Here is a 56,494-nt window from a genome sequence, read left to right on the forward strand (position 1 = left end):
ATACCTGACCCGGCTCAACGCGATGAAGCGTGACAACGCGCCTTGGCGGGTCGGCTCTATGGAGACTGTGCAAGACAGTTGACTCCTACAGTGCATCCCGCATCCCGCATCCCGCATCCCGATTCTCCATTCGTCGCCTTCCGCCGTCATAATCCCCGTCTGTCTTCGGGAGTGATTGAAATGCTGGAAACGGTGGAACAGGAAACCGGCGCATCGCCGCAGTGGTCGATCATCTGGCTGCACGGGCTCGGCGCCGACGGCCATGATTTCGCCCCCATCGTGCCGGAACTGGTGCGCCCGCAGTGGCCGGCCATTCGCTTCGTGTTCCCGCATGCGCCCAAGCGCGCGGTGACCATCAACAACGGCATGCCGATGCGTGCGTGGTACGACATCGTCAGCATGGATTTCCGCAGCCGTGCCGATGCCGCTGGCGTTGCCGAATCGGTGGCGCAGGTGGATGCCTTGATCGCCCGCGAGCAGGAGCGTGGCATTCCGCTGAACCGCATCATCCTCATCGGGTTCTCGCAGGGCGGTGCCGTTACCTTGTCTTCCGGCCTGCAGCGCCGCGCGCTGCTGGGCGGGCTGGTGGCGTTGTCGAGCTATCTGCCCGAGGTTGAAGCCGCCGCCACGCAACTGGTGGAAGGTGCCAACACCCAGCCGGTGTTCATGGCCCACGGCAGCGCCGACCCGGTGATTCCAGTGCAGATCGCCGAGCACAGCATGCAGGTACTCAAGCAACTGGGCTTTGGCGTGGAGTGGCACCGTTACCCCATGGCCCACCAGGTCAGCGGCGAGGAAATCCATGCGCTGGGTGACTGGCTGCAGGCGCGTTTCCAGGCGTGAAGGCCAGGATGTGAAGGAATGCGCAGTTCCGCATGCGTCCACGCCGGCATTGCATCGGTGCGGCTACCATGGCCGCACCAACGCTGCGTGACGGGGAGGATCGCGTGAAGGTCGCCATTGCCGACGACGAGCCGCTGGCTCGCGAACGCCTGCGTTCACTGCTGGCCGAACATGACGGCATCACCGTGGTGGCCGAGGCGGCCAACGGCGCCGATGCCCTGCACGCCTGCGCGCAGACGCAGCCGGATCTGGTGCTGCTGGATATCGCCATGCCCGGTATTGATGGGCTGGAAGTCGCCCGGCACCTGGCCCAGTTCGAGCACCGTCCGGCGGTGGTGTTCTGCACCGCGTACGACGCCCACGCGCTGTCCGCATTCGAGGCAGCGGCGGTGGATTACCTGATGAAGCCGATCCGCGCCGAACGCCTGGCGGCGGCGCTGGCGCGCGCACGCACGGTCATCGCAGGCCGGGCCACTGCAACGCCGGCCCCCCCCGCGCAGGCCCGCCGGGTACTGTGCGCGCGGCTGCGCGGCAGCCTGCGGCTGGTGCCGGTGGAGGACATCATCTATCTGCAGGCCGACGAAAAATACGTGGTGGTCCACCACAAGCGCGGCCAGGACCTGATCGAAGAATCCCTGCGCTCGCTGGAAGAGGAGTTTGGCGAGCGCTTCATCCGCATCCACCGCAACTGCCTGGTGGCCCGTGGCCAGCTGCAGGAAGTACGGCGAACGCCCAACGGCCAGGTGCAGGCGGTGCTGCGTGATGCGCCAGAACTGCTGGAAGTCAGCCGCCGCTGCGTCGCCAATCTGAAGGGTGAGCTGGTCCGGTTGTGACCACCGCGTCGGCAACGGCGATAATGCGCGCATGACCATTTTGCGCATTGCTACCCGAAAGAGCCCGCTTGCCCTGTGGCAGAGCGAACACGTCGCTGACCGCCTGCGCCAGGCCCACCCGGGGCTGGTTGTGGAACTGGTGCCGATGAGCACGCGCGGGGACGAAGTGCTGGACCGCTCACTGGCTGCCATTGGCGGCAAGGGCCTGTTCCTGAAGGAGCTGGAGCTGGCGATGATGCGCGGCGAAGCCGATTGCGCGGTGCATTCGCTCAAGGACGTGCCGATGGAGCTGGAAGCACCGTTCGCGTTGCCGGCCATTCTTGCCCGCGCTGATCCGGCCGATGCCTTTGTCTCCAACCGTTACGCCTCGCTTGAAGCCTTGCCGCCGGGTGCAGTGGTCGGCACTTCCTCGCTGCGCCGGCAGGCCCAGTTGCGCGCCCTGCGCCCGGACCTGCTGGCCCGCGACCTGCGTGGCAACGTCAACACCCGCCTGGCCAAGCTTGATGCCGGCGACTACGACGCCATCCTGCTGGCCTGCGCGGGATTGGAGCGGCTGGAACTGGGCGAGCGCATCCGTGACCGCCTGCGTGCACCGCACTGGCTGCCGGCACCGGCACAGGCGGCCGTGGCCATCGAATGCCGCCAGGACGATGCGAACGTGATTGCCCTGGTTGCCGCATTGGACGACGCGCCCACCCGCACCTGCGTGGAAGCCGAGCGGGCAATGAACCGTGCGATGGACGGCAGCTGCCACGTCCCCGTGGCGGGTCTGGCGCAATGGCAGGGTCAGGATCTGTGGCTGCAGGGTCTGGTCGGCGGCGTGGCCGACGGCTGCATCGTGCGCGCCGAGGCGCACGGCCCGGCAACCGACCCCGAAGCACTGGGCCGCAACGTCGCCCGGCAGCTGCTGGATGCAGGCGCTGGTGAACTGCTGGGTTGAGCGGCCCGCGTAGACGCGGCCCCGGCCACGAAGTCGATAGTTCGTCCGGTTGCCAGGAGCACCCCTCCCCAACCCTCCCCTGAGCTGCGCTCAAGGGAGGGGGCAGATCGCCGCGTTGTCGTAGGAGCGGCCTTGGCCGCGAAGCTGATGATGGTTCCGGTTGCGGAAGGCATCCCGCCCCAGCGCACTGCCGAGCCGCGCTCCAATGACGGAGGACAGCTCGCCGCCCCATCCACCCAAAGCATCCGCGCATGAAAAAGCCGGCGAAAGCCGGCTTCTTCAAGGATCCCGCGCGGTCGCTTACTTGAAGCTGTAAACCACGTTCATCGTGGTCAGGGTGTCGGTCTTGCGCTTGTCTTCGGCCACGTCGCTGTTGTGGCGGGCCTGCCAGCCAGCCTTCAGCGCGAAGTGCTTGTTCATGCTCACCGATACGCCGAAATCATTCTGCGCGAAGGTGTTGTACGAGCCCGATTCCACCAGCAGGCTGTTGACCAGCTCGGTGTTCTCGGTGATGGCGAACTTCAGGTCGAACAGGCCGCGCCCGATCAGGCCGGTGCGGTCTTCATCGGTGTCGGCGTTGTGCGAGCGGCGCACACCGGGGCCGATCTGCGTGTCCAGGATCAGGCGCTCGCCATCGATCAGGCGCGTGCCGTAACCCAGGCCGAGGCTGCTCTGGCGGTCGTAGGTGGCGAAGTCATCGCGTTCATGACGCACCGTGGCGGTCAGCTGGCGGTGCTCGCCCAACTGCAATGCACTGCCCGCGCTGCCGGTGTAGCGGTTGGCGGTGGTCTGGCGCCTGCGGCTGGTGCTGCCGTCGTCGTTGGTCTGGGTGTACTGGGCGCTGGAGCGCAGGCCGAACAGGTCCATGCTGTGGACCCAGTCATTGTCGGTGTAGCGCAGCTTGAGGCGGCCGTTGAAGCTCTCGGTGGTGCTGTTGCCGTGGGCCGAAGCGAAACCCAGCTCGCCGCCACTGCCGCTCCAGGGTGACGTCATGGCCGCCAGGTCGGAGGCATCATCTGCCCAGGCAGCCATCGGGGCACACAACAGCAACGGCAGGAACAGTGAAACACGCAGGGACATCAGTTGGTCTCCGGAAGCAAAACGGGGTAAGAAAGCGTTTTCATGATACCGGAAGCCTCGCCCCGGCCCGGTCCCCGGCTGGCTCCGGCTTCAGATGCCGTTCGGCGGGAGGGCCGCCGCCAGTGCGCACCATTGCGCCCCGGAGTCGGACATAATCGGGCCCATGGATCGCTACGAACGCATAAACGCGCTGCATCGCCTGCTCAAATCCGCCCGTTACCCGGTGACGGTGGCCCGCCTGCAGGAAGATCTGGGGTGTTCCCGGGCAACGGTCTATCGCGACCTGGCCTTCCTGCGCGATGCCCTGATGGCGCCGGTGGAGGGCGACGGCGAGGCCGGTTTCCGTTACATGAGTGGCGAAAGTGACCGTTTCGAGCTGCCCGGCCTGTGGCTGAGTTCGGAAGAACTACATGCGTTGCTGGCCTCCCAGCACCTGCTGTCGCGGACCGGCGGCGGGGTGCTGTCCTCGGTGCTGGCGCCACTGCAGCAGCGGATCGAAAGCCTGCTGGCCGCGCAGGCCGGGGCGACGTCCTGGCCGGTGGAACGGGTGCGGGTGATCCCGCACCGGGGCCGCAAGCTGGATGAGGCCAGTTTCCGCACCGTCGCTTCCGGCGTGCTGGAGCGCAAGCAGCTGTCCTTTGAATACCGGGCGCGCTCCACCGATGAAGCCACCCGCCGCACGGTGTCCCCGCAGCGGATCACCCATTACCGGGACAACTGGTATCTCGATGCGTGGGATCACACCCGCGACGCGGTGCGCAGTTTCGCGGTGGACCGTATTCATCAGGCGCGCCTGCTCGACCAGCCATCGCGCGATGTGCCCGATACCGAGCTTGATGAACAACTGGCCGCCAGCTACGGCATTTTCTCCGGCGCGCCCAAGGGCTGGGCCACCATCGTGTTCAGCGCCAAGGCCGCGCGCTGGGTGGCTGACGAACATTGGCATTCCAAGCAGCAGGGCCGTTTCCTGGCCGATGGCCGCTATGAACTGAAAGTGCCGTACAGCGTCTCGCGCGAGCTGCTGATGGACGTGCTGCATTACGGCTCGGATGCGGAAATCGTTGAGCCGCAATCCCTGCGCGAGCAGGCCAAGGCCCTGTTGTCGCTGGCACTGAGCAATTACGACTGAAGGTGGAAATACCGCGGTGAGCGAACTGGGCCCGGCACGGGCAACCGTGCAGCGGCCTGCGCATTCAACCTTTCACTGAGCCGGCGTGGGGCTGATGGCCGGGTACGCGAGACGCGCCTGGGCTGAACCTGTCGCCCTCAACTGCAACACATGGGTTCGATGCGCGCCCGGGCGCACTGCGCTTTCCCGGGCCACGGCAATTAGGTGAGGTGAGCGGGGAGCCGCGCCTTGCGCGGACACCACCGTGGTGCTTGTTCCCGGCGGATCCAGGCCGGCCGCATTACTTCTTGTTGGGGACTTCAAAGCCCAGGCGGCCGACCTGTTCGGGGTGTTGCGGCACGCGCTTGAGCTTGTCGGTGTTGACGTCGTACTTGTCGCGCAGGCGTTGGGCCAGTTGGCGGTACAGGGCGTTGTCCATGTCCGGCTCGCGGGCGAAGATCCAGGCCATCTCACGGCCCGGGTAGCCGATCAGCGCCCAGGAATAGTCCGGCGCCACTTCCAGTATCCGGGAATGCGTGGGCACCACGCGGTAGAACCAGGTGCGCCAGCGGCGATTGCCGCTGTCGTCGTCCACCTTGGCGCGGATGCTCAGTTCCTCGGTCGGCTCGCTGAAACCTTCGCGGAACTGATAGTTGATGCTGACCTTGTCGTCCTCGCGCAGCGTGTAGGTGTTGACGCTGGCTACATGGCCGCGCTCGACGAAATTGGGTACCCGGCCAATCACATACCAGCGGCCCATGAAGCGCTGCAGGTCCACCGGGCCATCGGCGTTGCCTTCCACGATCGGCGTGGCGGCGGGGGCTTCCTGCGCGTGGGCAGGTGCCAGTGGCAGGGACAGGCTCAACAGCAGGGCGGACAGAAACGCAGGAATTGGTCGCATTACGGGTTGGAGCGCCAGTGAGTAGTGACGGCAGCATGTTCGACGGGCGGCGATGGGCGCGTCAATGGCAGGTCGCAGTCTGTGAGATGCGGGGCGATGAGGATGCAGTCCATCACATCCATGTTGCCGGAGAACGTCATGTCCAAGCCGTCCGCACCGTCGTACCGTCCTGCGCACGATTACGCGCCCGATCCCCGGGTGCTGCGCTGCGTCAGGCAAGTTGCGCTGGCAGGGCTGGCGCTGGTGCTGGTGTGGCCGGCCGCACGTGGTTACAGCACCTGGATCGGCTGGCTGCCGCTGTGGCTGGTGGGCATGCCGCTGGCGGCGTGGTGGGCCTTGTACCGTTTCCGTTTGCCGGCCGCCTGGCGCAACCGCAAGGCCGGGCAGCGCCGGCGTGGCCCGCAGGCGCGACGTGCGCGCCGCCCTGCACGCTGGCGCGGGTCGCAGGCCGCCTGACCTTCGACAGGGGGCGCAAGCGCGTGCCTGTGCTAGCGTTTGCGGCCTATGTCCGCATGGAGCCAACATGTCCCGAATCACCTCCGCCTGCCTGATGGCAGGCCTGCTTTCCTCCGGCCTGGCCAGTGCCGCCATGGCCGCTGACGCCCCCAGGGACACCTACGCCTGGCTGGAAGATGTCACCGGCGAGAAACAGCTGGGCTGGGTCAAGGAACGCAATGCCGAGTCCGAAGGCCGCCTGGCGCAGAGCGCACAGTTCAAGCAGATGGAGGCCGGCATCCGCGAGGTGCTGGATTCGGACGCCAAGATCCCGGGTGTGCAGAAGATCGGCGATTACTACTACAACTTCTGGAAGGACAAGCAGCATGAGCGCGGCATCTGGCGCCGCACCACGCTGGTGGAATACCGCAAGGCCGAGCCGCTGTGGGAAACCGTGCTCGACCTGGACGCGCTGAACAAGGTCGAGGGCGAGAACTGGGTGTGGCACGGCGCCAACTGCCTGCGCCCGGAATACACCCGCTGCCTGATCGCGCTCTCGCGTGGTGGCGCCGACGCCGACGTCACCCGCGAGTTCGACCTGACGCAGAAGGCCTGGATCAAGGACGGCTTCTTCCGCCCGGAAGCCAAGGGCGGGCTGGGCTGGATCGACCAGGACAACGTCTTTGTCTACACCGATTTCGGCGATGGTTCGATGACCACCTCCGGCTACCCGCGCGTGGTCAAGCAGTGGCGTCGCGGCACGCCGATGTCCGCGGCCACCACTGTGTACGAAGGCAAGCCGGAGGACATGTACATCGCGGCGATGCACGACGATACGCCTGGTTTTGAACGCAACTTCGTCAGCCGCACCATCGCCTTCTACAACAACGAGCTGTTCGTGCTCGGCGCCGACGGCAAGTTGACCAAGGTGGATGCGCCCAATTCGGCCGAGAAGGGCGTGCGCCGCGAATGGCTGACCCTGGAGCTGCGCGAGCCGTGGACCGTGGGCGGCAAGACCTACACCGCCGGTTCGCTGCTGGCCACGAAGTTCGACGACTTCATGGCCGGCAAGCGTGAGTTCGACGTGCTGTTCGCGCCGACCGATACCACCTCGCTGGCCGGCACCACCTGGACCAACTCGCACGTGGTGCTGAACGTGCTGGACGACGTAAAGAACCGCCTGCAGGTGCTGACCCATGGCGCCAACGGCTGGACCACCAGCGAATTCACCGGCGCACCGGCGTTCGGCACGATTGGCGTGGGTGCGGTGGATGCCGATGAAAGCGATGCGGTGTGGATGACCGTCACCGACTACCTGACCCCGACCACCCTCTCCCTGGCCGAGATCGGCCAGCAGCCGGAAGTGCTCAAAAGCATGCCGGCGTTCTTCGACGCCAGCGGCAAGGTGATCGAGCAGCACTTCGCCACCAGCAAGGACGGCACCCGCGTGCCGTACTTCGTGGTGCACGACAAGGCGATGAAGCTGGACGGTTCCAACCCGACGCTGCTGTACGGCTACGGTGGTTTCGAGATTTCGCTGACCCCGGGTTATTCCGGCGGCATGGGCCGCGCGTGGCTGGACAAGGGCGGCGTGTACGTCGTGGCCAACATCCGTGGCGGTGGCGAGTATGGCCCGCGCTGGCACCAGGCCGCGTTGAAGCAGAACCGCCACAAGGCCTATGAAGACATGGCTGCGGTGGCGCAGGACCTGATCACCCGCGACATCACCTCGGCCAGGCACCTGGGTGTGCAGGGCGGCAGCAATGGCGGCCTGTTGACCGGCAACATGCTGACTCAGTACCCGGAGCTGTTTGGTGCGGTGGTGGTGCAGGTTCCGCTGCTGGACATGAAGCGTTACAGCCACCTGCTGGCCGGCGCCTCGTGGATGGCCGAGTACGGCAACCCGGACACGGCCGACTGGGACTTCATCAAGACCTTCTCCCCGTACCACCTGTTCGACCCGGCCAAGAGCTACCCGCCGGTGCTGTTCACCACCTCCACCCGCGATGACCGCGTGCATCCGGGCCATGCCCGCAAGATGGCGGCCAAGATGATCGACGCCGGCAAGGACGTGACCTACTACGAGAACATCGAAGGTGGCCACGGCGGTGCAGCCAACAACGCACAGGCCGCGCATATGTCGGCATTGGCATACAGCTTCCTGTGGGAACAGCTGAGCAAGAAGTGATGCCTGGTTTGAAGTGACGCAAAACAAACGCCACCGAAAGGTGGCGTTTGTTTTTGCTCTGTTTAAGCCCCTCTCCCCTCGAGGGAGAGGGGTTGGGGAGAGGGGGCGGCGGAGTTTTGGAAGTGAATTAGTGAGATTGCATCCAGCGTCAAAGCTAGAAAGCTCCCCCTCTTCCGCCCTGCGGGCACCTTCTCCCGCAAGGGGAGAAGGGAACAGCTGAGCACCTCTGCGTCTTCACAATCCAACACCTCAGCAACTCACTTGCGCTTCCAACTTCCCAAGCCCCGCCCAATCCGCATCACCGCCTCCTGCAGCCGCGCCACGTCCTGCGTATAGGCAATGCGCACATGCTGGTTGGCGCGGTAATTGCCGAAATCCAGACCCGGCGTAAACGCCACATGCTCGGTCTCAAGGAAGTGCGCACAGAACGCCTGCGCATCATCGGTGAATGCACTCACGTCGCAGTACAGGTAGAACGCGCCCTGTGGCTCCACGTCGATGCGGAAGCCGAGTTCGCGCAATGCCGGCAACAGGTAGTCGCGGCGCTGGCGGAACTGCGCGCGGCGTTGCTCGAAGATGGCAATGGTCTCCGGCTCGAAGCACGCCAGTGCCGCATGCTGGGCCATCGACGGCGCGCTGATGTACAGGTTCTGGGCAAGTTTCTCCAACTCCGGCACTGCCGCCGGCGGTGCCACCAGCCAGCCCAGGCGCCAGCCGGTCATGCCGAAATACTTGGAAAAACTGTTCAGCACGAAGGCTTCATCGTCCACTTCCAGCACGCTGGGGGCGTCGAAACCGTAGGTCAGGCCGTGATAGATCTCGTCCACCACCAGGTGCCCGCCACGCGCTTTCAGTGACGCCGACAGCGCGGCCAACTGGCCGGCATCCAGCGTGGTGCCGGTCGGGTTGGCGGGCGAGGCAACCAGGGCGCCGACGCTGTTGCTGTTCCAGTGTTGTTCGATCAGCGCCGGGGTGAGCTGGTAGCTGTTGCCCGGGCCAACCGGCACCAGTTGTGCCGCGCCTTCGACCAAACGCAGGAAATGGCGGTTGCACGGATAACCCGGGTCGGCCAGCAGCCAGTGTTTGCCCGGGTCCACCAGCAGGCTGGAAGCCAGCAGCAGGGCGCCGGAGCCGCCGGGGGTGACCAGGATGCGCTCGGGGTCGATATCAAGCTGGTAGCGGTCGCGATAGAAACTGGCGATGGCCTGGCGCAGCGCCGGCAAGCCGCGGGCGGCGGTGTAGCGGGTGTGGCCTGCGCCGAGTGCGGCCTGGCCGGCACGCACGATGGGGGCGGCGGTGGTGAAATCGGGTTCGCCGATTTCCAGGTGGATCACATCATGGCCGGCCTGCTCCAGCGCATTGGCGCGGGCGAGCAGGGACATGACATGGAAAGGTGCGATCTCGTGGCTGCGGCGGCTGTAGCCGGACGGCGTGGGGATGGACGTGTTCATCGCTGCATCATAGGGCGGGGCGATGGCGACGGCATTGCGACCAAGGGCGCATGCGTGTCTCGATTGGCCCAGTCCGGGCATGGCACACTGTGGGCTTGTGCGGGGGCGTCGCTCCTGACGATGGGAGCCTCTCCGTGAAACCTGCCCTTTGCCTGTTGGTAGCCAGTCTGATGATGAACACCGCCGTTGCCGCAACGCCCACGCCACCTGATGCCGCCAAGCACCCGCATACGGTCAAGGCCCCCTTCGGTGCCGAACGCCAGGACGAGTACTACTGGCTGCGCGATGACAAGCGTGAGAACCCGGACATGCTGGCGTATCTCAATGCCGAGAACGCCTATACCGATACCTTGATGGCGCCGCTCAAGCCGCTGCAGGACGCGCTGTATGCCGAGATCGTCGGCCGCATCAAGCAGGACGATGCCAGCGTGCCCTACCGCGAGCGCGGCTACTGGTATTACACCCGTTACGAAACCGGCAAGGATTACCCCATCCACGCGCGCCGCAAGGGCGACATGCAGGCGCCGGAAGAAGTGCTGCTGGACCTCAACACCCTGGCCGAGGGCAAGGGTTATTACGCGGTCAGCGACATGGACATCAGCCGTGACAACCGCCTGCTGGCCTATGCCGAAGACGGCGTCGGCCGCCGCCAGTACAGCATCCGCTTCAAGGACCTGGAAACCGGCAAGCTGCTGGACGACGTGATCGAAGGCGTGTCGGCCAATGTGGTGTGGGCCGACGACAACCGCACCCTGTTCTACGTCGAAAACGACCCGGAAACCCTGCTCACCGTGCGCGTCAAGAAGCACGTGCTGGGTACGCCGGCCAGCGCTGATGTGGTGGTCTACGAAGAGAAGGACGACAGCTTCTACATGGGCATCGGCCGTACCCGTGACGACCGCTACATCACCATCGGCGTGGACAGCACCGTATCCTCCGAACTGCGCTACACCTCGGCTGCCAACCCGGGTGAGTTCACCGTGCTGGCGCCGCGCGAGCGCGACGTGGAATACGACGCCGACCATTTCGATGGCCGCTGGGTGATCCGCACCAACGCCGGCGGTGCCAAGAACTTCAAGCTGGTCACCGCGCCGGAAGGCGCCACCAGCCGCAAACAGTGGCAGGACTGGGTTGCGCACGACCCGCAGGTGCTGGTCGAAGGCTTTGAGCTGTTTGACGGCTACACCGCCATCGCCGAGCGCGCCGAGGCACTGGAGCGCGTGCGCCTGCTGTTCGCCGACGGCCACAGCGAGTTCGTCAAGGCCGACGAGCCGGTCTACTCGATGGGCCTGTCGGTCAATGCCGAGCCGGACACCGAGTGGCTGCGTTACAGCTACACCTCGCTGACCACGCCGGCCACCACCTACGAGCTCAACGTCAAGACCGGCGAACGCCGCCAGCTCAAGCAGCAGCCGGTGATCGGCTACGACCCGTCGCTGTACCAGACCGAGCGCGTCTGGGTGAGCGCACGTGACGGCGCCAAGGTGCCGGTGTCGCTGGTCTACAAGAAGGGCTTCAAGAAGGACGGTACGGCCGCGCTGTACCAGTACGCCTACGGCAGCTATGGCATGTCGATGGACCCGGGCTTCAACCAGAGCGTGGTCAGCCTGCTCGACCGCGGCGTGGTCTACGCCATCGCCCATATCCGTGGCGGCGAGGAAATGGGCCGCAACTGGTACGAAGACGGCAAGCTGCTGCACAAGCAGAACACCTTCAACGATTTCGTCGACGTTACCCGCGCGCTGGTCGCACAGGGCTATGCCGCCAAGGACCGCGTGGCCGCTTCCGGTGGCAGTGCCGGTGGCCTGCTGATGGGCGCGGTCGCCAACCAGGCGCCGGCCGATTACCGCGTGATGGTCGCGCAGGTGCCGTTCGTGGACGTGGTCACCACCATGCTCGACGCCAGCATCCCGCTCACCACCAATGAGTACGACGAGTGGGGCAACCCCGAGCAGAAGCCGTACTACGACTACATGCTCAGCTACTCGCCGTATGACAACGTCACCGCGCAGGCGTATCCGTCGCTGTTCGTCGGCACCGGCCTGTGGGATTCGCAGGTGCAGTACTGGGAGCCGGCCAAGTGGGTGGCGCGCCTGCGCGACGTCAATACCGGCAGCCTGCCGATCGTGTTCCGCACCAACATGGAAGCCGGCCACGGTGGCAAGTCGGGCCGTTTCCAGCGCTACAAGGAACAGGCCGAATCCTTCGCCTTCGTGTTGTCGCAGCTGGGCGTGGCGCACTGACCGAGCGGCGCGCGCATGCCAGGGTCTCCGCAATCGCCTGAACCCCGCCCACCGCGCCTGCGCTGGGCGTGGTGGCTGCTGGCTTATGTGAGCCTGGGCGTTGGCATTGTCGGCATCTTCGTGCCGGGCCTGCCGACCACGGTGTTCGTGCTGATCTCGGCCTGGGCGGCCTCGCGCGGTTCGGAGCGGCTGCATACCTGGCTGGTGACGCACCCGCGCTTCGGCCCGTCCATCGTCAACTGGCGCGCGCACGGCGCGGTGAGCCGCAAGGGCAAATGGATGGCCAGCCTGACCATGCTGGCCTGCGCCCTGATCACCCTGTGGTGTGTCCCGCTGGCCTGGGTGAAGTGGACCTCAATCAGCATCATGGCCTGCGTGTGCCTGTGGCTGTGGATGCGGCCATTGCCGCCACCGGGCAGCTGAACAGCGCGCCGCCACCGGACTTTAGTGTCCAGTGGCTATACTTCGCGCATGAACACGACGTCCCGTTCCCTGATGCTCATTCCGGTGGCCTGCGCGCTGCTGGCCCTCACTGCGTGCGGCAACAAGGGGCCGCTGGTCATGCCGCAGAAGCCGGTGCCGATCGAGGAGCAGGAGGTCGAGCCGGATGATGCCGCACCCGCCGAGGACACCCCGGCAACGCCGGTGGATTCCAAGGACGATGCCGAAACACAGCCGGCCGACGATGCTTCCAACATCCATGGGTAAGTCGGCTTCGGGGCACCTGCGTTTCACCAAGATGCATGGTGCCGGCAATGATTTCGTGGTGCTGGATCTGCGTGATGGCACACCGCCGCCGGGCGCGGCCCTGGCCGCGAAGCTCGCTGACCGCCATCGCGGCGTGGGCTGCGACCAGATATTGACCATCGAGGCGTCGCGCGAGGAAGGCTCGGTGGCTTCCTACCGTATCTGGAACTCCGATGGCTCCACCTCGCAACAATGCGGCAACGGCGCGCGCTGCGTGGCGGCCTGGCTGGTGCGCGATGGCGTGGTGCAGGGCGATGAATTCGTGATCGACAGTCCGTTGCGCACGCATGCGGTGCGGCGTCTGGCCGACGATCAGTATGCGGTGACCATGGGCAAGCCGGATTTCGAACCCGCGCAGATTCCGCTGATGGGTTTCCCACGTGCGCGTGAGGAATATGCGTTGTCGCTGCAGGGCGAGAACGTGCGCTTTGGCGCAGTGTCGATGGGCAACCCGCACGCGGTGCTGGAAGTGGGCCTGATCGATGCGGCGCCGGTGGAGCGGGTCGGTTCGCTGCTGCAGCAGCACGCCTCGTTCCCGGAGTCGGTGAATGTGGGCTTTGCACAATTGCTCGACAGCGGGCACATCAAACTGCGTGTCTTCGAGCGCGGTGTCGGCGAGACACTGGCCTGCGGCAGCGGTGCCTGTGCCGCGGCCGTGGTGCTGATGCGGCGCGGCCGCCTGCAGCGTGATGCGTTGATCTCGCTGCCGGGCGGCGACCTGCGCATCCAGTGGCCGGATGACCAGTCCGCCATCGTGATGTCGGGGCCGGCAGCATTCGTTTTCGACGGAGAGTGGATGGGATGAACGAGACCGCAGAGAAAATCGGTGCCCATGAAGTGGCCGCGTGGCTGCGTCGTCACCCGGGCTTCCTCAAGCAGTTTCCCGATCTGGCACTCACCCTGGTGGTGCCGCGCGATGACGGCCCGACCGCTTCACTGGCCAGCTACCAGCTGGAAGTGCTGCGCGACAAGAATCGTGAGTTGTCGCGGCGCCTGGCCGACCTCGGCAGCAATGCGCAGATCAACGAGCGCCTTGCCGTACGCACGCACCAGCTGACCCTGGCATTGATGCGGCAGACCAGTGCCGCCGACACGCTGCGGGCCATGGCCGCGTCGCTGGAAGAAGACTTTGCGGGCGATCTGGTGCGCATCGTTTCCTTCCACGAGGTGCCGGAGCTGGCCGAAGCGCCGTGGCTGCAGGTCATTGCCCAGGACGACCCGCGCCTGGCCGCATTCCACGATTGCCTGCAGGACGGCGAGCCGATCTGCGGCCGCCTGCAGCCGGAAAAAAACACGCTGCTGTACGGCGATCGCGTGGGCGAGGTGTCGTCCACCGCGTTGCTGCCATTGCCGGGCGTGGGCCTGATCGCCGTGGGCAGCCACGACTCCAACCGCTTCTACCCGGGCATGGGCACGCTGTTCCTGCGCATGATGGGCGAGTCGCTGGCGGCCGGGCTGCAGCGCTTCCGCAGCGCGTGAGCGGAGCAGTACGGCGATGAGCGCCGTCCAGGCATTCCTGTCGTATCTGCAGGTGGAGCGCCGCATGTCGGCGCATACGCTGGATGCCTACCAGCGGGATCTCGCTGCGCTGTCGCTTTGGTGCGAGGGCAACGGGGTTGCCGATTCGCAGGCCTTGGCAGGCGACCAACTGCGCGATTTCATCGCGGCCGAGCACCGGCGCGGCTTGTCACCCAAGAGTCTGCAGCGCCGGTTGTCCGCCTGCCGCAGCTTCTACGCCTGGCTGCTGAAGAACAACGTCATCGACACCAGCCCCGCCGCCGGCCTGCGCGCGCCCAAGGCCCCGCGCAAACTGCCGCAGGTGCTGGACGCCGACGAAGCCGTGCAACTGGTGGAACTGCCCACCGACGCACCGCTGGGCCTGCGCGACCGCGCGCTGTTGGAGCTGTTCTATTCCTCGGGCCTGCGCCTGAGTGAACTGTGCGCCATGCGTTGGCGCGACCTGGATACCGCCAGCGGCATCGTGCTGGTGCACGGCAAGGGCAACCGCGAGCGCACCGTGCCGGTGGGTTCGCATGCAATGCAGGCATTGCAGGAGTGGCGCAGGGAAAGTGGCGGCACGGGCGACAAGCCGGTATTTCCGGGACGCGGCGGTGGGCCGATCAGCCAGCGCGCCGTGCAGATCCGCATCAAGCAGCTGGCGCAACGCCAGGGGCTGTTCAAGAACGTCCACCCGCACATGCTGCGGCACAGTTTCGCCAGCCATATCCTGGAATCGTCCGGCGACCTGCGTGGCGTGCAGGAACTGCTGGGGCACGCGGATATCGCGACCACGCAGATCTACACACACCTGGATTTCCAGCATCTGGCCAAGGTGTACGACGCTGCGCACCCACGCGCCAAGCGCAAGTCCTGAGCCGTTCGTCGCGCGCAGCCGTGATTGCTATTGGCATGCCGGATATCGGTTGCTGAACAGCCTGATTCCGGTGACGCAATTGCTCTGGAATTGACTTGCATCAGGGCGCGGGCAAGTGAGGGGGTGCATTGTTCGGGCCATTCGTGGAGGCATCGAATTGGCCAAGCCATTCCCGCTCAAGCCCAAACATCCCGAGCGCATCTGCTGGGGCTGCGACCGCTATTGCGCGGCCGAGGCGCTGATTTGCGGCAACGGTTCGGGGCGCACGCAGCATCCGATCGAGACGCAGGGCGAGGATTGGTACGAGGCGTGGGGCATCGAGCCGGACCAGGAGCATCCCAATCGCGCCAAGCTGTAGTGCTTGTCGCGGAGATACCCGCGTTGAGGACTTTGCCGGGCAGCGCACTGTCCTCGTGACGCACCATACCGTCGCCGTCGCCGTCGCCGTCGCCGTCGCCGTCGCCGTCGCCGTTTTGGCTGTGGCCGTTGCTGTTGCTGTAGCTGTCCGCCTCTCCCCTTGTGGGAGAGGATGCCGAAGGCAGGAGAGGGGAGGCGGCGCAGCCGCGCAGTTGCCTTTGCCTTTGCGACTCCCCATTCCCCATTCCCGATTCCCCCCGCAGACCTGAACGCCCGCTGTCACCGGCAGGCTTGATCGGAAAGGGGGCTGTCCCCATCTCCGGTGAACAGTATCCCGGAGGCCGTATGGACCCCAGTCAGAACCCGAATGTTTTCCACGCCACCACCATCTGCTGCATCCGTCGCGGCGAGCATGTGGCGATTGCCGGCGACGGCCAGGTCACGCTGGGCCACACGGTGATGAAGGGCAATGCGCGCAAGGTGCGCAGACTTGGCCGTGATGGCCAGGTGCTCGCAGGTTTTGCCGGTGCAGCGGCTGACGCCTTCACCCTGTTCGAGTTGTTCGAGGCCAAGCTCGAAAAGCACGGCCAGTTGACCCGCGCCGCCGTCGAGCTGGCCAAGGATTGGCGTACCGACCGCCGCTACGGCAAGCTCGAAGCCCTGCTCGCCGTGGCCGACAAGGAAACCTCGCTGATCATCAGCGGCACCGGCGATGTGATCGAGCCCGAAGACGGCATCATCGCCATCGGCTCGGGTGGTTCCTATGCGCTGAGCGCCGCGCGTGCGCTGCTCAAGCACACCGATCTGGATGCGCGTGGCGTGGCCACCGAGGCGATCAACATTGCCGGCGGCATCTGCATCTACACCAACACCAATGTGGTGGTTGAAGAGCTCTGAGCACTTCGGCCAACGACTGCGAGTACCCCATGAACCACAAGATCGAAGTCTCTTCCGCCACCATGACCCCGCGCGAGATCGTGCAGGAGCTGGATCGCCACATCGTTGGCCAGCACGATGCCAAGCGCGCGGTTGCCATCGCACTGCGCAACCGCTGGCGCCGCATGCAGTTGCCGGCCGAGCTGCGCAACGAGGTGATGCCCAAGAACATCCTGATGATCGGCCCGACCGGCGTCGGCAAGACCGAGATCGCGCGCCGCCTGGCCACGCTGGCCAATGCGCCGTTCGTGAAGGTGGAAGCCACGCGCTTCACCGAGGTGGGCTACGTCGGCAAGGACGTGGAGCAGATCATCCGCGACCTGGCCGATACGGCGGTCAAGCTGTACCGCGAGCAGGCCAAGGTGCGCGTGCGCACGCAGGCCGAGGAAAAGGCCGAAGACCGCATCCTCGATGCCTTGCTGCCGCGGCGCAGCGTGGGCATCGGTTTTGATGCCGAAGCCGCGCGGAATGAACCCTCCGCCGCCGACAATGAAACCCGCATCAAGTTCCGCCGCATGCTGCGCGCCGGTGAGCTGGACGAGCGCGAGATCGAGCTGGAAATCGCCGCCAACGTCAGCATGGACATCATGACCCCGCCGGGCATGGAGGAAATGGGCCAGCAGCTCAAGTCGATGTTCGCCAACCTGGGCGGCAGCAAGTCGAACAAGCGCACGCTGACGATCAAGGCCGCACGCCCGCTGTTGATCGAGGAAGAGGCCGGCAAGCTGGTCAACGAGGACGACATCCGCAGTGCCGCGGTCGAAGCCTGCGAGCAGCACGGTATCGTGTTCATCGACGAGATCGACAAGGTTGCCAAGCGCGGTGACAACGTCGGCGGTGGCGATGTCTCCCGCGAAGGCGTGCAGCGCGATCTGCTGCCGCTGGTGGAAGGCTCCAACGTGTCGACCAAGTACGGCACGATCAAGACCGACCACATCCTGTTCATCGCTTCCGGCGCGTTCCACCTGGCCAAGCCCAGCGACCTGATCCCGGAGCTGCAGGGCCGCTTCCCGATCCGCGTGGAACTGGGTGCGCTGAGCAAGCAGGATTTCGTGCGCATCCTCACCGAGCCGAAGGCCGCGTTGACCAAGCAGTACGAAGCACTGCTGGCGACCGAAGGCGTCAAGGTGAGCTTCACCGGCGAAGCGGTGGACCGTCTGGGCGAGATTGCGTTCCAGGTGAACGAGCGGCAGGAAAACATCGGCGCACGCCGCCTGCACACGGTATTGGAGCGGCTGCTGGATTCGCTCAGTTATGAAGCCCCGGACCGCGATGGTGAAACCATCAGCATCGACCAGGCCTATGTGGACAAGCACCTGGGTGAACTGGTGCAGGACCCGGACCTGAGCCGTTACATCCTGTAATTCATGCGTGTCTGATTGACGCGAGCGGCAGCACTACGGTGCTGCCGTTTTTTTTTTGAATTTTTGGGGGAGCGTGCAGGGGCGGGGCTTGTTGCTGGTTTTCGTCTGTTGGTGCGCATCCGACGGCACCCCTCCCCAGCCCTTCCCTGCTACGCAAGGGAGGGGGAAAAGCGGCGGCGCTGCCATCTGATCGAACTGCATGCACCGCCCCCTCCCTTTCGCATGGCGAAGGGGAGGGCTGGGGAGGGGTGTAGTTGCCTTGTTCCCCATCGCAATGCTTGGTTGCTGGGGGCTCTCTGCGATCAGGGCCGGATTCAGTCGGCCTCGTCGGCTTCCGGTGGCGGCAGGGGGGACGGCGGATCGCCCGGGGTGAACACGCCCGGCTTTACGTAGTAGGAAAGCAGCGCGTCCATGGTTTCCAGGTTGTCGCGCTCCAGCTCGAAATGCTTGGGCTCCATCATCGCGCTGTAGAGCACGCCGGTGAGTCCGGCATACAGGATGCGCGCGGCGGTGCCGGCATCCACGTTGTCACGCAGCTGTCCCAGTGCCTGGGCGCGCTCCAGCACGCGGCGGAAGATGGACAGCTCCTCGTCCAGGCTGTCGTGCTGCAGTTTCTGCATGGCCTGGCTTTCAGCGGACAAGTCGTTGCGCAGCATGATTTCCATCATGTTGCGCAGCCGGGGTTCGTTGGCCAGCTCACTGACGGACACCAGCATCGATGAGCGCAGGTCCAGCACCGGCGTGTTGCGGTGGGGCGAGTAGGTGCGGTGCAGGCGCTTGATGAAGGGGATGCGCTCGCGCTGGATGATGGCTTCAAGCACTTCGGTCTTGTTTTTGAAGTGCCAGTAGACGGCGCCGCGGGAGTATCCCGCGCGCTCGCCAATGGCCGCCAGCGAGGTGCTGGCCACGCCGGCTTCGTGGAAGCACGCCAGGGCGGCATCAAGGATGCCTTCGCGGGTGGCTTGCGCTTCTTCTTTGGTTTTTCTGGCCATTGCGTTGTGCAAATGCTGGATGAACCGAGCCGAATTGTAGCCGTTTACAAACATCCGTGCATGTATGTATATTTTCGCGGCTTGCTTCGCAGGAAGGCCGGGCTGTGTTTGTGGTGGCGACGCTCATGCTGTATCCGTAGCGTATGCGTACAGTTTTCCTACGGCTGGGGCAGCAGTAGCCCCTTGGTCCTGCGAGCGTTATTTTCCTTTTCGAGCCTTCCCATGTCCCGAATCAGCAACTGCCGTGTCCTCGCACTTTCCCTTGCTCTAACCGTTGCACTGGTCGCATGCAAAGGCGGTGAAGCGCCGCCGCAGGACGGCCCGGGCCAGGTCACGGTGGTGACCCTGAAGCCGGAGTCGGTCACCTTGACGCGTGAACTCGCCGGCCGCGCCAACAGCTACCAGGTGGCTGAAGTCCGCCCGCAGGTCAGTGGCATTGTCGCCAAGCGCCTGTTCACCGAGGGTGGCCTGGTGAAGGAAGGCCAGCCGCTGTATCAGCTTGATGATGCCGCCTACCGCGCCCAGGCCAACAGCGCCCGCGCGCAGCTGGCACGGGCCGAGGCTACTGCCAGCGCCGCACGCCTGGCCGCGCGCCGCAGCAGCGAGCTGGTCAAGAGCAAGGTCATCAGCCTGCAGGACGACGAAAGCGCGCAGGCCGCGTGGAAGCAGGCCGAAGCCGACGTGCTGGCCGCCCGCGCATCGCTGGATGCAGCCAACGTGACGCTGGGCTATGCCCGCATCACCGCGCCCATCAGCGGCCAGATCGGCAAGTCCTCGGTCACCCAGGGCGCGCTGGTCAGCGCGGGCCAGGCCGCGGCGCTGGCCACCATCAACCAGCTTGATCCGATCTACATCGACGTCACCCAGTCCTCGGCCGAGCTGCTGCAACTGCGCCGTGAACTGGCTGCCGGCCGCCTGGAAGGTGCTTCCGAGCTGCCGGTGGACATCCTGCTGGAAGACGGCAGCACCTTTGCCCACAAGGGCACGCTGGAGTTCTCCGAAGTCAGCGTCGACCCGTCCACCGGCAGCTATGCGCTGCGCGTGCGCGTGGAAAACCCCGAGCAGGTGTTGATGCCGGGCATGTTCGTGCGTGCGGTGCTGGGCAGTGGCGTGCGCCCCAATGCACTGCTGGTGCCGATGCAGGGCATCGCGCGTGACCCGAAGGGTGATACCAGCGCAATGGTGGTCGATGCCGAAGGCAAGGTCGCAGTGCGTCCGGTTACGGTCAGCCGCACCATCGGCGACAAGTGGCTGGTTGAGGGCGGTTTGAACGCTGGCGACAAGGTCATCGTCGAAGGCCTGCAGAAGATCGGCCCGGGCATGCCGGTACAGGCCACCGAAAAGGGTGCGCCAGCCGCCAAGCCTGCTGCTGCCGCGCCCGCCGCGGCGGCGCCGGCTGAAAAGCAGTAAGCGGAGAACTCCATGGCTCGCTTCTTTATCGACCGGCCCATCTTTGCGTGGGTCATCGCCATCATCATCATGCTTGCCGGCGCGCTGGCAATGCTCAAGCTGCCGATCTCGATGTATCCCGAGGTCGCGCCGCCGGCGGTGTCCATTACCGCCAACTACCCGGGTGCTTCGGCCAAGGTGGTCGAGGATTCGGTGACGCAGATCATCGAGCAGAACATGAAGGGCCTGGATGGCCTGATGTACTTCTCGTCCAACAGCTCCTCCAACGGCCAGGCCAGCATCACCCTGACCTTCGAGAGCGGCACCAACTCGGACATCGCCCAGGTGCAGGTGCAGAACAAGCTGCAGCTGGCCATGCCGTTGCTGCCGCAGGAAGTGCAGCGCCAGGGCATCAATGTGGCCAAGTCCAGCTCGGGCTTCCTCAACGTGCTGGGCTTTGTCTCCGAAGACGGCAGCATGAACGAGAACGACATCTCCGACTACGTCGGCTCCAATGTCGTCGATCCGCTGAGCCGTGTGCCGGGCGTGGGTTCGATCCAGGTGTTTGGTGGCAAGTACGCCATGCGCATTTGGCTGGATCCGACCAAGCTGCAGACCTACAAGGTGTCCGTTGACGAAGTCACCGCCGCGGTCAGGGCGCAGAACGCGCAGGTTGCGGTGGGCCAGTTGGGCGGCGCGCCGGCCATCAAGGGCCAGCAGCTCAATGCCACCATCAATGCGCAGGACCGCCTGCAGACGCCGGAGCAGTTCCGCAACATCGTGCTGCGTACCGAAACCGATGGCTCCACGTTGAAGCTGGGCGACGTCGCCCGTGTCGAACTGGGCGCGGAAACCTACGACTTCGTGACCCGCTACAACGGCAAGCCGGCCTCGGGCCTGGCCATCACCCTGGCCACCGGCGCCAACGCGCTGGAAACGGCCGAAGGCGTGAGCAAGACGCTGGATGAGTTGAAAGCCAACTTCCCGGCCGGCATGACGGCGGTTATCCCGTACGACACCACGCCGTTCGTGCGCGTGTCGATCAAGGGCGTGGTCAAGACGCTGCTTGAGGCCATCGTGCTGGTGTTCGTGGTGATGTACCTGTTCCTGCAGAACTTCCGCGCCACGCTGATTCCGACCATCGCCGTGCCGGTGGTGTTGCTGGGCACCTTCGGCATCCTGGCGGTGCTGGGTTTCTCGATCAACATGCTGACCATGTTCGCCATGGTGCTGGCCATCGGCCTATTGGTCGATGACGCCATCGTGGTGGTGGAGAACGTCGAGCGCATCATGTCCGAGGAAGGGCTGTCGCCGCTGGAAGCCACGCGCAAATCCATGAGCCAGATCACCGGCGCGCTGGTCGGCATCGGCCTGGTGCTGTCGGCGGTGTTCGTGCCGATGGCGTTCATGAGCGGCTCCACCGGCGTGATCTACCGGCAGTTCTCGGCAACGATTGTGTCGGCGATGGCGCTGTCGGTGCTGGTCGCCATCGTGCTGACCCCGGCGCTGTGCGCCACCATGCTCAAGCCGCTGAAGAAGGGCGAGCATCACGTTGCGCACAAGGGCCTGTCCGGTCGCTTCTTCAACTGGTTCAACAACGGCTTTGACCGCACCAGCGGCACCTACCAGCGTGGCGTGCGCGGCATCCTGATGCGCCCGGGCCGCTTCATGGCGGTGTTCCTGGCGCTGTCGGTGGTGATGGGCCTGCTGTTTGTACGCCTGCCCAGCTCGTTCCTGCCCAATGAGGACCAGGGCATCTTGATGGCGCTGGTCAATGCGCCGGTCGGCGCAACCCAGGAACGCACGCTGGAGTCGATCTACAAGCTGGAAGACCACTTCCTGAAGAACGAAGCCGACGCCGTGGAATCGGTGTTCTCGGTGCAGGGCTTCAGCTTCGCGGGCATGGGCCAGAACTCGGGCATGGCCTTCGTCAAGCTCAAGGACTGGAGCGAGCGCAGCGCTGACCAGGGCGTGGGCCCGGTCACCGGCCGTGCGATGGCGGCACTGGGCCAGATCAAGGACGCCTTCATCTTCGCCTTCCCGCCGCCGGCCATGCCGGAGCTGGGTATTGCCTCCGGTTACACCTTCTTCCTGAAGGACAACAGCGGTGCCGGCCACGACGCGCTGGTCAATGCCCGCAACCAGTTGCTTGGCCTGGCTGGTGAAAGCAAGCTGCTGGCCAATGTGCGCCCGAACGGCCTGGACGACACCCCGCAGCTGCGTCTGGACATCGACGTGGCCAAGGCCGGTGCGCATGGCCTGTCGCTGGACATGATCAACAGCACGCTGGCCACCGCGTGGGGTTCGAGCTACGTCGATGACTTCATCGACCGTGGCCGCGTGAAGCGCGTGTACGTACAGGCTGACGACGGCTTCCGCATGAACCCGGAAGACTTCAACCTGTGGACGGTGAAGAACAACGTCGGCGAAATGGTGCCGTTCTCGGCCTTCGCCAGCCAGCGTTGGGACTATGGTTCGCCGCGCCTGGAGCGCTACAACGGCGTTTCGGCGCTGGAAATCCAGGGCGAAGCCAAGCCGGGCGTGGCCTCGGGTGACGCGATGCTGGAAGTGGAAAAGCTGGCCAAGCAGCTGCCGCCGGGCTTCAGCATCGAGTGGACCGCCGTGTCCTACCAGGAGCGCGAAGCCGGTTCGCAGACACCGCTGCTGTACACGCTGTCGCTGTTGATCGTGTTCCTGTGCCTTGCCGCGCTGTACGAGAGCTGGAGCGTGCCGACCTCGGTGCTGATGGTTGCGCCGCTGGGCATCCTGGGTGCGGTGCTGGCCAACACCATGCGCGGCATGGAGCGTGACGTGTACTTCCAGGTGGCGATGTTGACCACCGTGGGTTTGACCTCGAAGAACGCCATCCTGATCGTGGAGTTCGCCAAGGAGCACCTGGAGAAGGGCGCCGGTGTGATCGAGGCGACGATGCATGCAGTCCGTGATCGCCTGCGTCCGATCATCATGACCTCGCTGGCGTTCGGCCTGGGCGTGCTGCCGTTGGCCATCGCCTCCGGGGCCGGTTCGGGTGCGCAGCGCGCCATCGGTACCGGCGTGCTGGGCGGCATGATCGTCGGCACCTTGCTGGGCCTGTTCTTCATCCCACTGTTCTTCGTGGTGGTGCAGCGCGTGTTCAACCGCAAGCAACTGGCCGAGAACGGCGACCTGCCGCAGTAACGCAGGCCTTGTGAACGGAAAACGCCGGGCATTTCCCGGCGTTTTTTTTTGGGGCGAGCCGTTGAAGCAGCGGTGAGCGGCCGCTGCCCGGCATGGCCAGGCAGGGCAGGCGTTGCTGGAGCCATGAAAAAGCCGGGGCATGCCCCGGCTTTTTCATGGCTGACCATCGTTGACCGCGCGGTTACGGGTCGATATCGGCTGTTTCCAGCAGTTGCGCCTTCTCTACCGCCCCCAGGCGTTGTGCGAAGACCGCAAGGCGGTTGCACATTTCGGCCTGGTGTTCGGGAAAGGCGGCAACCAACTCCCGTTGCACCTGCTGGTAAGCATCCCAGAAGGGTGCGGAACTGCGATAACGGTCGTAATGCCTGCGCAGACGGTGGCTGGCTTCCTGCAACGACCGCCGACTGCCTTTCTGAATGGCCATAGTTTGCATAGCTTCACCTCCATGGCAGAGCCCCTGTGCACGGAGCATAACGCGCGACTCTTACGATTTGGTTGCCGATGTCTCACTTTATGAATGAAATTGACCTGTTGCAGTCATTTTTTGTCATTCGCCGATGTCTTCATTCCAGATATCGGGGTTTTCGGCGATGTACCGCCCCATCATTTCGATGCAGCGGCTGTCATTGAGATCAATGACGTTGACCCCGGCCTCGCGCAGCCAGTGGATGCCGCCGCCGAAGCTGACGGACTCGCCCACCACCACCGTGCCGATGTTGAACTGGCGCACCAGCCCGCTGCAGTACCAGCACGGCGCCAGCGTGGTGACCATGATGGTGTTGCGGTAGCCGCGCTGGCGGCCGGCCTTGCGGAAGGCATCGGTTTCGCCGTGGATGGACGGGTCGTCCTCCTGGATGCGGCGGTTGTGGCCGCAGCCGAGCAGCCGGCCATCGTTGTGGTACAGCGCCGCGCCGATCGGGATGCCGCCTTCGGCCAAGCCCTGGCGGGCCTGCGCGATGGCGGTTTCGAGCAGGGCGGGGTAGTCGGGTGTGGTGATCATGGCGGTTCCTCAAGGCGCCGGGGGCGCCGCTACAGGGGGCATGATAGCTGCGGCGTTTGGTCGCACCGACGACGCCGCGCGCCGTCGGTGCGATAATCGGCGCCATGAGCGAATCCCCCTACAAGAGCGGCACCACCCACTTCGGCTTCCGCGATGTACCGGCCAAGGACAAGCAGAAGCTTGTCGGCCAGGTGTTCACCTCCGTGGCCGACAACTACGACCTGATGAACGACTTGATGAGCCTGGGCATTCATCGGTTGTGGAAGCGTTACTTCGTGGCCACCGCGCAGGTGAAGCCCGGCGACCGCGCGCTGGACCTGGCCGGCGGCACCGGCGACATCGCGGTGCTGCTGAAGGAGCGCCTGGGTGATGAAGGCAGCGTGGTGCTGGGCGACATCAACGCCGGCATGCTGTCGGTGGGCCGTGACCGGCTGACCAACCGCGGCCATGTGTCCGGCTTCGAATGGGTGCAGCTCAACGCCGAAGCGCTGCCGTTCCCGGACCAGAGTTTTGACCTGGTGACCATTTCCTTCGGCCTGCGCAACGTGACCGACAAGGACGCCGCACTGCGCGAGATGTACCGCGTGCTGAAGGTGGGCGGCCAGGCGCGCGTGCTGGAGTTCTCCGAAGTGACGGCGGACTGGTTCAAGCCGATCTATGACTTCCATTCGTTCAAGGTGCTGCCGACGCTGGGCAAGCTGTTCGCGCGTGGCGACGGTGACAGCTACAAGTACCTGGCCGAAAGCATCCGCAAGCACCCGCCGCAGGAAACGCTGAAGGCGATGATGACCGAGGCCGGATTTGGCCGCTGTCATTACAAGAACCTCAGTGGCGGTATCGTGTCGATCCATTCCGGCTACAAGCTCTGAGGTTTGCTGCTGGTGGGAACAGAAAGGCGGCCGTCAGGCCGCCTTTTTTGTTGGGCGCAATCTGGGTAGGAGCGGCCTTGGGCGCGAAGCTGGTGGGGCCTTGCGGCGCAAGGCTGGCTGCAATTGCAGGACTGTGGGTGGTTCAGGGGCTACCAGCTTCGCGCCCAAGGCCGCTCCTACGGTGCACTGCGGCATCGGGTACGCCGGTTAGGGTTTAAAATCGGCGGCTGTTCCCTGAACTGGTTCCACTCTGATGCGTTCTCCGTTCCTGATGCTGCCCCTGGCCGTGGCGCTTGTCGCCGGTTGCGCCAAAGAACCCGCCGCGCCCACCGTCGATCCCGTCGCCCAGAAGCCCGCCGCCGCCGTGAATTCCGTTAGCCGCAGTCACGATGAAAGCTCCTACGCCGAGCCGGACAAGGTGGTCATCAAGGACCTGGCGCTGGACCTGAGGGTCGATTTCGACGCCAGGCAGATCGGCGGCACCGCCACCTACACGCTGGAGTGGAAGGACAAGGCTGCCAAGCAGCTGCTGCTCGATACCCGTGAGCTGACCGTTGAGAAGGTCGAAGCCGTGGCCGCCGACGGCGCCGCCTCGCCGCTGCAGTTCGCCCTGGCCCCGGCCGACAAGGTGTTTGGCAGCAAGCTGAGCATCGAGACCCCGGACCAGCCGGCCAGCGTGCGCATCACCTACCACACCGCGCCGACCGCCTCGGGCCTGCAGTGGCTGGAGCCGTCGATGACCGAGGGCAAGAAGCTGCCCTTCATGTTCAGCCAGTCGCAGGCCATCCACGCGCGTTCGTGGGTGCCGCTGCAGGACACGCCGAGCGTGCGTTTTACCTACAGCGCGCATGTGACCAGCCGCCCGGACGTGATGGTGCTGATGAGCGCCGACAACGATCCCAAGGCCGCGCGTGACGGCGATTACGCCTTCAAGATGCCGCAGCCGATTCCGTCCTACCTGCTGGCCATCGCCGCCGGTGACCTGGTGTTCGAGCCGATCTCCGAGCGTTCGGGCGTGTGGGCCGAGCCGACCATGGTTGGCAAGGCGACCAAGGAGTTCGAGGACACCGAGAAGATGATCGGCGCCGCCGAGAATCTCTACGGCGAATACCGCTGGGGCCGTTACGACATGCTGGTGCTGCCGCCGTCGTTCCCGTTCGGCGGCATGGAAAACCCGCGCCTGACCTTCGCCACCCCGACCGTGATCGTCGGCGACAAGTCGCTGGTGTCGCTGGTCGCGCACGAACTGGCGCACAGCTGGTCCGGCAACCTGGTGACCAATGCGAGCTGGAAGGACATCTGGCTCAACGAAGGTTTCACCACCTACGTGCAGGGCCGCATCACCGAAGCGCTGTATGGCCAGGAAATGGCCGAGATGGAGCGCGAGATCGACCAGACCGACCTGCTCAACGAAGTGAAGGACATGAGCCCGGCCGACCAGGCGCTGGCACTGCCGCCGCTCAACGAGCGTGATCCGGACGAAGCACTGAGCAACGTGGCTTACGTCAAGGGCGCGTGGTTCCTGCAGTTCCTGGAGCAGCGTTTCGGCCGTGAGGTGTTTGATCCGTTCCTGCGTGGCTGGTTCAACGACCATGCCTTCCAGAGCGCCAACACCGACCAGTTCGTCGCCTACATGCAGAAGAACCTGCTGCCGAAGAACCCGACCGCGGTGACCGAGGCCGAGTTGAAGGCATGGCTGGAAGAGTCGGGCATTCCGGCGTTCGCACCGAAGGCGCGCTCGCGCAACTTCGCCGTGGTCGACACCGCGCGCATCGCCTTCCTGGGCAACCCGGATGTGCCAAGCAAGCAGGTGACCAGCGAGTGGGGCACGCAGGAATGGGTGCGCTTCATCGATGGCCTGGGCGACAAGCTGGCAGTGGAGAAGATGGCGCAGCTGGACAAGGCCTACCACTTCACCGGCACGCCGAACGGCGAAATCGCCATGCGCTGGTATCCGCTGGCCATCCGCAGCGGCTACACCGATGCACAGGCCGCCGCCGGTGCGTTCATCCAGACGGTCGGCCGCCGCAAGTTGATCCTGCCGATCTACGCCGAGCTGCTGAAGACGCCGGAAGGCCTGGCCTTCGCCAAGGACGTGTTTGCCAAGGCCAAGCCGGGCTACCACCCGATCACCACCGCCTCGGTGGAAGACATGATCGCCAAGGCTGAAGCCGCGCCGAAGCAGGATGCTGCGCCGAAGCCGTAATCGGCCAGAACGCGAAACAGAACAACGGCGGGCGTAAGCCCGCCGTTGTTGTTTGTGTCGTCGTGTTTTGCCTCGGCTCGCTTCACTTCGTCTTGTCTTGCTTTGCTTCGGCTCGATTCGGCACGGCTCGCTTTGCCTTGTTGTTGCCTTTAAGCCGTCATTCCTGCCTGCGTGGGAATGACGGCATAAGAACAAAGCCCAGAACAATGCGGACTGCGGCGTATCGATTCCCCAATCCCCATGTTGCTAAAGTGGGCGCCGTCGCGCGGCCAAGGGTCGCGCCTGTTTCCATGGAGCTGTCCGATGAAACCTTTGATCCTTGGCGCGTTGTGCGTCGTTGCGCTCGCCGCCTGCAGTAATCCCGAAGCCGAGCGCCAGCAGCAGGAAGCCGCTGCCGCGCAGGAGCGCGCCAAGCGTGAGGCGGATGCGGAGGGCATCGGCAAGTTGTACGACGCTGCGTTGAACGGCGGCGATTGGGAGAAGGCAAAGATCCACGGCGCCGCGTTGATGGACCAGTTCCCGGATTCGGAAGCGGCCCAACGCATCGAGCCGGGCTTTGCCGAGGTGAAGGAAAAGGCCGATGCCGCGCGCGAGCTGCGCCGCATGCAGGCGCTGTGGAACTACAACCAGGTGGCGGTGAAGGGCGGCACGCAACGTTCGGCGGCGATCTACAGCAAGGATCGTGTTGACGTGGATGGCACGGGTGCCAAGCCGGTGAACCTGGTGTTCCGCGACCATCCGGAGTGGAAGCGCCACGCCTATCTGGTGCTGCAGAGCAGTGATTTTGCGAAGGCGTGTTATCGCAGTTGCCAGGTCAAGGTGAGTGTGGATGGCGGTGCGGCCCGCAACATGGCCGCCAACCGCCCCGATACCGACGAAGCCATCGCCATGTTCATCGTCGACAACCGTGGGTTGTGGCGTCAGGCGCGCGGGGCAAAGGTCATCGAGATCGAGTTCCCGGTGAAGACCGGCGGCACCCGCAAGGCGGTGTTTGAAGTCGGCGGGCTGGATGGCAGCCAGATGCCGAACTGGGATTGAACCGGGTGCTCGGCGAAGCGGACTGCGCCGCCGCGGTGAACGCGGTGGCCCACAGTCGCCACTGGGTATTCGACATGGACGGCACGCTCACCCGGCACGTCCATGATTTCAACCTGATCCGGCGCGAACTGGGCATCCCGGTGGACACGGACATCCTGCAGCACCTGGCGAGCTTGCCTGCAGCGCAGGCGGCGCAGGGCCATGCCTGGCTGATGGAACACGAGCACGCGCTGGCGCTGGCGGCAACACCGGCACCGGGCGCGGTGGCCTTGATCCGTTCGTTGCATGCCGCCGGCTGCCGGCTTGGCATCCTTACCCGCAATGCCCGCGAACTGGTGCAGGTGACCTTGGCGGCGATCGGGCTGGAGGCGTGTTTCCCGGCCGGGGAAATCATCGGCCGCGACGACACCACGCCCAAACCGTCGCCAGCCGGGCTGCGGTATTTTGTCGAGCGCTGGAATGTGGCGCCTGCAATGATGCGCATGGTCGGCGACCACTACTACGACCTGGCCACCGCGCAGGCCGCCGGGGTGCCGGCGGTGTTGGTCAATCAACCCGGCGACCCCTGGCCGGGCATGGCCGATTGGCGTGTCCGTGACTGCGCGCAACTGCTCGAACACTGGCAGCAGGCGTGCAGTACGCGCTGATCCACTGCACATTGCACGACGAAAAACGGCGCCTGAGGGCGCCGTTTTCATGCAGTGAAGCGGGCAGCGCTCAGAGCGTGTAGCCGAACTGCTGCTTGAACTGCTCGTTGAACTCGTCAAAGGTGAAGCGCTGGTTCTGGGTACCGGGGTGTTCGACCTTCAGCGCGCCCATCAGGTTGCCCATGCGGCCGATGGTCAGCCAGTCATAGCCCTTCTCGATGCCGTAGATCAGGCCGGCGCGGAAAGCGTCGCCACAGCCGGTCGGGTCGACCACGCGGCGCTCGTGTGCCGGCGGGATGTCATAGGTTTTTTCCGGGGTGTGGATGACCGCACCCTTGGGGCCGCGCGTGGTGATGTAGGCCTTCACCCGGCTGACGATTTCCTTCTCGTCCCAGCCGGTGCGCTCCTGCAGCAGGTTGGATTCGTAGTCGTTGACCACGACGTAGTCGGCCTGCTCGATGAAGGTGCGCAGCTCCGGGCCGTTGAACAGCGGCATGGCCTGGCCCGGGTCAAAGATGAACGGCACGCCGGCGTCGAAGAATTCCTGCGAGTTCTGGATCATGCCTTCGCGGCCGTCCGGGCCGACCAGGCCCAGGGTCACGCCCGGCACATCCTTCACGTGGTTCTCGTAGGAACGCATCATCGCGCCCGGGTGGAAGGCGGTGATCTGGTTGTTGTCGTGGTCGGTGGTGATGAACGCCTGCGGGGTGAACAGTTCCTCGATCACCTTGACCCGGCTCAGGTCGATCCCCAGGCCCTGGAAGTACTCGCGGTACGGGCCGAAATCCGAGCCCACGGTGCCCATCGGGATCGGCTCGCCGCCGAGCAGGTGCAGGTTGTAGGCGATGTTGCCGGCGCAGCCGCCGAACTCGCGGCGCATGCGCGGCACCAGGAACGACACGTTCAGAATGTGGACTTTGTCCGGCAGGATGTGGTTCTTGAACTGGTCCGGGAACACCATGATGGTGTCGAAGGCAAGGGAACCACAGATCAAAGCGGGCATCGCGAACAGGCCTATGCGAAAAAAGGGGAGAGTCGCCGCCTTGCACGCGCAGGCGGGCCGGCGCAGTCCGCGCCAAAGCGCATAAGGTTACCGGCTGCAACGGCGCACGGCCAGAACTGAATCTGTACGTTGGCTGCCACAAAGGGTGCGGAGGCCCGAATTTACAAGGATTCTCCTTGCCCGGGCCATGGTGGGTTGATAGGCTAACCGCCCTCAATTTCTGCCCATTTTTTCGCCAACCGGCGTGGGCACGACACCCGTCAGGATCACTTCCCAGATGTTCAAGAAGCTGCGTGGCATGTTCTCCAATGACCTGTCCATTGACCTGGGCACGGCCAACACCCTTATTTACGTGCGCGGCCAGGGAATCGTATTGAACGAGCCGTCGGTCGTGGCCGTGCGCCAGGACCGTGCCATCGGCGGCACCCGCTCCGTGGCCGCCGTCGGCGCCGAGGCCAAGCAGATGCTGGGCCGTACCCCGGGCCACATCACCACCATCCGCCCGATGAAGGACGGCGTCATTGCCGATTTCACCTACACCGAGGCAATGCTCAAGCACTTCATAAAGAAGGTGCACAAGTCGCGCGTGCTGCGCCCGAGCCCGCGCGTGCTGGTCTGCGTGCCGGCCGGCTCCACCCAGGTCGAGCGCCGCGCCATCAAGGAATCGGCCGAGGAGGCCGGCGCGCGGGATGTGTTCCTGATCGAAGAGCCGATGGCCGCTGCGATCGGCGCCGGCATGCCGGTCACCGAGGCGCGTGGTTCGATGGTCATCGACATCGGCGGCGGCACCACCGAAGTGGCGGTGATCTCGCTCAACGGCATTGTCTATTCGGCGTCCGTGCGCATTGGTGGCGACCGTTTCGACGAGTCCATCACCAATTACGTGCGCCGCAACCACGGCATGCTGATCGGTGAAGCCACCGCCGAGCGCATCAAGGTGGAGCTGGGCTGTGCTTACCCGCAGGCGGAAGTGATCGAGATGGAAATCTCCGGCCGCAACCTCGCCGAGGGCGTGCCGAAGATGATCAAGATCAGCTCCAACGAAGTGTTGGAAGCCCTGCACGAGCCGCTGTCGGGCATCGTCTCGGCGGTCAAGCTGGCCCTGGAGCAGACCCCGCCGGAACTGTGTGCCGACGTCGCCGAGCGCGGCATCGTGCTGACCGGCGGCGGTGCGCTGCTGCGCGACCTGGACCGCCTGATCTCCGAGGAAACCGGCCTGCACGTGCAGGTGGCCGATGATCCGCTGACCTGCGTTGCCCGCGGCGGTGGCCGCGCGCTGGAGCTGGTGGACATGCACGGCAACGAGTTCTTTGCGCCAGAGTAATGAGGGGGGAAGGGCGAGTGGGGAATTGGCAGCGCGGTTTCTGCCAGCCAATTCGTCGCCCTTCGATCCACCGCTCTGCTTCCCACGGCGTGACCAGATGCGCGCCGTTTCCATGCTTCATTCCCGATTCCCCTTTCCCGGCTTCTCTCCGTGCCTCCTTACGCCGGTCCTCCCGTAGCTTCCCGACAGGGCGATGCCAGCAGCACCTTGCGCTTGCTGGCCTACCTGGCGTTGGCCATCACCTTGATCGTGCTGGACAACCAGGGGGGCTGGCTGGCGCGCCTGCGTGCGCAGGCCAGCCTGGTGGTGCAGCCGGTCTGGGCGCTGGCGGGGTTGCCGGGCCGGCTGGGTGCCTCGGTCAAGGACAACGCGGCCAGCCATGGCCAACTGGTCGCCGAGAACCGTGAGCTGCGCAATCAACTGTTGGTCGCCAACGCGCGCCTTACCCGGCTGCAGACGGCGGCGCTGGACAACGCCCAGCTGCGCGAATTGTTGAACGTGTCCGAGCGGGCCGGACTGGACGTGCAACTGGCGCCGATTCTGGATATCGACCTGGACCCGGTGAAGCAGCGGCTGGTGCTGGATTCGGGCAGCCGCGACGGCGTGCGTGTCGGCCAGGCGGTCATCGATGCCGGCGGGCTGATGGGGCAGGTGATCGTGGTGACGCCCGGCCATTCCACCGTGTTGCTGTTGACCGACCCGGACCATGCGGTGCCGGTGACGGTGGCGCGCAACGGCGTGCGCTTGATTGCCTATGGCCGTGGCGACCGTCTGGAGCTGCGTGACATTCCGCTCAGCGCGGGCGTGGAAGTGGGCGATGAAATCGTCACCTCCGGGCTGGGCGGGCGTTTCCCGGCCGGGTTCCCGGTGGGCAAGATCCTCAAACTGCGCCCGGACGACACCCACGCCTTCCTGGTGGGCGAGCTGGAACCGGCCGCCAAGCTCGACCGTGGCCGCAACGTGTTGCTGTTGCGCTCGGTGGCCAGCGTGCCGCAGTTGCCGGTGACCACCGGCCTGGAACCGCCGCCGGCCGCCGTGCCGGTGACGGGCCCGGGCACGGCGCCGGCACATCGGCCCACGCCTGATCCCGCACCCGTTTCGACACCCACACCCGGCCAGATGCCCGCGACCACTTCGCCCGACCCAACCGCGTCGTCCGTGCCGGCCCGTTCCGCGCCTGTGACAAGCCCGGTGGCCGCGAAGCCCGCGTCGCAGACACAAACGCAGACGACACAGCCGGCACCGGCAGCTTCGACGCAGGTGCGCCCATGAGCCGCCCCCGCATCAAGGCCTGGGTGCTGCCGGCCAGCATTGCGCTGGCGCTGTTGCTGGGGCTGGTACCGCTGCCCGGGCTGTTGCAGCCGGTGCGGCCGTATTGGCTGGCCCTGGTACTGGCTTTCTGGGTGATGGAAACGCCGGACCGGGTGGGGCTGGGGTTTGCCTTCAGCATCGGCCTGCTGGCCGATGTGATGTTTGGCGGCATTCTGGGCGAGCAGGCCCTGCGGCTGGTGGTGATGGCCTTCATCCTGCAGCGCTTTCGCGCACGCCTGCGGTTCTTCCCGTTGTCCCAGCAGGCGCTGGCCATCGGCGGCCTGCTGTTCAATGACCGCGTCATCGATGCGGCCATCCACCTGCTCGCCGACGAGCCGCCGCTGCCCTGGAGCTACTGGTGGGCGCCGCTGCTGGGCATGGCGTTGTGGTTGCCGCTGTATGCGCTGCTGGACGCGCTGCGGCTGGGCAAGCGCGGGCGCTGACGATGTACAACCGCCGGCAGACCAAGAACGCGCATGCCGAGAGCGAACAGTTCCGCCGTCGCGCGGCGCTGGGGTTTGTGTGTGTGCTGCTGATGCTGGGCCTGCTGGGTGGCTGGTACTTCAAGCTGCAGGTGCTGGACCACGACATCTACGCCACACGCTCGGAAGCCAACCGCATCAAGGCGCGGCCGGTGGTGCCGGGACGCGGCCTGATCTACGACCGCAATGGCCGCCTGCTGGCCGAGAACGTGCCGGCCTTCCGCTTGGACGTCACCCCGGACAAGGTCCAGGACATGGCTGCCACCCTGGCCGGCCTGCAGCAGATCTTCTCGCTGAGCGACGAGGACATCGAGCGCTTCAAGCAATCGCGCAAGGCGCGCCGCAGCTTCATGCCGGTCACCTTGAAGCTGCGCGTGAGCGATGACGAGATGGCGCGCTTTGCGGTGGACCGTTGGCGCTTTCCCGGCGTGGAACTGGAGCCTTACCTCACCCGGCGCTATCCCTACGGTGATCTGCTGGCGCATGTCATCGGTTATGTCGGCCGTGTGGATGACAAGGATCTGGAAGAGCTGGGCGAGGGCAATGCCGCGCTGACGCATATCGGCAAATCCGGCCTGGAGCGGTATTACGAGCGGCAGCTGCGCGGCAAGATCGGCTACGAGCAGGTCGAGACCAACGTGCAGGGCCGGGCCATCCGCACCATCGGCCGGGTGCCGGCGCAGTCGGGTACCGATCTGCGCCTGTCCATCGACGCCGACCTGCAGCGGGTGATGGTGGCGGCCTTCGGCGAGCAGGAAGGCTCGGCGGTGGCGATCGACCCGCGCAATGGCGAGATCCTGGCCATGGTCAGCCTGCCCTCGTACGACCCCAATCTGTTCGTCAACGGCATCTCGCATGCTGATTTCAACGCGCTCAAGGACAACCCCTCGCGTCCGCAGTTCAACCGGCTGGTGCTGGGCGGCGTGGCGCCGGGTTCCACGGTCAAGCCGCTGATCGGCCTGGCCGGCCTGGACAGTGGCGTGCGCCGGCCCGAAGACAAGATCCTTTCGCGCGGCATGTTCTACCTGCCCGGCGTGAGCCGTGGCTGGGGCGACGCCAACCGCGGCGGTCATGGCTGGACCGACCTGCGCAAGTCGATCTCGCAGTCCGTGAACACGTACTACTACCAACTCGGCATCGACATGGGCATCGAACGTTTCGATGAATACATGGGCGGGCATTACGGCTTTGGCCAGCCGACCGGCATTGACCTTGCGGGGGAAATCGGTGGCATCCTGCCGTCGCCGGCAGCCAAGCTGAAGGCGCGCAAGGAGCGCTGGTACCCCGGCGACACGGTCAACGCCAGCATCGGCCAGGGCCTGTGGAAAGTGACGCCGCTGCAGTTGGTGCGCGGCGTGGGGGGGCTGGCCTCCGGGCAATTGCATCGCCCACATCTGGTGACCGAACAGCGCGCGGGCTTTGACCACGACTGGGCGCCGACAGCACAACCGGCCGGTCGGCCGATCAGCCCCAATCCAGCCAACCTGCAGGCCGTGCGCGAAGGGATGATGGGCACCATGCAGCCGGGCGGCAGCGGCTGGCGCGTGGCCGCCGGCGCGCAGTACCGCATGGCCGGCAAGACCGGCACCGCCCAGGTCATCAGCCGCAAGGGCACGGCTGCGTTGAATCCCAAGAGCCTGCCGATGCACCTGCGCCACCGCGCGCTGTTCATCGGCTTCGCCCCGGCTGAAGCACCGACCATCGCAATCGCCATCGCGGTGGAAGGCGGTGGCTATGGCGGCTCGGCGGCGGCGCCCATCGCCCGCAAGGTGTTTGATGCATGGCTGCTGGGCGTGATGCCCGATGGCCTGCAGCCACTGGATGCCGAACGTGGCACCGTGGTGGTGGGCGTGGCCACGTTCGATACCGAAGACCCCACCGCGCGTGCGCGCGCCGAGCAGGCGGTGCTGGCGCTGGGTGAGTTGCCGGTGATGGTGGGCGCGCCAGCGCCAGTGCCTGCGCCGGAGTTGCCGGCACCACCGGACGTGGCAGCGGCAGTGCCGCAACCCACACCGCGGCCATCGCCATCGGCCGCAACGCCACCGGAGATGCGGCAATGAGGGATTTCCTGCGCTGGGCGCTGGAGATGGCGCAGCGGCTCACGCGCGGCCTGGACTGGCCGTTGCTGATGGCGCTGTGCGCGTTGATGGCCATTGGCCTGTCGGTGCTGGACAGCGCCGGTGGCAGTGGCCTGGTGATGGCGCAGGGCGCCCGTTTCGGGGTTGGCCTGGTGGCGATGTGGGCGATCTCGCGCATGTCCATCCTGCGCATCCGCGCGTGGACGCCGGTGATCTATGCCGTCTCGATGTTGCCACTGCTGGCGGTGTTCGTGCTGGGCACCGGCAAGTACGGCCGTCAGTGGCTGAACCTGGGCCTGTTCTACCTGCAGCCGGCCGAGCTGCTCAAGGTCAGCCTGCCGATGATGGTGGCCTGGTATCTCAACCGCATGCCGCTGCCACCGCGCATCCCGGTAGTGCTGGTGACGGGCGTGATCATTGGCATACCGACCGCCCTGGTGATGTTGCAGCCGGACTTCGGTACCGGCGTGTTGATCGCCGCCAGCGGTGCGTTCGTGCTGTTGCTGGCGGGCTTGCCGTGGTGGTGGGTGGGCGTGGGCGTGGCAGGCGTTGCCGCGGCCGCGCCGGTGGCCTGGTTCTGGCTGCTGATGCCCTACCAGAAGGACCGCATCCTGATGTTCCTCGACCCGGAAAGCGACGCACTGGGCGCGGGCTGGAACATCATCCAGTCCAAGATCGCCATTGGTTCGGGCGGGTTGACCGGCAAGGGCTGGGGGCTGGGCTCGCAGTCGCATCTGAACTTCATTCCCGAGCAGACCACCGATTTCGCGTTCTCCGTGCTCAGCGAGGAATTTGGCTGGATCGGCGTGGCGATCGTACTGGCGCTGTATCTGTTCGTGATCGGCCGCTGCCTGTGGATCGCGGTGGAAGCGCGCGATGGCTATTCGCGGCTGCTGGCCGGCGCCACCGGCCTGGCGTTCTTCGTCTACATCCTGGTCAACGGCGGGATGATCTCCGGCCTGTTGCCGGTGGTGGGGGTGCCGATGCCGCTGATCAGCTATGGCGGTACCTCGGCGGTGTCGTTGCTGGCCGGTTTCGGCCTGGTGATGGCGGTGCGGGCACACCGGCCGGTGCACGGTGGCTAGTGACGCTGCAAGGGTTGATCCAGATCAAACACTTGCTTTGACAAATTATTCACAATTGCGCCCGTCACCTGCTGCGATTGCGCTGTGACAGCAAGATTGGCCTTTGGCGGGTCGGCGTGGGGAGACGTCACCCGGTTCCCCCAAGGGTCGGTCGGGACGCCGGTCATCTCTGCGGGATGGGGAGATGGCCGGCGTTCTTTTTTTTTGTACGGCCGCCTGCCGAGTGATGCTGGGCAGCGGCATCGCCGCTGAAGCCCGGCAGAGCAGAACACCGCTTTTCTCGTTGCCGTGGCCAGTGCCAAACGCGCACGCGTATTCATCTCGGCCGCACCCGGCAATGGCGTTGTGCCATCGATACGCCAGGCTGGATTTTTGCTTCAATCCTGTTGTGATTCATGGCCTTATTGATGGAAATTCATCTTTGACCTGCTAATCTCGGCCGATGATTCGACGCGCTCTTATTTGCTGCATCACCCTTGGCCTGGTTGCCTGCGCAACCCAGCCGAAGGCCCCCGTCGCCCCGGTTGCATCCGCCGACACCCCCGTCAAGCCGGCCACAGCAGGCCCGGCTGAAGCGGTCCCGGAAAAAAAGCAGGATCTGCCCCCGGTGGACCTGACCCCGGTGCCGTTTGAAACCGCCCGCGCCAATTTCGTGCGTGACACAGCGGCGCGCTACGGCATCGACCCGGCTTACATCGAAGCCACCCTGGCGCAGGCGCAGATCCGCGAGCCGATCATCGCGGCGATGTCGCGCCCGGCCGAGCGAGTCAAGCCGTGGAATGAATACCGGCCGATGTTCATCACCCAGGCCCGTATCGACGGCGGCAAGAAATTCTTCGCCGAGCACCGCGATGAGTTGCTGCGCGTGCAGGAACGCACCGGCGTGCCGGCCGAAGTGATCGTGTCGATCATCGGCGTGGAAACCAGCTACGGCAAAAATACCGGCAACCACCGCGTGATCGACGCGCTGTACACGCTGGCATTCAAGTACCCGCGTACGGGCGACCCGGCCAAGCTGGAGCGCGAAGTACGCCGCGAGCTGTTCTTCCGCGACGAACTGGCCAAGTTGTTCGAGCTGGCCAAGTTGGAGCAGCTGGATATCAACACACTCAAGGGCAGCTATGCCGGCGCGATGGGCATGGGCCAGTTCATGCCGTCCAGCTACTTGGATTACGCGGTGGACGGCAACGGCGATGGCCGTCGCGATCTGTTCAACAACTACGACGACGTGTTCTCGTCCATCGCCAATTACTTCGTCAAGAAGGGTGGCTGGGTGCGCGGTGGCACGGTAGCGGTGCCGGCTACGCTGGCTGCCGGCAACGAGGAATTCAATCCGGTGGATTGGACCCCCAATCACACGATGGCCGACCTGGCCGCACGCGGTTACCAGCCGGTGGTGCCGGTGCGTGCCGCAGGCGCCACGGCCACGCCGGTGACGCTGGAAGGCAGCGATGGCAAGCAGTACTGGCTGGGCTTCCAGAACTACTACGCGATCACCCGTTACAACATCTCCAAGATGTACGCGATGGCCGTCTTCCAGCTGTCCCAGGCCATCGCCGGCAAGGAGCTTCCGCCGGCATGAACATCAAGTGGCTGGTCCCTGCGTTGATCGTGCTCGGGCTGGCCGCCTGCAGCAGTGCCCCGAAGAAGCCGGGCAAGGCCGGCGCCGGCAGCAGCGCCTCGACAGCGGCGGTGGTGCATGGGCGCGGCAATGCCCGCAGCGGTTGCCCGGAAGGCTCACCGTATGCGCGGGCGACAGAAGACCCCAGCACGCGCGGCAACTACACCGCCGGCGGGCTTTATCGCCCGGGGGTCAAGGACAGCACGCCGGACTATGTACCCAATGTGGATTGCATTCCCGAGCCGGTGGTGACCGGCGAGGCGCGGTCGTCGGTGGGCAACAAGTCGCCGTATGTGGTGCTGGGCAAGCAGTACCGGGTAATGGATCGCGTGGACGGCTACGTCGAGCAGGGGACCGCTTCGTACTACGGCCAGAAATTCCATGGCCGGCTCACCTCCAACCGCGAGGTGTATGACATGTACACCTTCAGCGCCGCGCACAAGACCTTGCCGTTGCCGAGCTTTGCGCGGGTCACCAATCTGGACAACGGCGAGTCGGTGGTGGTGCGCGTCAATGACCGTGGCCCGTTCCACGATGGCCGGGTGATCGACCTCAGTTATGCCGCCGCCGTGCGCCTGGGTATCACCCAGCGCGGTACGGGGCGGGTGGAAGTGCGTGCGCTGACCCCGGGCAGCGACAACCTGCAGGCGGGTGAGAACCGCCGTGCGCGCCGTGAGCGTGCAGCGGCGGCGGTGCCGGTGGCTGCCACGACGCGGCCGGCTGCCGCACCCAGCGACATGGATCAACTGGTGGAGAAGCTGCCGGCCACGCCGGTGGCGACCCCGACAGCGGCCAATGGCGCGCGGGCGGCAACCACGCTCGCTGCAGGCGATGCACCAGCCGCAGTGACGGTGCAGCCCCTGGCGCCTGCCATGCCGGCCGCAGTACCGGCAGACCGACAGGACCCGGCAGCGCGCGCACTTGGCGCCATTCTGCTGCAGGTTGCCAGCTTCTCCAGCCGTGACAATGCCGCGCGCGCGCTGGGCCAGTTGTCCTCGGCCGGTATTGTCGGCGCTACCCTCAGCGACATCGTCAGCGGTGGCCGCACCTTGTGGCGGCTGCGTGTACCGGCCAGTGACCAAGCCTCGGCAGCGGAACTTGCCGGGCGTATCGCGGGTCTGGGTTTTGGTAGCCCGCAGGTCGTCCGCGACTGAACACAGGCATGCCGGGCTCCCGCCGGGTAGGCGTCGGCGCCCTACAATAACCGCCCGTTTTTTTCTTCCTCGTCCATCAGGAACCGCTTTCCGATGAAATTCCGCTTTGCCGCCGCCGCTCTGGCCACGACGTTCGCCATTGGCCTGGCATCCGCCCAGACGCCAACCCCCACACCGACGCCGAGTCCCGCCGCAGCGGCCGCCCCGGCCCAGGTGGCGACGCCGCCGGCACCTGTTCCCAGCACCGCCACGGCCTGGGTGTTGATGGATTACGCCACCGGGCAGGTGCTGGCAGGGGAAAACATCCACAACCCGCTGCCGCCGGCCAGCATCACCAAGGTGATGACCTCCTACGTGCTCGCCGCCGAGATGAAGACCGGCAAGATCAAGCCGGACGACCAGGTGATGATGAGCGAGCGTGCCTGGCGCGAGGGCGGTGCCGGCACCGACGGCAGCTACAGCGGTTTCCCGGTCAACCAGACTGCGCGTCTGGAAGACATGGAAAAGGGCATGGCCATCCAGTCCGGCAACGATGCCGCCATTGCCCTGGCCGAGCATGCCGCCGGCAGTCAGGAAGCCTTTGCCGCCCTGATGAACAACTACGCCGCCAAGATCGGCATGAAGGATTCGCACTTCGTCAACGCCCACGGTTTGACCGCCGAAGGCCACCAGTCCAGTGCTTACGATCTGGCGCTGCTGGGCCGCGCTTTCGTGCGTGATTACCCGGAGACCTACGCGTACAACAAGATCAAGGAATTCACCGTAGGCAAGATCACCCAGCCCAACCGCAACCTGCTGTTGTGGCGCGATGCGAGCGTGGACGGCATCAAGACTGGCCACACCTCGGCTGCCGGTTACTGCCTGCTGAGTTCGGCCCAGCGCGGCGACCAGCGCCTGATCGCGGTGCTGATGGGCGGTGCGTCGGAGAAGCAGCGCGCTGACGACAGCCTGGCGCTGTTGAACTGGGGTTTCCGTTTCTTTGAAACCCACCGTCTGTATGAGCCGGGCAAGGCCGTGACCACGCAGAAGGTGTGGAAGGGCGCAGCTGACGAAGTGCAAATGGGCGTGGCCCAGCCGATGCTGGTCAGCGTGCCGCGTGGCCGCTACAGCGAACTGAAGCCGAGCATGGATGTGCCCAAGCAGTTGGTGGCGCCGATTGCAGCGGGCCAGCAGATCGGTACGGTCAAGGTGTCGCTGGACGGCAAGGTGGTTGCCGAGGCGCCGCTGGTGGCCGTGCAGGCGGTGGAAGAAGGTGGCTTCTTCAAGCGTCTGTGGGACGCCTTCATGATGTGGTGGAAGTCCGAGTAAGGGCTTTGTACGGCTGAAAAGCCGAGCGGCGTTGCTGCGTTCTGTCGACCGATGTCCGGGTTGATGGTGCGTAGCAACGCCGTTTTTGTTTTGCCCCCACCCTTGCGCGCAGGGCTGGGGAGGGGGGAGCTTTTTTCTCTCCTGCCTTTGGCTTGGGTGATGACCGGAGCCAGTGCACTCGCATGCTTAAGAGCCAAAATTCAAAAGCAAATGCTGCCCTCACCCTAACCCTCTCCCGCAGGCGGGAGAGGGGATAAGTTCAAGAGCAACTTCAAGAGCAACCGCAGCAACAGCCGCTCCGTAGCCCGGGTAAGCGCAGCGCTCCCAGCGCTGTTCAACCATCAATCACGTAGCCATCAAACTCGGCAGAAAACCACGCAATCAGAGCGTCCGGCTGATGGTGAAACTGCCGAACACGGGTGTTTCCTTCTGCCCATCAAACTCGCGGGTGCGGTGGTAGCGGGCCAGCGCGAACTTCCATTTGCCGCGCATCACTGCCACGCCGTAGCCGATATCGCCAACGAATGGGCGCTTGTCCACGCTGTGGCTGTTGCGGAAGGTGTTTCCATCCAAGGTGATGTCACGCAGCACCCAGCGTGCGTCGCTGGTGAGGAAAAGATGGCTCGACCATCCCTGCGTGCGGCCATAGCGCGTGGGGGCGGTGTTTTCGCCGGCCGGGCGCATCGGCGAGCTGCCGAAATCGTCGGGTAGTTTCCAGCCAAAGCGCACTTCGCCGCCGATGTTTGCATAGGTGGCCAAGTTGCCGATGGCGCCGCCCCAATGGCTGATGGCATCCCATCCCCAACCCGTGGCGTTGCCTTCGGCAGGCCAGCGTTGCATGCGTTCATGCAGCAGCTTGAACACCGGCTCGTCATGCAACTGGTTCTTCCAGCCCAAGAATTTTTCGTCGCCCAGCACGCTGTGCACGGCGTCCTGCACCTGCTTGCCCTGTGCCGAGGGGCCGATCATGCCCATCGCTAGCTGGGTGGTACGCAGGTGGTTGTCGTTGCGGGCGTTGTAACCGAAGTTGACCATCAGTGCCGCAGCATAGGGGCGGTCATCTTCAATCAGGTCGCTGCGGGTGTTGTCGGTGGGCGTGTACAGCGTCTGGCCAAAACTGAAGATCATGTTCTGCTGCTCGAATTCGCCCGGGTGCAGGCGTTCGAGGTGGCGGTTCATCCAGCGCGCCAGCCGTGGCAGGCAGGGGTCATCGGTGAAGTCCTGCAGGTTGGGCGACACCAGGGTGAATATCGCCCCGTTGCTGTAGCCCTGGTCCTGTTGGGCACCGCCGAACAGATCGTTGTCCACGCGGAAATTGATGGCGGGCGGGTGATCGCGCAATGCGCTTTGTGCGCATTGGTTCGCAGCCTGGGCTGGAGCGGTTAGAAATGAGCTGGCTGTCAATGCCAATGCCAAGGGCAGTGATGCGCGGGGGAGCATCATGTTTTGTCCGTCGTGGAAACGGCGCCCAGCTTAACGAGGCAACCGTGGGCACTGCAGCCGTGAGAGTTGGATCACATCGTTGCAAGTCAGAGGCGTGTAAGGGAAATGCCCACAGTTCGTAGGGTTATTGGTTGTAACTCTTACGGTGCGTTCTGATATTGTCCCCAATTGCTATTTGTGAAGACTGCGTGATGCGGACGGCCACGTGCTGGCATTTCCGGACGCTTTCAACCCGTCACTCGCATGGAGTGCGGCAACAGGGGAAAACATGAAGAACACCATCCATCGGCCGGCCTTTTGGGCTGCCGGCTTTCTTGCGTTTGCATCGGCGTCGGCCAGTTTTCCAAGCCATGCTTTCCTGGGCCTGACGGGCAACAAGTGTGATTCGGCGCAGGGCAGCCTGCGTATTGTCGAGCCGGACGATGGATTGGGTGCCTGGGCGACCTACGGTTTGCCTGCGCCTACGCGCATGTTGCGTGTGCTGGTCAATGAATCCCGTTGTTTCACCGTGCTTGATCGCGGCGCGGGTTTCACCGCCGCACAGGCGGAGCGTGAGTTGGCCCTGGGCGGGCACCTGCAGGAAAACCAGAACATCGGTGGCGGGCAGATGCGCGGTGCGGATTTTGTGCTGGTGCCGGACATCGTTTCGCAGAACGCCAATGCCGGCGGCATGAACCTGGGCGGCGGCGCATCCAACGAGAACAAGCGCGGTCTGATGGGGGCGATGTTCAACGTCGCCACGCTGGGTGTTGCCGGCAAGCTGACAACCAAGAAGCAGACCGCCGAAGTGGTGCTGACCCTGGTGGACGTGCGTACTTCCGAACAGTTGGTCACCGTGACCGGCGAGGCCAAGATCACCGACAAGGCCTGGGCGGCCGCGCTGTCGGCTTCGAGTGTGCAGGGAAATGCCGGGCTGAGTGCCGGCAGCTGGGAAAACACCGAGATCGGCAAGGTCATCAAGGAAGCCTATGAAGAGGCTTATGCGCAGATGGTGCGTGAGGTCAGCCGCAAGCGTGGCGCCCTGGCAAACCGCCATGTGCCGCAGGCCACGCAGCAGATGACGCGGGTGGAAGCACCCGATCCCCATGATGCGATGCTGGCCGCGCAGGCGCGGTTGGCCAATACCGCCGCCGCGCGTATGCAGGCCGGGCCGGCCGCGCCGTTGGCCGCCCATGCAAGCATCGCCCCGGGTGGGCATGGCGTGGCGCCGCACGGGGCAGCGGGTGGCGTGGCAGGGCAGGTTGCCCAGCACGCGGCTCCGATGGTTGCCGGCGCAGGCCTGGTGCAGGCCGCTGCAGGTACGGTGGCAGGACAGGGCGGAATGGTCGCCGTTGCTGACCAGGCGCTGCAGCAGGTTGCCGGCCAGGGTGCCGGCGCGGGTCTGGTACAGGTTGCCGCTGGCGCGCTGGCGCGCTGGCGGAGCAGGGCGGCATGGCCGGCGTGGCCGGCCAGGTGGTACAGCAGGTTGCCGGTCAGGGTGTCGGCGCCGGTCTGGCACAGGGTGCGGTGACTGCGTTGGCCGGGCAGGGCAACCTGGCCGGTGTGGCGGGCCAGGTCGTGCAGCAGGTTGCTGGTCAGGGTGTGGGCGCCGGGGTTGCACAGGCCGCTCTGGGTGTCGCTGCCACGGGCACGATGGTCGTGAATCGTCTGGCGCGCCTGCTTTCACAGCCGGACAGCCAGGCTGCTGTGGTCACCGAAATGAAGCCGGGCATGCTTGCCTACCCGACAGGCGGCCGTAACGGCGGCATGGTCGAAGTGGACGATGAAATGGGCAATCGCGGCTGGGTGCCGGCCGCGGTGCTCGGCGTCAAGAGCTGATCCGCTGCGGTGCCGGGGCTGCTGGCTTGGTGTGAACCAAGCCGGTGGCATCAGCGGTAGTCGGGTTCCCTTGTCCGTGAACCCCGTGGCCGTTTGTTGGCAACCGTTAAGGGTGTGCTGTAGCATCGCCCGCGACCGGCCCGCGCTTGCCTGATCGGTACTACAAAGGACCAGGATCTTGCCGCAAGGTCTCTAAGCCAATGGAACGCACCTCGAAAGGTGCAGGTAACGGGGATAGTGAAGTGATGCGTAATGTATTTTCACCGCTGGTTGCAGCGGCTTTGACCGTGGGTATCGGCGCGGCGCTTGCCAGTCAGCCGGCCGAGGCGGCGTTCAAGAACCGTGGTACCCAGGCGCAGGAACAGCGCAAGGAAGCTGCCGCGCAGATTCCGACCTGCCAGCGTCCCATCGGTACGCTGTCGGTGATCGAGCCGGAAGATTCCACGCACTGGTGGACCGGCCAGCAGCTGCCGGCCCCGTCGCGCCTGATCAAGGCCTTCGTGAACCGTTCGCGTTGCTTCACCCTCGTTGACCGTGGCGCCGGCATGGCCGCAGGCCAGTTCGAGCGTGAGCTGGCAGCCAGCGGCGACCTGCGTGGGCGTTCCAACGTCGGCAAGGGCCAGATCCGCGCCGCCGACTACGTGATGATTCCCGACCTGATCTCGCAGAACAGCAACGCCGGTGGCAATGCCATTGGTGGCCTGCTGGGCGGCCTGATCGGTGGTCGCGCCGGTGCGGTGGTGGGTGGTTTGAACTTCACCAGCAAGACCGCCGACGTGGTGCTGACCGTGACCGACGTACGTTCGTCCGAGCAGGTGGCCATTTCCGAAGGCTCGGCCCGCAAGAGCGACATGGGCTTCGGCGCCAGCGGCGGCCTGTTCGGCGGCAGCGGCCTGGGCGCAGCGGGCGTTGGCGGTTATGCCAACACCGAAATCGGCCAGGTGATCACCATGGCCTACCTGCAGGCGTACACCGACATCATTGCCCAGCTGGGTGGTTTGCCGGACAACGCCTCGGCCGCCAATGCGCAGCAGGCCGTCACCGTGACCCGTGCGGGCCGCCTGCTGGCCAATGCCCGTGGCACTGGCGCGCCGGTGCGCACCCTGGATCCGGGCATGATGCTGTACCCGACCGGCACCAAGGAAGGCGTGATGTGGGAAGTCGAGGATGAGCTGGGCAACCGTGGCTGGGTGTCGTCCACCCTGCTGCAGCTGTCCAAGTAAGCCCCGGGCTTACGCCACGGAAGGGCCGCGCAAGCGGCCCTTCTTGTTTGTGCGATATCCGGCGTGGGCAGGAATTGCCGCCAATGCCGTCGCAGGGAAGGCGTTGGCTGCCAGATGGCCGATGTTCACCGGCAAAGCCTTGCTGGCGGAGGATGCCGGGCGAGGGATTGCCGTTCATGGAAGGCTGTGGGCCGGTGATGGCCTTGGGTTTGCCTGCTTTCGGCCCGATAATGTCCGGCATGGAAATCAAGTCCGACAACCCAGAACACGGCTACCAGTTCCCCGGCACCTTCGAGTTGAGCGCCATGGGCGCAGCCAACATCGGGCTGGAGCGGGAATTGCCGCAACTGCTGCAGAACGCAGGCATTGAAGTGCTGGAAGAGCGCATCAGCTGGAAGCACTCCTCCAACGAGAAGTACGTGTCCGTGCGCATCGCCTTCAGGGCCGAAAGCCGCGAACAGTACGATGCTGCGCACGAAGCCCTGCGCAACCACCCGGAAGTGAAGTGGACGCTGTAACCAGCTGCCCGGTTGCTCCCGTGGTGCCGGTGGCGCCGCGCACGGCGGTGTTGCGTGAGCTGGGGCGGCAGGCGTACGAGCCGGTGTGGCATGCGATGCAGCGCTTCACGGATGCGCGTGATGACACCACCGCCGACGAACTGTGGGTAGTCGAGCATGATCCGGTGTTCACCCTGGGCCAGGCTGGCAAGCCCGAACACGTGCTGGCGGCCGGCGATATCCCGGTGCTGCAGGTGGACCGCGGCGGCCAGGTGACTTATCACGGCCCGGGCCAGATCGTGGTGTACCCGCTGCTGGACCTGCGCCGGCTTGGCATCGGCGTGCGCGATTACGTGTGCCGCATCGAGCAGGCCATCATCGACACGCTGGACGAGTGGAACATCGGCGCAGAGCGCCTTGATGGCGCACCGGGTGTTTATGTCGGTGGCGCCAAGATCGCCGCGCTCGGCATCCGCGTGCGGCGTGGCTGCAGCTTCCACGGGCTGGCCTTCAACGCTGCGCTGGATCTGGAACCGTTCCACCGCATCAACCCCTGCGGCTATGCCGGAATGCAGGTGACCTCGGTGCGGGACCTGGGCGGCCCTTCGGGCATCGACGCGATCAAGACGGTGTTGATGTCCCACCTTGCGCAGCAGTTTGGCCTCGAACTGCACGCAACCCCTGAATTGCCCGACCTGACCAAGCGGCCGTGAGCCGCGGATAACGCCATGACTGAAACCACCACGCGCTCCATTCCCCTGCAGGTCGTGCAGGCCGATTCCCCGTCCGCACCGCTGCAGGCCGGCATCAAGCAGATTGGCGGCGACAAGATCGGCCGCTCGCCGGTGCAGTTCGCCGACGCGCCGGTGCTGCGCAAGCCGTCGTGGATCCGCGTGCGCATTCCCTCGGGCAATGCCGTGGCCAACCTCAAGGCCAAGCTGCGCGAGAACCGCCTGGTCACCGTGTGCGAGGAAGCCAGCTGCCCGAACATCCACGAATGTTTCGGTCATGGCACGGCCACCTTCATGATCCTGGGCGAGGTCTGCACCCGCCGTTGCTCGTTCTGCGACGTGGCCCACGGCCGGCCCAAGCCGCCGGACGCCAACGAGCCGGCCAGCCTGGGCCAGACCGTGGCCGACATGGGCCTGAAGTACGTGGTGGTGACCAGCGTTGACCGCGACGACCTGCGTGACGGCGGCGCCCAGCATTTCGTTGACTGCATCACGGCCATCCGCGCCAAGTCGCCGGGTACCCGCATCGAGGTGCTGACCCCGGATTTCCGCGGCAAGGGCCGCATGGAGCGCGCGCTGGAAATCCTGGCGCAGAACCCGCCGGACGTGTTCAACCACAACATCGAAACCGTGCCGGACCTGTACCGCAACGTGCGCCCCGGTGCCGATTACCAGTGGTCGCTGACCCTGCTGAAGAACTTCAAGGCGCAGCACCCGGGCGTGCCGACCAAGTCCGGCATCATGCTGGGCCTGGGCGAGACCTTCGAGCAGGTGCAGGCCACGATGCGCGACCTGCGTGCGCATGACGTGGAAATGATCACCATTGGCCAGTACCTGCAGCCCACCGCGCATCACCACCCGGTGCTGCGTTACTGGACGCCGGAGGAATACAAGGCGTTCGAGGACTACGGCTACGAACTGGGCTTCACCCACGTCGCCTCCGGCCCGATGGTGCGCTCGTCCTACCATGCCGACCAACAGGCCGCAGGTGCCGGCGTCGCTGTCTAAGCCCACGCCAGGCTGCCCGCAGCCATTGGCTGCCGCGTACGCAGTTGCGTGCGCGGTCAGGGGGCGGTCATCTCGATTCACATCCCGCTACAGCGCAGCGGCTAGTCTGCTGATGGACCGCGTGACAAGGGCCGAAACTTTCGGCAATGTCAGGCTGTCTGATCTGTCTGCAGTCTCCCCCCATCGTCCGGTGCCACGAGTACTTTGATGAACTACCGAGTTCCCGCTTTCCTGTTGGCATTGGCGCTGACCGTGCCAGCTGCACTGTCCGCGCGTGCCGATACCAGTGTGCCGGCCTCGGCACCGACACTCGACCAGACCACGACCTCGCGCCTGGTGTACGGCCTGCTTTCGGACAGCCGTTACGCCTACCGCCCGCGCCCTCTGGATGCGGCGACCTCGCAGGACGTGTTCAAGCGTTACCTGGAGTCGTTGGACAGCGGCAAGCAGTTCTTCACCAAGGAGGACGTGGACCGTTTCGCGCCGCTGGCCGAACAGACCAGCACGGCCATCCGCACCGGCCAGCTTGACCCCGCGTTCCAGGTGTTTGCGGTGTACCGCGAACGAGTGAGCGAGCGTGTGGCCCATGCCCGCCGCCTGCTGCGGCAGGAGCCGGACTTCACCCTGGACGAGCGTTTCAACTACGACCGCAAGGACGTGCCTTGGGCCACCAGGACTGAGCTGGATGACCTGTGGCGCAAGTCGGTCAAGAACGATTGGCTGCGGCTGAAGCTGGCCGGCAAGTCGGCGGCTGATATCCGCAAGACGCTGGACAAGCGCTACGAGACGATGGGCAAGACCATCAGCGAACTGAAGAACGAAGACGTGTTCTCGTTCTACATGAACGCCTACACCAGCGCCGTGGACCCGCACACCGACTACTTCACCCCGCGCACGGCCGAGAACTTCAACCAGGCCATGTCGCTGTCGCTGGAAGGCATCGGCGCACAGCTGCAGCGCCAGGACGATGTGGTGGTGATCCGCGAAGTGGTGCCCGGTGGCCCGGTGGCGATGGATGGCACGCTCAAGGCCGGTGACCGCATTGTCGGCGTTGGCCAGGGCCGTTCCGGCCCTGTCGAGGATGTCATCGGCTGGCGCATCGACGACGTGGTGGCCAAGATCCGTGGCGCCAAGGACACCCAGGTGCGGCTGGAGTACATCCCTGCGGCCGACGGCGTGGATGGCAAGCACCGCATGCTGACCCTGACCCGGCAGAAGATCCGTCTGTCCGAGCAGGCCGCCAAGGGCGAGACCCTGACCATTCCGGGGGCGACCGGCGAGGCCGAGCGTCGCATCGGCATCGTCAAGCTGCCGACGTTCTACCAGGATTTCGAGGGCCGTCGCCGCAACGCCAGCGACTACGCCTCGGCAACCCGCGACGTGGCCAAGCTGCTGGCCGGCTTCAAGGCTGACAAGGTCGACGGCGTGGTGCTGGACCTGCGCAACAACGGCGGCGGTTCGCTGGATGAAGCCATTGAGCTGACGGGGCTGTTCATCGAGCAGGGCCCGGTGGTGCAGGTGCGCGAATCCGGTGGCCGCGTCACCGTCAACAGCGACCGCAACCCGGCCGTGGCCTGGGACGGCCCGCTGGCAGTGTTGATCAACCGTGGTTCGGCCTCGGCCTCGGAGATTTTTGCCGGCGCCATCCAGGATTACGGCCGCGGCCTGGTCATTGGTGAAACCACCTTCGGCAAGGGCACCGTGCAGAACGTGGTGCCGCTGGACCGCTGGCCGGCCAGTGAGAAGGAGCGCTTTGGCCAGGTGAAGCTGACCATCGCCCAGTTCTTCCGCGTCAGTGGTTCCAGCACCCAGCACAAGGGTGTGGTGCCGGACCTGGCGTTCCCGGCCAGCGTGGACGCCAGCGAGTTCGGTGAGAGCACCTACGACAACGCGCTGCCGTGGACCCGCATCGCCGAAGTGCCGCATACGCGTTACGGCAACTTCGCGCCGATCCTGCCGCGCCTGGAATCGCGCCATGCCCAGCGCATCCAGAGCGACCGCGAGTTCAAGTGGTGGGAAGAGGACGTGCAGCAGTTCCGCACCGAAGCGGCCAAGAAGTACGTCTCGCTCAACGAGGCCGAGCGCCGCACCGAACGCGACAAGCAGGAAGCACAGCGCAAGCAGCGCCAGGAGATCCGCAAGGAACTGGGCCTGCCGCTGGATCCGCTGGCCGAGGACAGCAGTGACGACGGCCTGACCGGCAACGAGCGTGACATCGTCAAGGATGCCGCACGCGAAAAGGCTGCCGAGAAGCGCCCGGACCCGCTGCTGAAGGAGTCGGCATCGATCCTGGCCGATGCGTTGAACCTGCTGGAAAAGGACCTTCCGCTGTCGGCGCAGGTGCTGCCGCAGTCCACCGGCCCGGGCCGCTGGGCCGACTGAACCTGGCTTGCTGAGCCTGGCCCCAACGCCGGGCCTGTGTGAATGACGCCGTCAACGTCCGTGTACGTTGGCGGCGTTATGCTTTGGGTCTTCGGAAAATGTGGAGGGCTTATGCGCACGCATTCCCTGCATGCAGCAATCGCGTTTTTGCTTCTGGTGCTGGCCGGGTGCGCCAGCAAGCCGGCCAACAGCACCCTGCTGCGTGAATCCTTCAACTCCGGCGATACCTACGCGCGCAACGTTGATGTCGCGCCTGCGCAGGCCTGCGAGGCGGCACGCCGGGTATTGCTGGGGCAGGGCTACGCCATCGCCCGCGCCGATGCGGCCAATGTCGAAGGCAACAAGAACTTCCAGCCCAGGGACGAAGTGCACGAGCAGCTGGTGCTGCGGGTGTCGTGTGCAGCACGCGGTGATGGCAAGGCGCAGGTGTTCGTCAGTGCGGTGCAGGACCGCTATGCCCTGAAGAAGTCGCCGACCTCGGCCAGTGTCGGTGTCGGCGCGCTGGGCTCGGTATCCCTGCCCTTTGGCAGCAACGATGATTCGCTGGTGCGTGTGGCCAGCAGCACGGTGCAGGATGCGGTGTTCTACCGCAATTTCTTCGAGCGTCTACAGCAGTACGTTGGCGAGCTGTCGCCCGCGCCTGCGAGCGGGGCGCCCATCCAGTGAGTCGCTCCGCGTGTGCTGTGCGCCAGATCGCGGGCCGCGCGCTGTTGGCCGTGGCAGTGTGGGGGATGCAGGCACCTGCGGTATCGGCCGGTACTGGATGTGGCATGGCGCTGCTGCACGATCTCGGCTGGCAAGTCGCCGAAACCACCGCCACGCGGCCGTTGATCGAAGGCGGCGCTCCTTGCCAGCGTGTATCGCTGGCCGATGCACAGGCGCACGGCGATCTGCGGCTGCATCTGCCGCGGGACTGGAGCACGGCGCAGCGCGAGCAGTTGGCGCTGGACATGCTGCAGCAACAGGCCAGCGTCTGCGCGTATCTGTTCAAACTCGGCGATGCCGCCCGCACCGCTGCCGGGCGATTGCAGGCCAACCGCGGCTATCGTTTCTCGGCCGTGCAGATGGGCTGGATAGGCTTTGGCCTGGGCGGGGCCAGGGCGCAGGGCTGGCAGCGCTTCCGCAGTTTTGGTCGCGGCTATGCGCCGGAGGGCAGTAACGCGCGCGCGGTGGAAGCGTTCTACAGCGGTCGTGTGCGTTCGGAGTGCGGTGTCGGGCGGCAGATCGCGCAGCTGGCCACGCAGCGGGAGCTGTATGGCGATGCGTTGTTCGACCGTGAATTCAGTGCCGGTGAGTTGTCCATTGGCACCTTCCTCACGTTGCACGACACGCAGAGCATTCTGCTGGGCAGCAGCGCCGGTGAATTTTTCGCCGATGGCAAGGCGGCAAAGACGTCGGCGATGGGGCGGCAGGCGTTCATGGGCGCGCCGGGCTTCATCGCGCATGTGTTCGAGCGGAAGTACCTGGACGACATCAACAACCAGGCCGAGAATTTCGTCATCACCGATCTGAGCGATGCGGCTGCACGGGCGCTGGCCAGGCACGGCGGCTTTGCGCATTACGACGCGGTGAACCGGCAGGTTTGGGCGTTGTCGCAGCAGATGCCGGGCAGTGGCTGGCGTCGCTTCGAGCGGCTGCTTTACGAGCGCGATCCGGCGCTGCGTGCCGCGCTGTCGCCGGAGCAGCAACAGGTGTTGGCACGCATTGATGCGCTGCTGGCTGATCCGGTGTACAGCGAACTGATGTTGTACGTGCACCCCAGGGGCGTGCGCCCGCTGGGGTATCACATTGCTCGCTTGCTTGACCGCAATCCGCGCACGCCTTTCAGTATCGACCTGGCGTTGCACAACCTGCATACCACGCTCTATCAGCGCTGGCTCGCCGCGCGCCTGCGTGCCTGCAATGAAACACTTACCTACACAACCAACGGAGATGGAACATGGAACTGGGCATGATCGGGCTGGGGCGCATGGGCGCCAACATGGCGCAGCGGTTGCAGCGCGGCGGCATCGCTGTCACCGGCTTCGATCCGGGCGAGCAGGCGCGCGCGCAGGTACATGACAAGGGCATTGCCGCCGTGGACTCGCTGCAGGCGCTGGTGCAGGCGCTGCCGGCACCGCGGGTGCTGTGGTTGATGGTGCCGTCCAAGGTGGTGGATGCCACGCTCGATGCGCTGCTGCCGCTGCTGTCGCCGCAGGATGTGGTGATCGACGGCGGCAACTCCTGGTACCGCGATTCAATGCAGCGTGCCGCGCGCTGCGCCGGGCAGCAGGTGGGCTTTGTCGATTGCGGTACCAGCGGCGGCGTGTGGGGCCTGCAGGAAGGCTACTGCCTGATGATTGGCGGTGATGAAACCGTGGTGTCGCAGGTGTCGCCGCTGTTCCGCGCGCTGGCACCGGAGGCGGACCGGGGCTGGGCGCATGTCGGGCCGGTGGGCGCGGGCCACTTCAGCAAGATGGTCCACAACGGTATCGAGTACGGAATGATGCAGGCTTACGCCGAAGGCTTCGCGCTGATGGACAAGAAGGCCGATTTCAACCTGGACCTGGCGCAGGTGGCCGAAGTCTGGCGTCACGGCAGCGTGGTGCGCTCGTGGTTGCTGGATCTCAGCGCCAATGCGTTGAAGGGCAACCCGGGCCTGGCCGGCATCGCCCCGTATGTGGAGGATTCCGGCGAGGGGCGCTGGACGGTCAGCGAGGCCATCGACCTGGATGTGCCGGCGCCGGTGATTACGCTGTCGCTGCTGGAGCGGTTGCGCTCGCGGGAGGACAACTCGTTCACCGACCGCATGCTGGCGGCCATGCGCAACGAATTTGGTGGCCACGCGATCAAGCCGGCGGGACGCTGACGCAGCGATGCAGCCCTTCCTGCCCGGGACGTGGCTGCTGACGATGTGAGGGAACGTTCACAGCTTCCGGGTTTCGTGCAATCCTGTGGCAATAAGTCAGTAAAACTGTTGTCCGGACGGCAGCGGTTGACTTCTTCACCACCATCGATGACATGCAGGCCCGCCATTGCGCGGGCCGCCCGTGCAGAGGGGAAGGGATGGCGCTGCGATTGACCGATGAAGACTGGGGCCGCTGGCGCCTGATAGGCCTGGCGCTGGCTGCCCTGCTCATCATCGTCGTGCCGGCGCTGACCCTGCACCGGCTGTCCAGTGAAAGCACCGTTGCGGCCAACTGGCTGGCGCACGCGCAGGCCGTTGGCGCGCGGCTGTACAGCATGCAGGCGGGCATCCGCGATGCTGAATCGGCGGCGTTGACCCTGTCGCAGGGGGTGGAATCGCCGGTGTTGCGGCAGCGGCTGCAGCGCGGGGAAAGCGTCACCCGTGACCTGAACGAGCTGATCCAGTTGCTGCAGGACAGCCCGGAGCAGTTGGTGCGTCTGGGGCGGATCGAATCCCTGCTTGAGCACCGGATGGCGCTGGTCCGGCAGGTGGCCGACAGTGCCGATTCGCCCAGGCGCAAGGCGCTGATCGAGGAGATGACACTCCAATACCCGATCCGGCCATTGGTGGAGGAACTGCAGCAGCGTGAGAACCAACTGTTGGCCGAGCGCACGCTCAAGGCCAAGGGACAGCAGCAGTTGTCCTCGGTGGTCACCTGGAGTGCGCTGGTGGTGCAGCTGTTGTTGCTGGCCCTGGTGCTGTGGCTGCTCAAGCGCCAGATAGGCAGCCGCGCGATGGCCGAGCACCGCCTGAGCCGGGCCAGTGCGCGTGCCAATGCGGTGCTGCAGACAGTGCGCGAACCCATTGTTCTTCTCGATGGACAGCTACGTGTGGTGCTGCACAACACTGCGTTTGCCGAGTTGTATGGCGGTGAAGAGGTTGATGTCAGCCAGCGCCAGTTGCAGGACATCGGTGGCGCTGCCTGGAGCGATGCCATCATTCGCCAGCGTCTGGCCGACGTGCTGTTGCGCGGCCGTGAACTGTGGGATTTCGAGCACGAGCAGCAGGGTGTCGATGGCCTGGCGCGTACCATGCTGATCAACGCCCGGCGCATGCACCTGCCGGATGTGGATGACGAAGTGGTGTTGATGACGGTCAGCGACATCACCCTGCAGCGTGCCGTGCAGGTGCGCGTGGAGGAGCTGAACCGGCAGCTGGAAGGCAAGGTCGAGCAGATGGCTGACGTCAACCGCGAACTGGAAGCCTTCAGCTATTCGGTATCGCACGATCTGCGCGCCCCCTTGCGCCATGTGGCCGGCTTCTCCGACAAGCTGGGCAAGCATCTGGGTGAGGCCGCTGACGAGAAAACCCGGCATTACCTGCAGGTGATCCGCGAATCGGCGCAGCGCATGGCCGAGCTGATCGACGACCTGCTGGTGTACTCGCGGCTGGGCCGTGGCGCGATGCGCATGCAGCCGGTGGACATGCAGTCGCTGGTGGCGGACACGCGCGCGTTGCTGGATTCCAACCTCAGGGCCGAAGCCGGTGCCGAGGGCGTTGTCCGCCATGTGGAATGGAACGTCGGCCCGCTGCCGGTGCTGGTGGCCGACGAAAACATGATGCGGCAGGTGTGGTTGAACCTGCTGGGCAACGCGGTCAAGTACACGGCCGGGCGCGACACGGCGGTGATTGAGGTATCGGCGCGGCAGCTGCCCGACGGCAGTCACCAGTTCTCGGTGAGCGACAACGGCGCCGGTTTCGACATGCAGTACGCCTCCAAGTTGTTCGGCGTGTTCCAGCGTTTGCACAAGGCATCCGAATACGCAGGCACCGGCATTGGCCTGGCCAGCGTAAGGCGCGTGCTTACCCGCCATGGGGGACGGGTGTGGGCCGAGGCGCAGGTGGATAAAGGAGCCACCTTCAGCTTCATCGTTCCTCCCGTCTCCGACGTTACCCACAAGGATGCATCCCTATGAGTTCCCTGCGTACCATCCTCATTGCCGAAGACAGTCCCGCCGATGCCGAAATGGCGATGGACGCACTGCGTGAGGCCAACCTCGCCAATCCCATCGTCCATGTCGAGGACGGCGTGGAGGCAATGGATTTCCTGCTGCGCCGGGGCAATTTCGCCAACCGTGAGGAAGGTCTGCCGGCGGTGCTGCTGCTGGATATCAAGATGCCGCGGATGGACGGGCTGGAAGTGCTGCAGCGCATCCGTGCCGACGAGGAACTCAAGCGGTTGCCGGTGGTGATCCTGTCCTCATCGCGCGAGGAGAGCGATCTGGCCTGCAGTTGGGATCTGGGCGTGAATGCCTATGTCGTCAAGCCGGTGGATATCGAACAGTTCTTCAAGGCGGTCAAGGCGATCGGCGTGTTCTGGGCGGTCATCAACCAATCACCGGACGTCGAGTAAAACCCAATGCCGAACCGGGACACAACGCTGGGGCCCCTGCGGATTCTATTGGTGGAGGATTCGCCGGAAGACGCAGAACTGATTGCCGATCAGTTGCTTGAGGCCGGGCTGCAGGCCGGTTTCGAGTGCGTGGACAACGAGTCACGGATGTACGAGGTGCTTTCCGAAGGCATGCCGGACATCGTGCTGTCGGACGTGAGCATGCCGGGGTTTTCCGGTTACCAGGCGCTGCGCATCCTGCGTGAAATGTACCCGCGTGTCCCCTTCATCTTCGTCTCCGGCACCATGGGCGAGGAGACGGCAGTCAAGGCCCTGCAGGAAGGGGCCAGCGATTACATCATCAAGCACCAGCCGGCACGCCTGCCGTCGGCGGTGGTGCGCGCCGTCCGTGAAGCGCGCAGCGAAGGTGAGCGGCTGCGGGTGGAAGATGAGCTGATGCGTGCGCAGCGCCTGGAAAGCCTGGCGCTGCTGGCCGCCGGGCTGGGCCACGACCTGCGCAACATCCTGCAGCCGCTGCTGATCGTGCCGGACCTGATCCGCGACCGCAGCGCTGACCCCAAGATCACCCGGCTGGCCGATGTAATCGCCGAGTGCGGCCGGCGTGGTCACGAAATGGTGGACTCGATGCTGTCCTTCGTGCGCGGCTCCAGCCAGCGCAGCGAGCGCATCGTGCTGCAGCGCCTGTTCCAGGCGGTGGGCATGCTGCTCAAGAGCAGCCTGCCGCGTGGCGTGGAACTGCACCTTGAGGTGGCCGATGACCGGATGACGGTGGATGCCAACTACACCGAACTGCAGCAGGTGCTGCTGAACCTGGCGCTCAATGCCATCCAGGCCATGCCTGATGGTGGCAAGTTGAGCCTGGTGGCCGAGCGCCATCGCGATGGGCAGGGCAACGAACAGGTGCGCATCCGGGTGAGCGACGAGGGCGTGGGCATGGACCAGGCCACCCTGCAACGGCTGTTCAGCCCGTTCTTCACCACCAAGGCCAAGGGCACCGGCCTGGGGCTGGTGTCCTGCCAACGCATCGTGGACAGCATTGGTGGCCGGATTGCCGTGAACAGCGTACTTGGCAGCGGTACCACCTTCGACCTGCTGTTGCCGCTGCAGGCTGCAGCGTCGGCCGATGAAGTGGTGCCCCTGCCGAGCACCATCCGCCCGGGGCGCGGCGAACGCCTGCTGGTGGTGGACGACGAAGCCACGCGGCTGTCGCTGCTGGGCAACGCCCTGTCGAGCCAGGGCTATCGCATGCGCCTTGCCAGTGACGGTGCGGCGGCGATGCGGCTGATGCAGGACGCGGGCCTGCCGGATGTCGTGCTGGTGGACAGTGGTATTCCGCTGTTGTCGGCCGAGCAGTTGTTGCTGGAAATGCAGGCCATGGGCTATCGCGGCCCGGCCATCGTATTGGAGGACGAACAGGTGCCCGCGTTCGTCGATGGCCAGGCGCCGGCGGGAATCAGTGTGCATGTGCTGCCCAAGCCGCTGGAAATGCAGCGGGTGTTCCGCGCGGTGGCGGACGCACTGGGCGTGGAGTGAACCCGGGCACGCAGAGGGATGTTGGCGCGCGCGCGTGCTGCCCTATCATGTGCACCCCCACCCCGATGCGGGGCC

Annotated in this window: 50 protein-coding genes; 42 read left to right on the forward strand and 8 right to left on the reverse strand. The window is 65.3% G+C overall.

What is annotated here, in order from left to right:
• Positions 1–180: 180 nt before the first annotated feature.
• The 3 genes from ACVOLO_RS12340 (at position 181) to hemC (ending at position 2,616) form a co-directional block, all read left to right on the forward strand.
• Positions 181–843, forward strand: a complete 663-nt coding sequence (locus ACVOLO_RS12340) for an alpha/beta hydrolase (protein WP_481570598.1) — start codon at positions 181–183, stop codon at positions 841–843.
• Positions 844–911: 68 nt separating this feature from the next.
• Entirely contained in the window at positions 912–1,676 is a 765-nt protein-coding gene (locus ACVOLO_RS12345; RefSeq protein WP_481570599.1) for a LytR/AlgR family response regulator transcription factor, read from the forward strand.
• Positions 1,677–1,707: 31 nt separating this feature from the next.
• Entirely contained in the window at positions 1,708–2,616 is a 909-nt protein-coding gene (hemC, locus tag ACVOLO_RS12350; RefSeq protein WP_481570601.1) for a hydroxymethylbilane synthase, read from the forward strand.
• Positions 2,617–2,916: 300 nt separating this feature from the next.
• On the opposite strand, the gene ACVOLO_RS12355 is transcribed toward hemC, so the two are convergent.
• The gene (locus tag ACVOLO_RS12355; RefSeq protein ID WP_481570602.1) at positions 2,917–3,696 is read right to left on the reverse strand and encodes a DUF481 domain-containing protein; all 780 of its coding nucleotides are present in this window, start codon (positions 3,694–3,696) and stop codon (positions 2,917–2,919) included.
• 163 nt (positions 3,697–3,859) lie between these two features.
• Here ACVOLO_RS12355 and ACVOLO_RS12360 point away from each other — a divergent pair, with 163 nt between their 5' ends.
• Positions 3,860–4,825, forward strand: coding sequence for a helix-turn-helix transcriptional regulator (locus ACVOLO_RS12360; RefSeq protein ID WP_481570603.1), 966 nt, complete (start codon positions 3,860–3,862; stop codon positions 4,823–4,825).
• Positions 4,826–5,105: 280 nt separating this feature from the next.
• Here the strand turns inward: ACVOLO_RS12360 and ACVOLO_RS12365 are convergent, their stop codons facing one another.
• Complete coding sequence (locus ACVOLO_RS12365) at positions 5,106–5,705, reverse strand: lipocalin family protein (protein ID WP_481570605.1); 600 nt, start codon at positions 5,703–5,705, stop codon at positions 5,106–5,108.
• 138 nt (positions 5,706–5,843) lie between these two features.
• Here ACVOLO_RS12365 and ACVOLO_RS12370 point away from each other — a divergent pair, with 138 nt between their 5' ends.
• Together ACVOLO_RS12370 and ACVOLO_RS12375 are read left to right on the forward strand one after the other, a co-directional pair.
• Positions 5,844–6,161, forward strand: coding sequence for a hypothetical protein (locus ACVOLO_RS12370; RefSeq protein WP_481570606.1), 318 nt, complete (start codon positions 5,844–5,846; stop codon positions 6,159–6,161).
• 67 nt (positions 6,162–6,228) lie between these two features.
• On the forward strand, positions 6,229–8,328 hold the full coding sequence (locus tag ACVOLO_RS12375; protein WP_481570607.1) for a prolyl oligopeptidase family serine peptidase: 2,100 nt from the start codon (positions 6,229–6,231) through the stop codon (positions 8,326–8,328).
• A gap of 257 nt (positions 8,329–8,585) precedes the next feature.
• Here the strand turns inward: ACVOLO_RS12375 and ACVOLO_RS12380 are convergent, their stop codons facing one another.
• Entirely contained in the window at positions 8,586–9,779 is a 1,194-nt protein-coding gene (locus tag ACVOLO_RS12380) for a pyridoxal phosphate-dependent aminotransferase (RefSeq protein WP_481570608.1), read from the reverse strand.
• Between the two features lie 134 nt (positions 9,780–9,913).
• On the opposite strand from ACVOLO_RS12380, the gene ACVOLO_RS12385 reads away from it, so the two are divergent.
• The 9 genes from ACVOLO_RS12385 to hslU all read left to right on the forward strand — a co-directional run bounded on the left by ACVOLO_RS12385 (position 9,914) and on the right by hslU (position 17,800).
• Positions 9,914–12,022 (forward strand): S9 family peptidase, encoded by a 2,109-nt coding sequence (locus tag ACVOLO_RS12385; protein ID WP_481570609.1) that lies wholly within the window; start codon positions 9,914–9,916, stop codon positions 12,020–12,022.
• 15 nt (positions 12,023–12,037) lie between these two features.
• Positions 12,038–12,445 (forward strand): YbaN family protein, encoded by a 408-nt coding sequence (locus ACVOLO_RS12390; protein ID WP_481570610.1) that lies wholly within the window; start codon positions 12,038–12,040, stop codon positions 12,443–12,445.
• A gap of 48 nt (positions 12,446–12,493) precedes the next feature.
• A complete protein-coding gene (gene lptM / locus ACVOLO_RS12395; RefSeq protein ID WP_481570612.1) occupies positions 12,494–12,730 on the forward strand; it encodes an LPS translocon maturation chaperone LptM in 237 nt (78 codons plus the stop codon).
• Positions 12,723–13,574 (forward strand): diaminopimelate epimerase, encoded by an 852-nt coding sequence (dapF, locus tag ACVOLO_RS12400; RefSeq protein WP_481570613.1) that lies wholly within the window; start codon positions 12,723–12,725, stop codon positions 13,572–13,574. The genes lptM and dapF overlap by 8 nt, the downstream gene beginning before the upstream one ends.
• Complete coding sequence (locus ACVOLO_RS12405) at positions 13,571–14,248, forward strand: DUF484 family protein (RefSeq protein ID WP_481570615.1); 678 nt, start codon at positions 13,571–13,573, stop codon at positions 14,246–14,248. Before dapF ends, ACVOLO_RS12405 begins: the two co-directional genes overlap by 4 nt.
• A gap of 16 nt (positions 14,249–14,264) precedes the next feature.
• Positions 14,265–15,143 (forward strand): tyrosine recombinase XerC, encoded by an 879-nt coding sequence (xerC, locus tag ACVOLO_RS12410; RefSeq protein ID WP_481570616.1) that lies wholly within the window; start codon positions 14,265–14,267, stop codon positions 15,141–15,143.
• A gap of 157 nt (positions 15,144–15,300) precedes the next feature.
• The gene (locus tag ACVOLO_RS12415) at positions 15,301–15,501 is read left to right on the forward strand and encodes a DUF3079 domain-containing protein (protein ID WP_481570617.1); all 201 of its coding nucleotides are present in this window, start codon (positions 15,301–15,303) and stop codon (positions 15,499–15,501) included.
• Positions 15,502–15,845: 344 nt separating this feature from the next.
• The gene (gene hslV, locus ACVOLO_RS12420) at positions 15,846–16,397 is read left to right on the forward strand and encodes an ATP-dependent protease subunit HslV (protein ID WP_481570618.1); all 552 of its coding nucleotides are present in this window, start codon (positions 15,846–15,848) and stop codon (positions 16,395–16,397) included.
• A gap of 29 nt (positions 16,398–16,426) precedes the next feature.
• Positions 16,427–17,800, forward strand: a complete 1,374-nt coding sequence (hslU, locus tag ACVOLO_RS12425) for an ATP-dependent protease ATPase subunit HslU (RefSeq protein ID WP_481570619.1) — start codon at positions 16,427–16,429, stop codon at positions 17,798–17,800.
• Positions 17,801–18,114: 314 nt separating this feature from the next.
• On the opposite strand, the gene ACVOLO_RS12430 is transcribed toward hslU, so the two are convergent.
• Positions 18,115–18,792, reverse strand: a complete 678-nt coding sequence (locus ACVOLO_RS12430; RefSeq protein WP_481570621.1) for a TetR family transcriptional regulator — start codon at positions 18,790–18,792, stop codon at positions 18,115–18,117.
• Positions 18,793–19,014: 222 nt separating this feature from the next.
• Between ACVOLO_RS12430 and ACVOLO_RS12435 the strand changes: the two genes are divergently transcribed.
• Together ACVOLO_RS12435 and smeE are read left to right on the forward strand one after the other, a co-directional pair.
• Positions 19,015–20,202 carry an efflux RND transporter periplasmic adaptor subunit gene (locus tag ACVOLO_RS12435; RefSeq protein ID WP_481570622.1) on the forward strand — a complete coding sequence of 396 codons (1,188 nt, stop codon included), beginning with the start codon at positions 19,015–19,017 and terminating at the stop codon, positions 20,200–20,202.
• A gap of 12 nt (positions 20,203–20,214) precedes the next feature.
• Positions 20,215–23,358, forward strand: coding sequence for a multidrug efflux RND transporter permease subunit SmeE (gene smeE / locus ACVOLO_RS12440; protein WP_481570623.1), 3,144 nt, complete (start codon positions 20,215–20,217; stop codon positions 23,356–23,358).
• A 181-nt stretch (positions 23,359–23,539) separates the two neighbouring features.
• Here smeE and ACVOLO_RS12445 read toward each other — a convergent pair whose 3' ends face one another.
• Both ACVOLO_RS12445 and ACVOLO_RS12450 read right to left on the reverse strand, forming a co-directional pair.
• Complete coding sequence (locus ACVOLO_RS12445) at positions 23,540–23,782, reverse strand: hypothetical protein (RefSeq protein WP_481570624.1); 243 nt, start codon at positions 23,780–23,782, stop codon at positions 23,540–23,542.
• 123 nt (positions 23,783–23,905) lie between these two features.
• The gene (locus tag ACVOLO_RS12450) at positions 23,906–24,358 is read right to left on the reverse strand and encodes a nucleoside deaminase (RefSeq protein ID WP_481570625.1); all 453 of its coding nucleotides are present in this window, start codon (positions 24,356–24,358) and stop codon (positions 23,906–23,908) included.
• Between the two features lie 104 nt (positions 24,359–24,462).
• Here ACVOLO_RS12450 and ubiE point away from each other — a divergent pair, with 104 nt between their 5' ends.
• From ubiE to ACVOLO_RS12470, 4 genes are all read left to right on the forward strand, one after another.
• Entirely contained in the window at positions 24,463–25,227 is a 765-nt protein-coding gene (gene ubiE, locus ACVOLO_RS12455) for a bifunctional demethylmenaquinone methyltransferase/2-methoxy-6-polyprenyl-1,4-benzoquinol methylase UbiE (RefSeq protein WP_481570626.1), read from the forward strand.
• A gap of 253 nt (positions 25,228–25,480) precedes the next feature.
• Positions 25,481–27,433 (forward strand): M1 family metallopeptidase, encoded by a 1,953-nt coding sequence (locus ACVOLO_RS12460; protein WP_481570628.1) that lies wholly within the window; start codon positions 25,481–25,483, stop codon positions 27,431–27,433.
• Between the two features lie 303 nt (positions 27,434–27,736).
• Positions 27,737–28,471, forward strand: a complete 735-nt coding sequence (locus ACVOLO_RS12465; protein WP_481570629.1) for a hypothetical protein — start codon at positions 27,737–27,739, stop codon at positions 28,469–28,471.
• 74 nt (positions 28,472–28,545) lie between these two features.
• A complete protein-coding gene (locus tag ACVOLO_RS12470; RefSeq protein WP_481570657.1) occupies positions 28,546–29,118 on the forward strand; it encodes an HAD family hydrolase in 573 nt (190 codons plus the stop codon).
• A 70-nt stretch (positions 29,119–29,188) separates the two neighbouring features.
• On the opposite strand, the gene ACVOLO_RS12475 is transcribed toward ACVOLO_RS12470, so the two are convergent.
• Complete coding sequence (locus ACVOLO_RS12475) at positions 29,189–30,121, reverse strand: carbohydrate kinase family protein (RefSeq protein WP_481570631.1); 933 nt, start codon at positions 30,119–30,121, stop codon at positions 29,189–29,191.
• A 277-nt stretch (positions 30,122–30,398) separates the two neighbouring features.
• On the opposite strand from ACVOLO_RS12475, the gene ACVOLO_RS12480 reads away from it, so the two are divergent.
• The 8 genes from ACVOLO_RS12480 to ACVOLO_RS12515 all read left to right on the forward strand — a co-directional run bounded on the left by ACVOLO_RS12480 (position 30,399) and on the right by ACVOLO_RS12515 (position 40,484).
• Positions 30,399–31,445, forward strand: coding sequence for a rod shape-determining protein (locus tag ACVOLO_RS12480; protein ID WP_005419402.1), 1,047 nt, complete (start codon positions 30,399–30,401; stop codon positions 31,443–31,445).
• Positions 31,446–31,595: 150 nt separating this feature from the next.
• Complete coding sequence (mreC, locus tag ACVOLO_RS12485; protein ID WP_481570632.1) at positions 31,596–32,717, forward strand: rod shape-determining protein MreC; 1,122 nt, start codon at positions 31,596–31,598, stop codon at positions 32,715–32,717.
• Complete coding sequence (gene mreD, locus ACVOLO_RS12490; protein WP_481570633.1) at positions 32,714–33,199, forward strand: rod shape-determining protein MreD; 486 nt, start codon at positions 32,714–32,716, stop codon at positions 33,197–33,199. The genes mreC and mreD overlap by 4 nt, the downstream gene beginning before the upstream one ends.
• A gap of 2 nt (positions 33,200–33,201) precedes the next feature.
• On the forward strand, positions 33,202–35,298 hold the full coding sequence (mrdA, locus tag ACVOLO_RS12495) for a penicillin-binding protein 2 (RefSeq protein ID WP_481570634.1): 2,097 nt from the start codon (positions 33,202–33,204) through the stop codon (positions 35,296–35,298).
• Complete coding sequence (gene rodA / locus ACVOLO_RS12500) at positions 35,295–36,401, forward strand: rod shape-determining protein RodA (RefSeq protein WP_481570635.1); 1,107 nt, start codon at positions 35,295–35,297, stop codon at positions 36,399–36,401. The genes mrdA and rodA overlap by 4 nt, the downstream gene beginning before the upstream one ends.
• A 442-nt stretch (positions 36,402–36,843) precedes the next feature.
• Positions 36,844–37,983 carry a lytic murein transglycosylase B gene (mltB, locus tag ACVOLO_RS12505; RefSeq protein WP_481570636.1) on the forward strand — a complete coding sequence of 380 codons (1,140 nt, stop codon included), beginning with the start codon at positions 36,844–36,846 and terminating at the stop codon, positions 37,981–37,983.
• Positions 37,980–39,176 (forward strand): septal ring lytic transglycosylase RlpA family protein, encoded by a 1,197-nt coding sequence (locus tag ACVOLO_RS12510; RefSeq protein WP_481570637.1) that lies wholly within the window; start codon positions 37,980–37,982, stop codon positions 39,174–39,176. Before mltB ends, ACVOLO_RS12510 begins: the two co-directional genes overlap by 4 nt.
• A gap of 93 nt (positions 39,177–39,269) precedes the next feature.
• Positions 39,270–40,484 carry a D-alanyl-D-alanine carboxypeptidase family protein gene (locus tag ACVOLO_RS12515; protein ID WP_481570638.1) on the forward strand — a complete coding sequence of 405 codons (1,215 nt, stop codon included), beginning with the start codon at positions 39,270–39,272 and terminating at the stop codon, positions 40,482–40,484.
• A 381-nt stretch (positions 40,485–40,865) separates the two neighbouring features.
• On the opposite strand, the gene ACVOLO_RS12520 is transcribed toward ACVOLO_RS12515, so the two are convergent.
• Complete coding sequence (locus tag ACVOLO_RS12520) at positions 40,866–41,927, reverse strand: lipid A deacylase LpxR family protein (protein ID WP_481570639.1); 1,062 nt, start codon at positions 41,925–41,927, stop codon at positions 40,866–40,868.
• 268 nt (positions 41,928–42,195) lie between these two features.
• On the opposite strand from ACVOLO_RS12520, the gene ACVOLO_RS12525 reads away from it, so the two are divergent.
• From ACVOLO_RS12525 to ACVOLO_RS12585, 13 genes are all read left to right on the forward strand, one after another.
• Positions 42,196–43,437 carry a CsgG/HfaB family protein gene (locus tag ACVOLO_RS12525; RefSeq protein WP_481570640.1) on the forward strand — a complete coding sequence of 414 codons (1,242 nt, stop codon included), beginning with the start codon at positions 42,196–42,198 and terminating at the stop codon, positions 43,435–43,437.
• Positions 43,359–43,745, forward strand: coding sequence for a hypothetical protein (locus ACVOLO_RS12530; protein WP_481570641.1), 387 nt, complete (start codon positions 43,359–43,361; stop codon positions 43,743–43,745). Before ACVOLO_RS12525 ends, ACVOLO_RS12530 begins: the two co-directional genes overlap by 79 nt.
• Positions 43,746–43,990: 245 nt before the next feature.
• A complete protein-coding gene (locus ACVOLO_RS12535) occupies positions 43,991–44,968 on the forward strand; it encodes a CsgG/HfaB family protein (protein ID WP_481570642.1) in 978 nt (325 codons plus the stop codon).
• Positions 44,969–45,207: 239 nt separating this feature from the next.
• Positions 45,208–45,486, forward strand: a complete 279-nt coding sequence (locus ACVOLO_RS12540; protein ID WP_481570643.1) for a DUF493 family protein — start codon at positions 45,208–45,210, stop codon at positions 45,484–45,486.
• Positions 45,474–46,178: a lipoyl(octanoyl) transferase LipB gene (gene lipB, locus ACVOLO_RS12545; RefSeq protein ID WP_481570644.1), complete on the forward strand. Its 705-nt coding sequence runs from the start codon at positions 45,474–45,476 to the stop codon at positions 46,176–46,178. The genes ACVOLO_RS12540 and lipB overlap by 13 nt, the downstream gene beginning before the upstream one ends.
• Before the next feature lie 15 nt (positions 46,179–46,193).
• Positions 46,194–47,204, forward strand: coding sequence for a lipoyl synthase (lipA, locus tag ACVOLO_RS12550; protein WP_481570645.1), 1,011 nt, complete (start codon positions 46,194–46,196; stop codon positions 47,202–47,204).
• 207 nt (positions 47,205–47,411) lie between these two features.
• Positions 47,412–49,586, forward strand: a complete 2,175-nt coding sequence (locus ACVOLO_RS12555) for a carboxy terminal-processing peptidase (RefSeq protein ID WP_481570646.1) — start codon at positions 47,412–47,414, stop codon at positions 49,584–49,586.
• 111 nt (positions 49,587–49,697) lie between these two features.
• On the forward strand, positions 49,698–50,252 hold the full coding sequence (locus tag ACVOLO_RS12560; RefSeq protein ID WP_481570647.1) for a DUF2242 domain-containing protein: 555 nt from the start codon (positions 49,698–49,700) through the stop codon (positions 50,250–50,252).
• A 65-nt stretch (positions 50,253–50,317) separates the two neighbouring features.
• A complete protein-coding gene (locus tag ACVOLO_RS12565) occupies positions 50,318–51,541 on the forward strand; it encodes a hypothetical protein (protein WP_481570658.1) in 1,224 nt (407 codons plus the stop codon).
• Positions 51,526–52,434 carry a phosphogluconate dehydrogenase (NAD(+)-dependent, decarboxylating) gene (gene gnd, locus ACVOLO_RS12570; protein WP_481570648.1) on the forward strand — a complete coding sequence of 303 codons (909 nt, stop codon included), beginning with the start codon at positions 51,526–51,528 and terminating at the stop codon, positions 52,432–52,434. The genes ACVOLO_RS12565 and gnd overlap by 16 nt, the downstream gene beginning before the upstream one ends.
• A 197-nt stretch (positions 52,435–52,631) precedes the next feature.
• Positions 52,632–54,449 carry a sensor histidine kinase gene (locus ACVOLO_RS12575; RefSeq protein WP_481570649.1) on the forward strand — a complete coding sequence of 606 codons (1,818 nt, stop codon included), beginning with the start codon at positions 52,632–52,634 and terminating at the stop codon, positions 54,447–54,449.
• The gene (locus ACVOLO_RS12580; RefSeq protein WP_481570650.1) at positions 54,446–54,886 is read left to right on the forward strand and encodes a response regulator; all 441 of its coding nucleotides are present in this window, start codon (positions 54,446–54,448) and stop codon (positions 54,884–54,886) included. The genes ACVOLO_RS12575 and ACVOLO_RS12580 overlap by 4 nt, the downstream gene beginning before the upstream one ends.
• A gap of 6 nt (positions 54,887–54,892) precedes the next feature.
• Positions 54,893–56,419 carry a two-component system sensor histidine kinase NtrB gene (locus ACVOLO_RS12585; protein ID WP_481570651.1) on the forward strand — a complete coding sequence of 509 codons (1,527 nt, stop codon included), beginning with the start codon at positions 54,893–54,895 and terminating at the stop codon, positions 56,417–56,419.
• The last annotated feature ends 75 nt before the right edge of the window (positions 56,420–56,494 follow it).

This window comes from Stenotrophomonas sp. STEN056, assembly GCF_056759635.1.

Bases quoted from the DNA above. Each gene is read 5' to 3' on its own strand.
- ACVOLO_RS12445 (WP_481570624.1), bottom strand. From the start codon at position 23,782: ATGGCCATTCAGAAAGGCAGTCGGCGGTCGTTGCAGGAAGCCAGCCAC.
- ACVOLO_RS12360 (WP_481570603.1), top strand. From the start codon at position 3,860: ATGGATCGCTACGAACGCATAAACGCGCTGCATCGCCTGCTCAAATCC.
- ACVOLO_RS12340 (WP_481570598.1), top strand. From the start codon at position 181: ATGCTGGAAACGGTGGAACAGGAAACCGGCGCATCGCCGCAGTGGTCG.
- ACVOLO_RS12535 (WP_481570642.1), top strand. From the start codon at position 43,991: ATGCGTAATGTATTTTCACCGCTGGTTGCAGCGGCTTTGACCGTGGGT.
- ACVOLO_RS12375 (WP_481570607.1), top strand. From the start codon at position 6,229: ATGTCCCGAATCACCTCCGCCTGCCTGATGGCAGGCCTGCTTTCCTCC.
- hslU (WP_481570619.1), top strand. From the start codon at position 16,427: ATGAACCACAAGATCGAAGTCTCTTCCGCCACCATGACCCCGCGCGAG.
- ACVOLO_RS12580 (WP_481570650.1), top strand. From the start codon at position 54,446: ATGAGTTCCCTGCGTACCATCCTCATTGCCGAAGACAGTCCCGCCGAT.
- ACVOLO_RS12405 (WP_481570615.1), top strand. From the start codon at position 13,571: ATGAACGAGACCGCAGAGAAAATCGGTGCCCATGAAGTGGCCGCGTGG.
- ACVOLO_RS12460 (WP_481570628.1), top strand. From the start codon at position 25,481: ATGCGTTCTCCGTTCCTGATGCTGCCCCTGGCCGTGGCGCTTGTCGCC.
- mltB (WP_481570636.1), top strand. From the start codon at position 36,844: ATGATTCGACGCGCTCTTATTTGCTGCATCACCCTTGGCCTGGTTGCC.
- ACVOLO_RS12530 (WP_481570641.1), top strand. From the start codon at position 43,359: ATGGCCGGCGTGGCCGGCCAGGTGGTACAGCAGGTTGCCGGTCAGGGT.
- ACVOLO_RS12575 (WP_481570649.1), top strand. From the start codon at position 52,632: ATGGCGCTGCGATTGACCGATGAAGACTGGGGCCGCTGGCGCCTGATA.
- hslV (WP_481570618.1), top strand. From the start codon at position 15,846: ATGGACCCCAGTCAGAACCCGAATGTTTTCCACGCCACCACCATCTGC.
- mrdA (WP_481570634.1), top strand. From the start codon at position 33,202: ATGTACAACCGCCGGCAGACCAAGAACGCGCATGCCGAGAGCGAACAG.
- ACVOLO_RS12370 (WP_481570606.1), top strand. From the start codon at position 5,844: ATGTCCAAGCCGTCCGCACCGTCGTACCGTCCTGCGCACGATTACGCG.
- rodA (WP_481570635.1), top strand. From the start codon at position 35,295: ATGAGGGATTTCCTGCGCTGGGCGCTGGAGATGGCGCAGCGGCTCACG.
- ACVOLO_RS12560 (WP_481570647.1), top strand. From the start codon at position 49,698: ATGCGCACGCATTCCCTGCATGCAGCAATCGCGTTTTTGCTTCTGGTG.
- hemC (WP_481570601.1), top strand. From the start codon at position 1,708: ATGACCATTTTGCGCATTGCTACCCGAAAGAGCCCGCTTGCCCTGTGG.
- ACVOLO_RS12520 (WP_481570639.1), bottom strand. From the start codon at position 41,927: ATGATGCTCCCCCGCGCATCACTGCCCTTGGCATTGGCATTGACAGCC.
- dapF (WP_481570613.1), top strand. From the start codon at position 12,723: ATGGGTAAGTCGGCTTCGGGGCACCTGCGTTTCACCAAGATGCATGGT.
- ACVOLO_RS12380 (WP_481570608.1), bottom strand. From the start codon at position 9,779: ATGAACACGTCCATCCCCACGCCGTCCGGCTACAGCCGCCGCAGCCAC.
- lptM (WP_481570612.1), top strand. From the start codon at position 12,494: ATGAACACGACGTCCCGTTCCCTGATGCTCATTCCGGTGGCCTGCGCG.
- ACVOLO_RS12475 (WP_481570631.1), bottom strand. From the start codon at position 30,121: ATGCCCGCTTTGATCTGTGGTTCCCTTGCCTTCGACACCATCATGGTG.
- ACVOLO_RS12355 (WP_481570602.1), bottom strand. From the start codon at position 3,696: ATGTCCCTGCGTGTTTCACTGTTCCTGCCGTTGCTGTTGTGTGCCCCG.
- gnd (WP_481570648.1), top strand. From the start codon at position 51,526: ATGGAACTGGGCATGATCGGGCTGGGGCGCATGGGCGCCAACATGGCG.
- ACVOLO_RS12510 (WP_481570637.1), top strand. From the start codon at position 37,980: ATGAACATCAAGTGGCTGGTCCCTGCGTTGATCGTGCTCGGGCTGGCC.
- ACVOLO_RS12465 (WP_481570629.1), top strand. From the start codon at position 27,737: ATGAAACCTTTGATCCTTGGCGCGTTGTGCGTCGTTGCGCTCGCCGCC.
- smeE (WP_481570623.1), top strand. From the start codon at position 20,215: ATGGCTCGCTTCTTTATCGACCGGCCCATCTTTGCGTGGGTCATCGCC.
- lipA (WP_481570645.1), top strand. From the start codon at position 46,194: ATGACTGAAACCACCACGCGCTCCATTCCCCTGCAGGTCGTGCAGGCC.
- ACVOLO_RS12555 (WP_481570646.1), top strand. From the start codon at position 47,412: ATGAACTACCGAGTTCCCGCTTTCCTGTTGGCATTGGCGCTGACCGTG.
- ACVOLO_RS12435 (WP_481570622.1), top strand. From the start codon at position 19,015: ATGTCCCGAATCAGCAACTGCCGTGTCCTCGCACTTTCCCTTGCTCTA.
- ACVOLO_RS12565 (WP_481570658.1), top strand. From the start codon at position 50,318: ATGCAGGCACCTGCGGTATCGGCCGGTACTGGATGTGGCATGGCGCTG.
- ACVOLO_RS12365 (WP_481570605.1), bottom strand. From the start codon at position 5,705: ATGCGACCAATTCCTGCGTTTCTGTCCGCCCTGCTGTTGAGCCTGTCC.
- xerC (WP_481570616.1), top strand. From the start codon at position 14,265: ATGAGCGCCGTCCAGGCATTCCTGTCGTATCTGCAGGTGGAGCGCCGC.
- ACVOLO_RS12390 (WP_481570610.1), top strand. From the start codon at position 12,038: ATGCCAGGGTCTCCGCAATCGCCTGAACCCCGCCCACCGCGCCTGCGC.
- ACVOLO_RS12525 (WP_481570640.1), top strand. From the start codon at position 42,196: ATGAAGAACACCATCCATCGGCCGGCCTTTTGGGCTGCCGGCTTTCTT.
- ACVOLO_RS12450 (WP_481570625.1), bottom strand. From the start codon at position 24,358: ATGATCACCACACCCGACTACCCCGCCCTGCTCGAAACCGCCATCGCG.
- mreD (WP_481570633.1), top strand. From the start codon at position 32,714: ATGAGCCGCCCCCGCATCAAGGCCTGGGTGCTGCCGGCCAGCATTGCG.
- ACVOLO_RS12540 (WP_481570643.1), top strand. From the start codon at position 45,208: ATGGAAATCAAGTCCGACAACCCAGAACACGGCTACCAGTTCCCCGGC.
- ACVOLO_RS12430 (WP_481570621.1), bottom strand. From the start codon at position 18,792: ATGGCCAGAAAAACCAAAGAAGAAGCGCAAGCCACCCGCGAAGGCATC.
- ACVOLO_RS12480 (WP_005419402.1), top strand. From the start codon at position 30,399: ATGTTCAAGAAGCTGCGTGGCATGTTCTCCAATGACCTGTCCATTGAC.
- ACVOLO_RS12345 (WP_481570599.1), top strand. From the start codon at position 912: ATGGCCGCACCAACGCTGCGTGACGGGGAGGATCGCGTGAAGGTCGCC.
- ACVOLO_RS12470 (WP_481570657.1), top strand. From the start codon at position 28,546: ATGGACGGCACGCTCACCCGGCACGTCCATGATTTCAACCTGATCCGG.
- ubiE (WP_481570626.1), top strand. From the start codon at position 24,463: ATGAGCGAATCCCCCTACAAGAGCGGCACCACCCACTTCGGCTTCCGC.
- ACVOLO_RS12585 (WP_481570651.1), top strand. From the start codon at position 54,893: ATGCCGAACCGGGACACAACGCTGGGGCCCCTGCGGATTCTATTGGTG.
- ACVOLO_RS12515 (WP_481570638.1), top strand. From the start codon at position 39,270: ATGAAATTCCGCTTTGCCGCCGCCGCTCTGGCCACGACGTTCGCCATT.